This is a genomic window from Sphingomonas sp. P4_G3, assembly GCF_056401105.1.
This window is the reverse complement of sequence record NZ_JBFUJZ010000001.1, coordinates 393,859-449,445: the sequence shown is the minus strand read 5'-3', so window position 1 is coordinate 449,445 and position 55,587 is coordinate 393,859. Positions and strand designations below refer to the sequence as shown.

Genomic DNA, 55,587 nt, shown 5'->3' with positions numbered 1-55,587 from the left:
CCGAGGTTTAACCCGGTCGATCAATCGCGCGCTGCGACCATCGCGAACATGGTCTTGCGATAGCGTGGACCGCCGGCCAGACGGTTGACGAAACGCGGCAATGGCGGATCGGCGTAATAGACCGTCTCCAGCACATTAAGGCCGAGGCCTCGCAGGATCTCGCGGACCTCGGTCGAGGCCGGAACATGGCGGACATGCCGATAGTAACGCGGCCGCCCGGTCAGTCGCCAGGCAAGCGCTTCGAATCGGCGATAGTGCGACCGTCCGTTGGGCAGCGACAAGATCAGTCGACCGCCCGGGCGGAGCAAGGCCGCCAGTCGAGCTATCTCGGTCGCGAGGTCGGGGAGATATTCGAGCACGCTGGAACACAATGCCAAATCATATCGCCCCGCGCGATCGGACAATGTTTCGAACAACGCCACCTGGAACGACACATTCGTGATCCCCCGCTCGTCGGCACCAGCGCGCGCCAAGTCGATCATCCGTTCCGCGCCATCGATGCCGTCGACATAAGCGGCGATCCTAGCCGCCTCGAACGACAAGGTGCCGGCCCCGCACCCCGCATCGACCACTTGGTCGCCTGGCCGGGCATAACGTTCAATGAGCGTGCCCCAGGCGCGCAGGCGATCGCGAAAGCCGCGCGACCGGACATACCCGTCGCGAAATGCAGGCGCGATCGAATCGTGCCAGCTGATGGCGGTTTCGGATCCGTCGGCCACTGTCGCTTCCTTGGCAATCGCCCGGGTCCTTCGGGCACGTGTCGGTATGGGCCTAGCGTGGCAGGACCCTGGATGCACCACGCGATGGTCGGCTCAGCGCACTAAAAAACCCGGCTCGGCGCACCGCCGTCCGGGAAGTTCAGCACAAATAAGAAGGGCGCGAAGTCCGAAAAACTCCGCGCCCCGCAATATCCGGTTAGAAACCGATCACGGGCTCTTCGGCTTCGAGCTACCCGAGGTGGCGGCAACGATGCCGCCGATGATGGCAATCACCGCGAGGACCGCAACGATGGTGCCGCTGCCATTGAGGTGATTGGCATCCTTGGCATCGGCGCCAGCGCGCACGGTGCTGACCTTGGCCATGACCGTACCCTTGGCGGGCGCAGCCTGAGCCAGCGCCGGGGTCGCCGCGAGCGCCACCGACGCGAGCGCCGCAACAGCGGACTTAAACAGCACCATTAGCAAACTCCCTTGGTTATCTGTTCCAATTTCTCAACGCGCTTGCCACACAAACGCGCCAACTGTCAACCATAGTGCCGATCGTTCCGGGATCGTTCCCAGCCCCAATTCGGCCTCACCGCCAACACTCCGCAAACGTCGATAGGCGGGATTCGTTGCGTTGCGAAAGCCTTTTTATCCGACTGTGGCTTCTATGCACCGCCTTCACCCCGAACGGTTAAATTTTGATGACGATAGGCCAGGATTTTTTGGCGCAATCGGGACGGATCGCCGCTTCCTCTTGATGATCCGTATCACTGTGGCGCCATAGGCACACCAAACGAATGGGGCTTGTCTGGCGTCACCCAATCCGGGAAAGGGCGTTCATGCCTTCTGCCGCTCGTCCCCGTATCCTCGTGGTCTTCGGGACGCGCCCCGAAGCGATCAAGCTCTTTCCCTTGGTCCATGCGCTTCGCCGCACCGATGCCGAGGTGCGCGTGTGCGTCACCGGACAGCACCGCGAGATGCTCGACCAGGTCCTTGAGATAGCGCGCATTACGCCCGAACACGATCTCGACCTGATGCTGCCCAACCAGTCGCTCGACACGCTCAGCGCGCGACTGCTGACCGAGCTGGGCAAGGTCATGGACGCCGACCGGCCCGACCGCGTCATCGTCCAGGGCGACACCGCGACAGCAATGATCGGCGCGCTGACCGCTTATTATCGCAAGATCCCGGTCGGCCATGTCGAGGCCGGCTTGCGCAGCGGCAACATCTATCACCCCTGGCCCGAAGAGGTGAATCGCAAGGTCGTAGGCGCGATCGCCGACCTGCATTTTGCGCCCACCGAAACCTCACGCGACGCCTTGCTCGCCGAAAATGTTCCGGCCGAGCGGATCCATGTCACCGGCAACACCGTGATCGACGCATTGATCGAGACGCGCGCGCGAGTCGATTCGGATCCCGCGCTTGCTTCGACGATCGCGCCGATCGCCGCGCGCTTTGCCGGCAAACGCATAGTTGCCGTAACGACACACCGACGGGAAAATTTCGGCGATGGGCTGAAATCGGTGGCCCAGGCGGTCCGCCGAATCGCCGATCGCCCGGACGTCGCGGTGATCTTCCCGGTCCATCCCAATCCTAATGTCCGCGCACCGATGGCCGAGGTGCTTGGAGGCATCGACAACGTGGCGATGATCGACCCGCTCGATTATCCCAATTTCGTCCGCCTGCTGTCGCTGTGCCATTTCGTGATGACCGACAGCGGGGGCGTACAGGAAGAAGCGCCGGCGCTCGCGAAGCCGGTGCTGGTGATGCGCGAGACGACTGAGCGGCCGGAAGGTGTCGCCGCCGGCACCGCCAAATTGGTCGGCAATGATGAGGAAGTCATCGTTACCGAAGCTTCACGCCTTTTGGACGATAAGGCCGCCTATGAAGCAATGGCCCGCGCCCACAACCCGTTCGGGGATGGCAAAAGCAGCGAGCGGATCGCCCGCATCATCCTCGATTCGGCCGCCTGACGTGGCGACAGTCTGCGTCGTCGGTCTCGGCTATATCGGCCTGCCCACTGCCGCGGTGATCGCGCGCAGCGGCGCGTCGGTGCTCGGCATCGATATCAGCCCGCATGTCGTCGAGACGATCAATGCCGGCCGCATCCATATCGAGGAAGCCAATCTCGAATCTTTGGTGCACGAGATGGTTGCCAGCGGCTCGCTGCGCGCGGCGCTCGCGCCAGAACCCAGCGACGTGTTCGTGATCGCGGTGCCGACGCCGTTCACCGACAATCATGCGCCCGACATCAAATATGTCCTCGCGGCGACCCGCTCGATCGCCCCGGCAGTGCGCAAGGGCAGCCTGGTGATCGTCGAATCGACGTGCCCGGTCGGCACCACCGAGGCGGTGCGCGACGTGCTCAAGGAAGCGCGCCCCGACCTCAGCTTCCCCGACGGTAGCGATGCAGCGACCGACGTCTGCGTCGCTTATTGCCCTGAACGCGTGCTGCCCGGAAAGATCCTCGAGGAACTGGTCAGCAACGACCGGTCGATCGGCGGCCTCAGCGCCATTTGTGCCGAACGCGCGGTGGACTTCTACAAGGGCTTCGTCGCCGGCGAGTGTATCGCGACCACCGCGCGCGCCGCGGAAATGTGCAAATTGGTCGAAAACTCGTTCCGCGACGTCAACATCGCGTTCGCCAACGAATTGTCGATCGTCTGCGACACGCTCGACCTCGACGTCTGGGAAGTCATCCGGCTGGCCAATCGCCATCCCCGCGTCAACATCCTCCAGCCCGGCCCCGGTGTCGGCGGGCATTGCATCGCGGTCGATCCCTGGTTCATCGTCGATAGCGACCCTGAGAATGCTCGGCTGATCCGCACCGCGCGCGAGGTCAATGACGGCAAGGCGCATTACGTCTTCGCGCGCACGGCGGCACTCGCGGACGCGCACCCGGACGCCGCGATCGCGTGTCTAGGCCTGTCGTTCAAAGCCAATATCGACGATCTGCGCGAAAGCCCCGCGCTCGAAATCGCGATCGAACTGGCAAAGAAATATGGCGACCGCGTCCGCGTCGTCGAGCCGCATGTCGACGCACTGCCGCCGGCGTTCGACGGCACCGGTGCGACCAAGGTGACGCTCGACCAGGCACTCGACGACTGCGAGGTGCTCGTCGTGCTGGTCGATCATCATGAATTCCGTGGGGTCGCCGCCAGCCGGCGGGCAGGCAAGGCGATCTACGACACGCGCGGGCTCTGGCCGGCCTAGGGTCTGTACTCGCTAGCGGCGGCTATTTCGCCCCGAACCCGCTGACCACGGTCCCGACCGTCTTCAACAGGATCAGCAGGTCGAGCCAGCCCGAAAAATGCTTGATGTAGAAGAAGTCGTAATTGAGCTTGTAATGGACCGAGGCAAGGTCGGCGACATGCCCCTGGTTGACCTGCGCCCAGCCGCTGATCCCCGGCCGCACGATGTGGCGATATGAATAGAACGGGATTTCCTGCTCGTACCAGGTCGATAGCGCTACGGCTTCGGGGCGCGGGCCGATCCAGCTCATCTCGCCCTTGATGATGTTCCACATCTGCGGCAGCTCGTCGATCCGCGTCCGGCGCAGGAAGCGACCCAGGCGGGTCACGCGCTGATCGTCATCGGTGGTGATGAAGCCGTCGCGCGCCGCTTCCTCGGGCGTGCATTCACGCATCGTGCGGAACTTCCACACCATGAACGGCCGGCCACGATAGCCCATTCGTTCCTGTTTGAAGAGCACCGGCCCCTTCGAGTCGATCTTCACCAGCAACGCGATCAACAGCATCGGCACGATCAGGACCGGGAGGGCGACGAGCGTCAGCAACAGATCGAAACCCCGCTTCATCTTGCGATAGGCGAGATTGGGGAGCAGCGACCCGAAGCTGTTTTCCGACAGATGCTCGATCGATACGCGCCCGGTCAGTGATTCGCGGATCTGCTTGACGTGATAGACAGGATGGCCGTTGACCGCGGCCTCGGCGAGCATGCGTTCCCAATCGTCGTCATGGTCGTACCGCAGATCGGCGACGATCACCGTCTCGCGCCCCGGCGGCATGACCGGCTCGGTCAGCGGAATCCATTCGACATTGGGCAATTCGGTCAGCGCCGAGGTCTTGCCGAACGGGACGATGTAAAAGGGTTTGGTCGTGGCGCGCAGCAGATAGAAATGGATCGTGTAGGAGGTTACCGCCGCCAGCGCGGCGGAAGTACCTAGGTAGGCGCGGCTATAGTCGAGTCGGAGAAAGAAGAAGGCCGCGAACACCAGCCCATACGACGTCGCATAAGTCGGAATGATATAGCTGAACACGCGTGACCCGGGGAACGCGGTCACCCGACGCAACAGGAACAGCCCGAGGATGGCGCCGATCGCCGCGCCGAGAATGACATTGTCGACTCCCCCCACCAGCGTTGCCGCATTGGGATTGTCGAGCAGGATCGGACGGCTGATCAGCATGCTGGGCACGAGCACGGCGAGCACCAGCACCGCGAAAGCTTCGACGCGGAAGGACTCGAAGATGCTCGATCGCGGGCGCGTCGCTGCCTTGGCCCGGCTCATCAGCATGTGACCAAATTCCCCTTAAAGTCGCTGCGGCACGGTTGTTACAGCGCGTTACACCCAGACAGCGGCCCGAGTCTATTGATCTGGCGCAACATTCATCGCGACTTCAAATCGTCCGGTGGAACGATCGTATCGCCTCGGGACACCAGGCCGGTGATCCGCGCGCGTTCGATTTCGACTGCGCGCACGCGGTCCGACCATGAAGGGTGCGTCACACTCGGAAACAAGCCGCCCAGCCGCTGCGCCTGAAATCGTCGCCACAGCACGACAGCCGCACCGGGATCGAACCCCGCCCGCGCCATTAGATAGGGCATCAGCCGGTCGGCCTGAAGCTCTTGCAAACGCTGGACTTTCGCCTTGGCCTTGCGATGTCCGAGGGCGTTGTGTGCGAGTTCATGCGCGAGGATGGCAGCCAGTTCGTCGGGTGTCTTTGCGAACCCCGCCATCCGCGTCGACAATTGCACCCATGTGCCGTTCGCCACGGCATCGGCATAGTCGCCCGGCACCAATTGAAACCGTGCCTTGCAGGCCGCGACGCCGATCGGGTCGACCGTCATCCGCTGCCCATTGCGCACGATCGTCAGCCGCGCTTTGCCGTCGGCCAGCGCCGTATCGAGCGCGGTCATCGCCGCCTCGACGCCAGCGAATCGCCCGTCGGCCGAGCTAGGCGGTGCCGCCGCGAACGGCACGCCGTCGGCATCGACGAGCACGTCTCCCGGCTTGAGCCCAGCGCGCTCGGCGGGTGATCCCGCCACGACCAGCGCGACGGTCGGGCCATCGCTCAGCCCCAGCACCTGTCGTGCGGCGGGCCGGAACGTCGCGCCATACTGACCCAACGTCTCGATCAGCATGCCGCTCTCGACCATGTGCTCGACGCACAGATCGACATTGGCGGTCGCCAACCGATAGCCGATCGTCGCCACCGCTACGTCCTGCTGCAGTAAGGCACGGACGACAAGGGTCGCCTGGTCGTCGGCGGACGGCCCGGCGGCGATCAGGGCAAAAGCAAGCAATGGCCTTAACGACTTGATCATCCTCGGGTCGCTAGCCGAGACGCGGGAGTCAAGCCAGCTTGGCCGTTGTCGGCTTCGCCGCTAAGGGCCGGTGGTCCGGGGGAGGCGGGTGCCGGGCGCGCCCATCCGATCCGGCGTTACGAAGGAGCGCGTGTGAAGCTTGTCGTCGTCGGCCTGGGGTATGTCGGCCTGCCTTTGGCCATCGCGCTCGCCCGCCATTTCGAAGTCTGGGGCGTCGACATCGACGCCGGCCGCATCGCCGAGCTGACTCAAGGCCATGACCGGACCGGCGAAATCGACCAGGCCACGCTCGGCGCCTCAACCCTCAATTACACGTCCGACCCATCGGCCTGCCCCGCGGCGAGCGCCTATATCGTCACCGTCCCCACCCCGATCGACGCCAACAAACGTCCCGATCTCGGCGCGGTGATGGGCGCGACGCGGATGGTCGCCAGGATGATCGACGCCGCCGAACGCCCGACGATCATTTACGAGAGCACTGTTTATCCCGGTGTCACCGAACAGATTTGCGGACCGGAGATTGAAAAGGTCTCCGGCCTCGCGCGCGGCCGCGACTTCACGCTCGGTTATTCGCCCGAGCGGATCAATCCCGGCGACCGCGAACATACCGTCGACCGTATCGTCAAGGTCATCGCCGGCGAGGACGAGGCGACTACCGACCGGCTTGAGGCGATCTACGGCAAGGTCACCTCGGCCGGCGTGTTCCGCGCCGCGTCGATCAAGGCCGCCGAGGCCGCCAAGGCGATCGAGAACGCGCAGCGCGACATCAACATCGCCTTCATGAACGAGATCGCGCGAATCTTCGGCGCGATCGATCTGTCGGTATGGGACGTGCTGGCCGCGGCACAAACCAAGTGGAATTTCCTGCCCTTTCAGCCCGGGCTGGTCGGCGGTCACTGTATCGGCGTCGACCCCTATTATCTCAGCCACCTGGCGGAAGAGGTCGGCCACGATCCGCGCGTCATCCTGGCGGGGCGCGGCACCAATGACGGCATGTCGAGCTGGATCGCCGGGCAAATTCACGCTCGCGCCGGCAAGACGGGTTCGGCCTTGGTGCTTGGCCTGACCTTCAAGGAAAATGTCCCCGATCTGCGCAACTCCAAGGTCGCCGAACTGGTGACTGCGCTCGATGCGCACGGTCATGACGTCACCGTCCACGACCCGATGGCCGACCCCGCCGAGGCGACGCACGAATATGGCATCACGCTCGACGGCGACGCGCTGAGTCGCAGCTATGACCTCGTCGTGCTCGCGGTGCCGCACCAGGCCTATCTCGACATGGACGGCGGATTGGCTCGACTGGTCGCCCCAGGCGGTCTGTTCGCCGATATCAAGAATGGCGTTCCCGAAATGACCGGCACAGCGCGCTGGACGCTTTAGGAGTAATTTGATGCGCGTACTCGTGACCGGCGCGGCCGGATTCATCGGCAGTTGGGTGATCCGGCGATTGCTCGACCGCGGCGACATCGTGATCGGCATCGACAACCTCAACGATTATTATTCGGTCGACCTCAAGCGTGACCGCATCGCGCTGATCCACGGGCTCAATACCAACCGATTCGAGTTCATCCAGGTGGACTTCGCCGATCACGAAGCGCTCGAGGCGTCGCTGGCGAGCAAGGAGTTCGACCGCATCGTCCACCTGGGCGCACAAGCGGGCGTCCGTTATTCAATCGACAACCCCCGCGCCTATGTCCAGTCGAACCTGGTCGGGCATCTCAACGTGATGGAGATCGCGCGGCATCGAAAGCTCCAGCACCTCGTCTACGCCTCGTCCTCGTCAGTCTATGGCGGCAACGACCAACTCCCCTTCCGGGTCGAGGACCGCGTCGACCATCCGCTGTCGCTCTATGCCGCGACCAAGAAGGCCGACGAGCTGATGAGCGAGACCTATGCCAGCCTCTACCGGTTGCCGCAGACCGGCCTGCGCTTCTTCACCGTCTATGGCCCCTGGGGCCGCCCCGACATGGCGATGTGGATCTTCACCAAGGCGATCCTCGAAGGCCGCCCGATTCCGGTGTTCAACAATGGCGATATGCGCCGCGACTTCACCTATATCGACGACATCGTCACCGGCGTGGTGTCGTGCCTCGATTCGGCGCCCAAGGACGATGGCGAGGAAAAGGCCGGTGGCAGCCGCACCCCGCACGCCATCTACAATATCGGCAACCATCGCTCCGAAGAGCTCGGCAAGATGATCGACCTGATCGAGAATGCCTGCGGGGTGAAGGCGATCCGCGACTATCAGCCGATGCAGCCCGGCGACGTCCCCGCCACCTATGCCGATATCAGCGCGATCGAACGCGATTTGGGGTTCAGCCCGGCGACGCCGATCGAGGTTGGCGTACCCAATTTCGTGTCATGGTACCGCGAATATCACGGGGTCTGACGATCAGCCCTCGCGGCGGATGGCGAACAGCGCGCGGCAGCGGGGGGCGAACGCGTTAAGGCGCGATGGTGCCATCAGGTCGAATCCATATCCGGAGAGGAAATCGAGCACCGCCTCTTTGTCGTCGAACTCGTCGAGATAGACGGCCGCGACTCGCCCCGCCACGAACAGTCCGCGGGCGCCTTCGAGCACCTCCAACTCCATTTGTTCGACGTCGATCTTGATCACCAGCTTGCCCGGCAGATCGAAACTGTCCAGCCGCCGCGCCGCGACGGCGAAGCCGCGCCCGGCGATATGCGCGCGGCCCGCACGGTCGCGGCGCGTCGCGATCCCCGACACCGCGCCGGTCGCGAAGTCGAGCTCGCCCGTTTCCGCCGCCAGCGCGACGTTGACCGCGTCGAACCCGAAGCGTTCGGCATTGACCGCGAGCCGCGCGAACGTTGCAGGGTCGGCCTCGAAGGCGACCACGCGAAAATCGCGGAACAGTCGCTGCGCATCGGCAATGACCGCGGAGAAAATGCCGATGTTGGCGCCGACATCGACAAAGGTGACGCCGTCGCCCAGCATCATGCTGACCCGCTGCATCACCAATGTCTCGTCGCGCAACAGGCTGTTGGCATGCGCCAATCGCGCGGCGCGGTAATAGCCATTCTCGCGCAACGCGTTGATCCTGAGCTTGCGCTTGAACAGCACGACGTCCAGGTCGCGCGCGCCGTGGCGCAGCCACGTCAGCCATTCGCGCAGCCGCGGCCGCTCGTTGATCTGTGTCTGGATCAGCCGCAGCCGGTCGAAGCGGTGCCGCGTCACGCCGCGATCTGCTCGATCAGCCAATCGTTCGCTGCGCAATCGATCACCAGATGGACGCGGTCGGTCTCGCCGTCATTGGCCACCGCGTGCGGATCGGACAAACGCAGATACCAGGCCTCGCCGGGCGCCATCGCAACGGGCACGCGGTTGAGCAGGAATGTGACGCCGGCATTGGTCGTGATCGGGATATGCAACCGTGCCTGGCCCCAATCGGCGGCAAGGTCGTGGTCCGCATGCTCCTTGATCCTCGATCCCGGTGTGAGGCGCATCAGCCGGACCGCTTTCAGCGGGCAGGGAATCGTTGCCAGTACGTCACGGAAATAGGGCGTCCGGTCCAGGATGGCGGCATCGACGAAGTCGGTCACCTCGGGCGGGGTATAAGCCTGCATGATGGGATGCGTTGCCCCTGCCTGATGCCTGAGCGGCAGGACGTCCCATTGGCCCTCGTAATTCTGCCGGACGAAATGGTCGGTCCAGGTCATCGCCTCGACCGCCGCCAGATCGGCCTGCAACCGCGCCGGATCGAACGCCAGTGCCAACCGGGCGCGGTCGGGCAGCGTCAAGGCCGGTTGTTGCGTCCATTCGGTCAGGATAAGGCTCCCCTCGGCCGCGTGTTCCTGCGCGGCCGGTATCGATCCTATTCCTCCTCCCATCCGATTGCCAAGCGCCCGATGTCCGATCCCGACGCCCTAGCCCGCCTCCGAGCGATGATTCTGGCCGACGAAGCGCTCGCCGACCGACTGGCATTGATACTCGGCGCCGATGCCTTTGCGGTGGCGGCTGCCAGCGTCGCGGCAGGCGCAGGCATCACGATCACGCCCGAGGCGATCCTTGCCGGCAGCAAGCGCGATCCGTTGGGGATCGAGCGCTTTACCGGGCAGCAAATAACGACGGCTGATTGGCCCGGCCGCAACTGGTTACCTTCTGCATTGGTCCCCGCGGCCGGCCAGTTGGCAATTGACTGGATCCATTTCGGGGACGCCCCGCTCCACGAGTCGTTCTTCGAGGACTCGCTCCGCCGCGCCAAGCGCCGGCCGATCAACGCGCTGCTCAAGGTCTGCACCCCCCTTGGCATTCTCGGCAAACTGGCTCCGGCGGACACCGCGACGGCACCCGATGGCCTGATCTTCCACATGTCGCGTTGCGGCTCCACCCTGGTGTCGCAGATGCTCGCGGCGATGGCGGACGGCATCGTAGTGTCGGAGGCCCCGCCGCTCGATGCGATCGTGCAAATGACGCACAGCCATCCCGAGGCTCCGCTCGAACAACGCGTCGCGCTGTTGCGCGGCATGGCCGCCGCGCTCGGCCGCGATCGCTTCGGCAATCGCCGTCACTACGTCATCAAGACCGACAGCTGGCACAGCCTGGCGCTGCCGCTGTTCCGCGCCGCCTTTCCCGACACGCCGTGGGTCTTCCTGTTCCGCGATCCCACCGAGGTGATGGTATCGCAAATGCGCATCCGCGGATCGCAGACGGTGCCTGGCACAGAGCTCGATCCGGTTTTCGCGATTCCCGATCCGCTCAGCCACTCGAGAGAGGAGTATATCGCCCGCGTGCTCAATCGGGTGACCCAGGCGGCGGTCGACCACGCCGAAATCGGTGGGGGACTGTTCGTCGATTATGCCGACCTGCCCCATGCCGTCGAACGGCGAATCCTGCCCCATTTCGGGATCGCGCCCGATGCCGATACTCTCGCCGCCATACGCGCGGCAGCGACGTGGGATGCCAAGACGCCGAGTTTCGCTTTCGAGCCCGATGCCGATGACAAACGCCGCAGCGCCGGTGACGCAGTTCGCGCTGCGGTCACGACCCATCTCGGCGGCGTGCATCGGGAACTGACGGCATTGGCGGCCCGCCGCTCGGTCTCGCTTTCAGCAAAGCTGAGGACGACTTTAACGCCTTGAACCGCTTCCCCGTCCTTCGTATGCCCGGTCCGCAATCGCGGGGGGATGCGATGTATTCGTATCGCGTATCGGGGCTTGAAGTCGCCAGTGAAGTGGACCTTCCCGGTCTGATTCCGGGCGACCCGGACGGCACCCCTGACGTGACGATTCGCCGCGCAGCCGTACCCAAGTCACTCGATGGCGCGAGCGCGATCGGTCCGACCTGGCAGCGTGCCGACGAGCAGTTCCTGATGCATATCCCGCATGTCGCGCGTTTTCTACTCGAAGGGGGGCATTCGATCGCCTTCGAAGTGGAGGGTGACGCCGAACTGCAAGACGTCGCGGTATTCCTTTCGGGCAGCGTGTTCGGCGTACTCCTCCACCAGCGCAATCATATCGTGCTCCATGCCAGTGCGGTGCTGGTCGGCGGCAAGGCAGTGCTGTTTTGCGGACAGTCCGGCGCGGGCAAGTCGACCTTGGCTGCGGCGCTCGGCGAACAGGGCTATTCACTCGTCGCCGACGACCAATGCGCGATCGAGATCGGCAATGACGGCATTCCCCGAATCCAGGCCGATGGCCGTCAACTTCGGCTTTGGGAAAAGAGCATCAACGAGCTTGGCCTCGGCGATCGGCGCGGCGATCCGATGCGCAATCGACTGCGCAAATTCTATGTCGAACCCGTGACCGCCAGCGATGCCGCGGTGCCGATCGGCGCGGTCTATGCGCTGCTGGAGATACGCGGGCAGCAAGAGCCGGATATCGAACGGCCCAACATCGTCGATGCGACCAGGTTGCTCGTCGCCAACGCCTATCGGCCGTTGCTCGTCCATCGGCTGGATCAGCGGGAAATCTATTTCCGTGCCGCCGCCGCCCTCGCCGCGACCTCGGGCATTTTCCGGCTGAAGCGGCAATTCGGGTTCGATGAGATGCCGGCGACGATCGCGATGCTGCGGACGCACTGGGCCGATATCGGACTGGGGGATGCGGCACCGTGATCCCGACGATCTGGCTGGCTTCCTATCCGAAGTCGGGCAACACCTGGTTCCGCATTCTGGTCGCGAATTTGTGGTCGAAACGCGACACGCCGGTCGACATCAACGTGATCGACAGCACCGATTCGATCGCCAGCGGGCGCAACCCATTCGACCAGCAGACGCTGATCGATTCGGCGCTGCTGACCAGCGAGGAGATCGACCGGCTGCGCCCCACCGCTTATGCCTATGCCGCCGCGGGCGAAACGCTGGCGGATCCCGATAGTCCGTGTTTCCCGGTCCGCTTCGTCAAGACGCATGACGCCTATACGCTGACCGATCGGGGCGAGCCGATCATGGCCGGTGCGCGCGGCGCGGCCGGCACGATCCTGTTCGTCCGTGATCCGCGCGACGTCGCGACGTCGTTCGCCAATCACATGCATTGTTCGGTGGACGTCGCTATCGACCGCATGGGCGACCGCGATTTCTGCTTCGCCTCGGCCACCGACCGGCTCGACCGCCAGTTCCGCCAGCGCCTGCTCGGCTGGAGCGGGTTCGCCGAAAGCTGGCTCGACCAGCACGACATCCCGGTCCACCTGGTCCGGTACGAAGACATGCTCGCCGATACCGCGGCGACCGCGCTCGCCGCATTGCGTTTCGCCGGTGTCGAACCCGATCCGGTACGACTCGAGCGCGCGATCGCGTTTGCCTCGATCGACGAATTGCAGCGCCAAGAGGCCGAAAGCGGCTTTCGCGAGGCTCCGCGCAAGGCGCAGAGTTTCTTCCGCCGCGGCATCGCCGGCGGGTGGCGCGACGACCTGACGCACGATCAAATCGCCCGAATCGAACGCGATCATGGCATCATGATGAACCGACTGGGTTATAGCCGGTCGACCGCGGAGAAAGAGTGACAATGATGATCCATCGGGACGGCGACTGGCTGGCCGCGAAAGTAGGCGACGAACTGGTGATGATGAGCGCGGCCAAGGGCAATTATATCGGCCTGTCGGCGGTCGGCGCGCGTATCTGGGAATTGATCGAGACCCCCCAGACAATCGAATCGCTGTGCGACGCGCTGGTCGGTGAATATGACGTCGACGCCGCTACGTGCCGCGCGGAGGTTGACTCCTTCCTCGCCACGCTCGGCCAACACAATGCGGTCCGCATCGACGAAAGCGCATGAGCCCGCCGTCTTCGACCGCACCGAAGTCGCGATGACGGCGGCCAACATATGAGCGCAATCTGCGGCATCATCCGGTTCGACGGCGCCGACGTCGCGCCGCGCAGCATCGAACGCATGGCGAACGCGATGCGACACCGTGGCGCCGATGGCGTCGAGACGGTCGAGTTCGGCCGCCTCGCGCTCGGTCACTGCCTGATGCGCGTCAATCGTGAGGACGTGCATGAAGCGCAACCGATCGTCGCGCGCGACGCGATACTGGTAGCCGACCTCCGGCTCGATAATCGCGAGGAACTCGCCGCCAAGTTGGGCATCGCCGATGGTGATCTCTCGGCCTTGCCCGACAGCGAGATGCTGCTCGCCGCCTGGCGGCGCTGGGGCAATGATTGCGCGGCGCATCTGCTCGGCGACTTCGCCTTCGCGATCTGGGACCGGATCAACCGTACCTTGCTGCTCGGCCGCGATCATATGGGCCAACGGGTCATCCATTATCACCTCGGTGACGGCTTCCTGGCGTTCGCGACCGAACTCGTTGGGCTGTTCGCCGCCGACGGCGTGCCGCGTCAACTCAATGAGGACGAACTCGCCCGCCGTCTGTTGAAGTCGACCGAACGGATAGAGGGCGACCTGATCTTCACCGGTATTCACGTTTTGCCCGGCGGCACCACACTGCGTCTCGCGCCCGACGGTGCGGTGCAGGTCAACCGTTATTGGCAGCCCCAGGCAGCGCCCCAACATCTCGATCGTGACGACGCTTACTATCTCGCTGCCTATCGCGCGACGATCGAAGAAGCCGTGGCATGCCGGCTACGCCGGCTGATCGACTCGCCCTCGCTGCTGTTCAGCGGCGGCTTCGACAGCGGCACCATTGCGGCAATCGCGGGCCCTCTAGTCGCGGCGCGCGGCTGGACGCTCACCTGCCTTGCCTCGGTATTGCCGGAAGGCGACCCACGGCGCAGCGCTCGCCCGGCGGTAGAGGCGTTTCGCGGCCGACCCGGACTCGACCTGCATTTCTACGTGCGCGGGAACGAAACAGCCTATGACGATCTCGAGGCCAGTTTCGACCGCACCTTTCGCTTGCACCCGCCCAGCATCGTCCGTCGCCGTATCGGCGAAATGGCGCGTAGCGCAGGATCGCGGCTCATCCTCGACGGCCATGGCGGCGACTATACGGTCAACGCTTATGACCAAGCGATGCTCGGCGCTATTCTGCGCGGCGGCGAGCTTGGCCGATTCGCCCGCGAGTTCCGCGCGCGGATGCGCTTCACCGGCTGGTCGCCGATCCGGGTGATCGGGCGCGACGTATTGGGCGCGCTGGTTCCGCAATCGGTCCGCATGTTGTGGCGTCGCGGGATCAACGGTTTCGTGCCGGCCTGGCGCCGCCGCGGGGTGCGGCGTGATTTCGCGTTGCGCGCCTTTGCCGATGGCGCGGTCGATTCCCGCCAGCTGCGCGATGGCTTTCGCCCCGGGCCGACTGGACGGGAACGTTGGCTAGAGGCCTGCCGTCGCGCATCGGTTAATGGTGCGGGCAGCAATTATGGCGCGATGACGGCGGACCTCGATCTTTCGCGCCCTTTTCACGACATGCGCGTAGTCGAACTGGGATGCGCACTGCCAGACCGGCTGTTGTTCCGCGAGGGCCGCGAGCGTTGGCTCGCGCGTAGGGCATTCGCCGATGTCCTGCCCAAAGCGCTGATCGCACGAATGCCGGGCAACGACCGAGAGCAGCCCGATCTGATCGCGATGGACATTCAAGCCACGCCGGCGATGCTCGCTGCGTTGGACGAATTGCGGGATGACGAGACGGTAACGCGATATGTCGACGTGCCGGCGGTCGCCGCCATGATTCGCCGTGGAGCATCCGAAGAAAGGATGAGCGACCGCATCCGGCTGGTCTTCGCAATGAAGGCGCTGACGACTGCGCGGTTTCTCGCCTGGCTCGACCGCAGCAATCGATGATGGCGAATGGCGTTACGAGCCGTAGCTCGACGTTCCCCCATAGGTGCCGTCGGGAACACCGGTATTCGCATTCGAAAGCGTCTCGCGCCGGGCCGATCCAACGATCACGGTCGGCGTTTCCCAACGCTTGCGCTCGGTTGCCTCGCCGGGCTGGAACGAGATTTGGTGGACAGATGACATCGCGAAAATCCCCCGAATGACAGTATGCGGCCGCGCCGCAATCAATCGATCCTTATTTCGCTGAGTCTGGACGTTCGGTCAAGTCGGACGACATTTCGGCAAAGAAATTACACACCATTTTGAACCAATTTTATAGGTCGCTGCCGTTCCTGAGCTAATTTTTTTGCTTGGTCAGCTAGAAATCCCCGAAAAAGCCCCCTAATGATCGTAACAGATGCCGCCGGGGGGAAAGAGCATCGACTCGCTTGCCCCCCGCGTACCGAATAAAAGCGAGAGGCCGGAACATGTCGGACCAATACCTTGCGGAAATCCGGATCTTCGGATTCAACTTCGCGCCGAAGGGCTGGGCGACGTGTAGCGGTCAGATCGTGTCGATTGCGCAGAACACCGCGCTGTTCTCGCTCCTCGGCACAACTTATGGCGGCAACGGGCAGACGACCTTCGCCCTCCCCGACTTGCGGGGACGCACGCCGATTCATTGGGGAACGGGTGCAGGTCTTCCTCCCGTGAGCCAGGGACAGTCTGGCGGCGAGGAAAACCACCTCCTGCTCCAGACTGAAATGCCTACCCACAATCACACGTTCGCTGCAACCACGGCCGCCGCGACCAAGATACCGGTCAATCTCGGCGTCTTCGCGGACGACGTCGATGCGCAGGCGGTCGATTATTTCGCGGCGTTCAACGCGCCCAATTCGTCCTACGTCAATCTCAACCCGCTCAGCATGCCGCCGGCGGGCGGCTCGCAGCCGCACAACAATATGCAGCCCTATCTGGCGCTCAATATCTGCATTGCCATGTCCGGTATCTACCCGTCGCGCAACTGATCGGCTCCACGGACCGTCGCTATTGAGAGGCTATTATGTCGACTCCCTTCCTCGGCGAAATCAAGATGTTCGGCGGCAACTTCGCGCCACTTAACTTTGCGATGTGCAACGGCCAGCTCGTGTCAATCGCGCAGAACAGCGCGCTGTTCTCGCTGCTTGGCACCACTTATGGCGGCGACGGCGTCAACACGTTCGCCCTCCCCAATCTGCAGGGACGCGTTCCGATCAATCAGGGCCAGGGGCCGGGATTGACCAACCGCGTGATCGGAGAGTCGTCGGGCACCAACAGCGTGACGCTGACGACCAACACGATGCCGCAGCACCAGCACCTGCCGGTCGCCAACAATGTCGATCCGACCAACGATGCGCCGGCGGCGAACTTGATGCCGTGCCGGCCGAAACAGGCCGTTGGCGGCAATTCAGCACAGCTTTATACCGATCCGACCAAGACTCCGGTCGCAGGCGATCTGAAGCCGATGCTCGCGGGTATCATCGGCAACGTGGGCAACAACCTGCCGCACGACAATATGATGCCCTATCTGGTTATAACGTTCATCATCTCGCTGCAGGGGATCTTCCCCTCCCGGAATTGATGCTCAATTTGATTCAGGAAGGATGAGAGATGGCGTCACCCTACATCGCCGAAATCAAGATGTTCGGCGGCAACTTCGCCCCCAAGGGCTACGCCCTGTGCAACGGCCAGATCGTGGCGATCTCGCAGAACACGGCGTTGTTCTCGCTGCTCGGCACGACCTATGGCGGCAATGGTACAACGACTTTCGCGCTTCCCAACATGCAAGGGCGCGCGCCGGTGCATCAGGGCAATGGAGCCGGTATCGACCCCGTCTCCCTGGGGGAGATGGCGGGCGAGCCCAACGTCACGCTGACCACGGGCAACTTGCCGGCTCATACCCATCCTATTTCGGGGGCAGTAATCCTCAACTCGAACCCCGGCGAAACGCCGGCGAGCAACACATTGTTCACTAATTCGGGGCCCAACAAGCTTTATGCCGCCGCGCTGGGTACCGGCGGGCTCAACCTCGCGCCGCAAACGATCACGATGGCCGGCGGGTCGCTGCCGCACAACAACATGCAGCCCTATCTCGCGGTAAGCTTCATCATCGCGCTGCAGGGCGTTTTCCCGGCACGCAACTGACCGAGCCTTCCATGACCGATATCCAAGGGCCTCCGGCATTCGTGCTGCCGGAGGCTTTGCTGTCCCGAGGCCTCGCGCTGCGTCCGGAAACCGATGCTGACCTCCCCTTTCTGATGCAAGTCTTTGCCGCCAGTCGTGCCGATGAACTGGCCCTCGTGCCATGGACCGAGGATCAGAAGCGCGGCTTCCTGATCCACCAGTTCGGCGCGCAGCGTAAACATTATTACAGCCATTTCCCCGACACCGCGTTCGACATCATTGAACTCGACGGCAAGCCGATCGGGCGCCTCTATCTCGACGAACGCGAGACCCGCGTTCACATCATCGACATCGCGTTGATGCCTGGCAGCCGCGACGGCGGTATCGGCACCGCGTTGCTCACCGCGATCCAGGATTATGCCCGCGCGCGGGGCAAGGGCGTCGATATCTTCGTCGAACGCATCAATCCGGCCAAATCGCTCTACGACCGGCTGGGCTTCACGGTGGTCCGCGAAGAGGATGTCTATCTGGAAATGGACTGGGCGCCCGACGGCGTCAGTTGAAGGTCGCGCAATAATCGACCCCCGCATCGGTGCTGGCTGCAGGCACCAGGAAAATGTCGTGCTCACCCATCGTTGGATGGGTCAGGCGATACGTGCCTTGCGGATAGACGTCCTGCGCCGCGACCCGGAAAAACAGCTGGAACGGTGCGCGGACTTGTCCCGGATAAGCGCGGTTGCTGAGCGCCGTCGCCCCGGTCAGCGTGAAGTCGATCGGTGCCGATTCCTCGCTCCCCGGGAGCGTGAAGGCTGTGCCGACATGCGGCGCGAAATCCTCGAGAACCAGTATTCCGTCCGGCATTGTCACCTCTCCGCTACCCGGCTTTCACTGGCCCAAGCGCGACTGGCGATCAAGCGTGCAGAACACTACGAATCGCCATCGCCACCACGGCCAACGCCGCGACGCTAGCCGCCCAGATCGCCGCCATCCAGCCGAGACGTTTCCATAATGGACCGGCTTCGTCAGGCATCAATGATAACCCGCCGAGTCGCCAACCTTGCCGCGGAACACCCAATAGGACCAGGCGGTGTAGGTCAGGATCAGCGGCACCATGATCGCGGTGCCGATCAGCATGAAGGTCTGGCTGATCGCTGGCGACGCCGCCTGCACGATCGACACCGATCCGGGCACGATGTCGGGAAACATGCTGATCCCCAACCCGATGAAGCAGAGCAGATAGAGACCGAGTGTCAGCAGGAACGGCAGCAATTCCTTCCTCCTGAGCAATGCCCACCAGAAAGCAAGCGACAGGACGGCTACCACCAACGGCACTTGTGCTGCGACCAGCACGTTCGGAAAGGTGAACCAGCGCTGGTAATAGCGATGCTCTAGGAACGGCGTGGCCGCGCTCACCGCGATCACCGCCAGCGCCGCCGCGACTCCGGCGATTTTCGCCAGCCGATAGGCATGCGCTTGCGTCCCGCCCTCGGTCTTGAAGATCAGCCAGCAACTGCCGAGCAGCGCATAAGCCGCGACCGTCCCGACGCCGGTCAGCAGCGAGAAGGGCGACAGCCAGTCGAGCCAGCCGCCGCCATAAGCGCGGCCAGTTACCTGCACGCCCTGGAGCAGCGCACCGAGCACGATCCCCTGCGCCATCGCCGCGGTGACCGATCCCGCGGTAAACGCGAAATCCCAAAAGGCGCGGTGCCGCGGATCGCGCCAGCGGAACTCGAACGCGACACCGCGAAATACCAGGCCGAGCAGCATCGCGATGATCGGCGGATACATTGCCGGCATCAGGATCGCGAAGGCGAGCGGGAACGCCGCCATCAGCCCGCCGCCGCCCAGCACCAGCCAGGTTTCGTTACCGTCCCATACCGGCGCGATCGCGTTCATTGCCTGATCGCGCTCCTCGCCGACGCCGAACGCCGGGAACAGGATGCCAATGCCCAGGTCGAATCCGTCCATCACGACGTACATGAACACCGCGAACGCGATGACGAACGCCCAGATATAAGCGAGCGTGGGATCGACGGTCATGATTCGCCTCCCATCTGCGCGGCGGGGGTGATCCCGGCGGTCCTGATCGGCGCGTCGGGCAATTCGGGTTCGTGCGCCTCGGGGCCCTTCTGCATCAGCTTCAGGATGTACCAGACGCCGATCCCGAACACCGCGAAATAGACGATGACGAACGCCGCCAGCGACGTCGCGACGGCGGGAGTCGCCAGCGGCGATGCCGACTGGCTGGTCCTGAGCAGGCCATAGATCGTCCAGGGCTGGCGCCCGACCTCGGTCGTGATCCAGCCCGCTATCACCGCGACGAAGCCGGAAGGCCCCATCACCAGCGCCGCCCGGTGGAGCCACGTCCAATCGTACAGCTTGCGCCGCATCCGCGCGACCAGGCTCCACAGCCCCAACCCGAGCATGGCGAGGCCCAGCCCGACCATCACCCGGAACGACCAGAACACCACCGCCACCGGCGCCCATTGATCGCGCGGGAAATCCTTCAGCCCCTGCAGCGGCGCATGGGGATCATGCTTCAGGATCAGCGAGCCCGCATAGGGGATCTCGACCTTGTAATGGACCTTGCCATCGGCGTTGGAGGGTAGGCCGAACAGCACCAATGGCGCGCCGTTCGGGCTCGGATCGAAATCGCCTTCCATCGCCAGCACCTTGGCCGGCTGGTGCTCGAGCGTGTTGAGACCCTGTTGGTCGCCGGCCAAAATCTGTACCGGCGCGACGAGCGCAGCCATCCACATCGCCATACTAAACATGGTGCGAGCAGCCTGGAGCGACGAAGTCGCTCCAGGACTCGCTGCGGCGGCCGGCGAGCCGCCAGGCTCGTCCGACGGCGCGGCTTTGCCGCGGCGTCCGGCAGCGTCCCGCAGCAAATGCCAGGCCCCGCACGCCCCCACCACCAACGACGTCGTCAGATACGCCGCGATCACCGTATGCACCAACCGGTACGGAAAGCTCGGGTTGAAGATCACCGCCGCCCAGGATCCGGCAACGACGAACTGCCCTTGCGCGTTCATCGCGAACCCGGTCGGCGTCTGCATCCAGCTGTTGACGCTGAGGATCCAGAAGGCGGAGATGAAGGTACCGAGCGCGACCATGCAGGTCGCGGCGAAGTGCAGCGTCTTGCCCACGCGCTTCATCCCGAACAGCATCACACCCAGGAAGCCGGCTTCGAGGAAGAAGGCGGTCAGCACTTCATAAGCCATCAGCGGTCCGATCACCGGCCCTGCTCTGTCCGAGAAGACCGACCAGTTGGTCCCGAACTGGTAGGACATGACGATTCCCGACACGACGCCCATGGCGAACGCGACGGCGAAGATCTTCACCCAGAACCGGAACAGGTCGAGATAGACCGGCTTTCCCGTGCGCAGCCACAGCCCTTCGAGCACCATCAGGTAACTCGCCAGACCGATCGAGAAACTGGGGAAAATGAAATGAAAGCTGACGGTGAACCCGAACTGGATCCGGGCAAGCAGCAAGGCAGTCTCAGCGGCAGTCATCGCCACCTCCTTGCCCGCCGCCGATGCTCCCGGATCGATCGCAATGCAAGTGCGCGATATGCAGGTGCGACTGCGCGGGATAGTAAGAACCCGATCAAGTCGAAGGGGAAAAAGGAGGCTCGCGCCGCACGACGCGAGCCTCTTCCCTGCTCCTTGAAGGTTTCGAACGACTCGGGAAGCGATGCCGCCGATGGGAAGATTTCAACCATGACCAATCCCTACGGAGCGATCTTTCGCGTTCGCGGAACGAAGGGCTTCGCCGCGGCCGCGTTCATCGCCCGGCTCCCGGTGGCCATGGTTCCGATCGGCATCGTCACGATGCTGTCCGAACTGCGCGGCGAATATTGGCTGGCCGGCGCAGTCGCGGCGACGGTAACGCTCACCAACGCCGCCATCGCACCGCAAATTTCGCGACTGGTCGACCGGCTCGGGCAATTCCGCCTGATCGTCCCGACCACGACGATATCGGTCCTGGCCTTCGTCGTGCTGATGATCGCCGCGCATCGGAACTGGCCGGCCTGGACCCTGTTCGCCGCTGCATTGCCAGCCGCCGTCATGCCCAGCATGTCGGCGATGGTCCGCGCCCGATGGACCGAATTGTTCCGCGACCGCCCTGAGCTCAACACCGCCTTCGCGTTCGAGTCGGCGGCCGACGAACTGGTTTATATCGCCGGAGCATCGCTGTCGGTGGGGTTGAGCGTCGCGCTGTTTCCCGAAGCCGGCATCCTGGTCTCGACCCTGCTTCTCGCTGTCGGGACGACGGCATTCGTCCTGCAACGGCGCACCGAACCGCCGGCGCGCTCCGCCGATTCCGGTCGAAACGTTTCCGCGATCTTCTTGCCGCCCGTGCAGATCATCACCCTGATCCTGGTCTTCGTCGGCGCGATCTTCGCGACCGCGGAGGTTAGCACCGTCGCGCTTACCCGCGACCTCGGCCAACCCGGCGCCGCCAGCCTGGTCATCGGCCTGTATGCGGCGGGGTCATTCGTCGTCGGGGTCGTCATCGGCGCATTGAAGCGCACGCTGCCGCTGCACAGGCAGCTGCTCGTGGTGCTGGTCGCACTATTGGTCACGACATTGCCGTTGCTGCTGGCGAATTCCGTACCGACGCTGGCCGCGGCGATCCTATTGAGTGGTGTTGCGGTTTCGCCGACCTTCATCACGGCGTTCGGTCTGGTCGAGCGGCGCGTTCCACCGGGAGTTCTGACCGAAGGCGTGACCTGGGTGACGACGGGCATCGGCATCGGGATGGCGCTCGGCGCTTTCCTGTCGGGCTGGGTGGTCGATGCGTTCGGCGCCCGCAGCGGCTTTCTGGTGTCGGCAGGCGCAGCGACTGCCGCTTTGTCGATCGCGCTTGTCGGCCAGCGAGTGTTGGCTCGGCGCATCGCGCCTGTGGAGGCTTGACCGCCACGTCTTGCGGAAAGAAACCGGGAAACAACGCGCACTCACCGAGCCTTGGCTCGGGCTGCTGCCGCGATCAGGATTGCGGCTGGAAGTCGATCAGTTCGATGTCGAACACCAGGGTCGACTTGCCGGGAATTACCACCTTCCCCTGCTCGTCGCGCTGATCCTCAGGGCCATAAGCCAGGCGCGACGGGATCCACACGCGCAGCGTCTCGCCCTTGGCCATCAGCTTCAGCGCTTCGCTGAAGCCCGGCACCACCCCCGAAACCGGCATCGGCGTCGGCTGGGTCGATTTGTCGAAACTCGTGCCGTCGACCAGCTTGCCCTCGTAATTGACCAAAGCGACATCCGTATCGGTCGGGTGCGCGCCGGTCGCCGGCTTGATCACGCGATATTGCACGCCCGACGCAGTCTGGATCACGCCGCGCAGCTTGCGGTTCTTGGCGAGAAAGGCGTCCTCGGGCGAGAGCGGGGCCACCGGCGCCTTGGCGGCAGCAGCCCGCTTGGCGGCTGTCGCCCGTTTGGCAACCGGCACCTTCTTTGCGAGCACGGGCATGGCGCCGATAGTGATCGCCGTCGCGCCGATCAGGCAAGCCGCCGCAACCTTCAGGCCCATGGCGCTGTCGCCTACTTGCCCGTCGGCGCGGCAGGCGCCGGGGCGGGCTCGCCGCCCGGAACCGTGCCACCAGCTCCCGGAGGACCACCGGCTCCCGAAGGGCCGCCCGCGCCGCCAGCACCGCCCATGCTCTGCATCATCTGCTGCTGCTGCATCATGATCTGCTGATATTGTGCAAGCGGGATGAAATCGATCAGTTCGATGTCGAACACCAAAGTCGCATTGGCCGGGATCGGCCCCGCGCCCTTGTCGCCATAACCGAGCTTGGCCGGGATCCAGACGCGGAACTTCGCGCCCTTGCTCATCAGCTTGAGCGCTTCGCTGAAGCCCGGGACGACGCCCTTGATCGGCATCGGGGTCGGCTGCTGCGACTTGTCGAAGGTCGTGCCGTCGAGCAATTTGCCTTCGTAATTGACCAGCGCGACGTCCGTGTCGGTCGGGTTCTTGCCCTTGCCCGGGGTCAGCACCTTGTACTGCAGCCCCGACGCGGTGGTCTTCACCCCCGGTGACCACGAATTGAACGTCATCGACAGCGAGTCGCGCGCGCTGCCGCCCCACCACATGAACATGCTGAACAGCAACGCGCCGGCGCCCAGCACAGCGAGCACGATGCCCAGCCACAGGACGCGCTTCGCGCGCGGATCGAGCGGCGCCTTTGCGGGCGCCTTGGGAGCAATCGTGTCAGCCATGTTTTATCTTTTCACTGTCCTGGAGGAGGGACGAGGCTCTCGCCGCCGCCCGGGGGCGGACCACCGGCACCGCCAGGCGCACCGCCGGGCCCGCCCATGCCGCCGGCGCCGCCGCCGTTCATCATCTGCATCTGCCGCTGATATTGTTCGACCACCGATTGCGGCAAGAAATCGATCAGCTCGATGTCGAACGCCAGGGTCGCGTTGGCCGGGATCGGTCCAGCACCCTTCTCGCCATAGCCGAGCTTGGCAGGAATCCAGACGTGATATTTCGCGCCCTTGCTCATCAGCTTCAACGCTTCGCTGAAGCCAGGCACGACGCCCTTGATCGGCATCGGAGTAGGCTGCTGGGATTTGTCGAACGTCTTCCCGTCGAGCAGCTTGCCTTCGTAATTGACTAGCGCCACGTCGGCATCGGTCGGGTGCGCACCCTTGCCGGGCGTGATCACTTTGTACTGCAACCCGGACGCTGTCGTGATCACACCGGAAGCCCGCGCGTTGCGCGCCAGGAAATCATCGCCCTGTCGCGCGAGCAGGAACGCGCCGATTACGGCGACGGCAATGCCGATCCACAGCAGCCAGATATAGCTGCGCTTGACGGGCTGCAGGGGAACGGCGGTCACGGACATGGGAGCAAGCCTCGACGGGAAGGCCGCGTACGACCGCGGCCGGGACACGCTGTTCTCGGTAGGTCCGGGGGCCGCGGCTCGCAAGCCCCCATGCAACACGACGATAAAGGCCTTACTTGGCCCCGTCGCGCTCCATCCGCTTACGCTCGAGCTTACGCGCGCGGCGGACGGCGGCGGCACGCTCGCGCGCACGCTTCTCGCTGGGCTTCTCGTAATGGCGGCGCAGCTTCATCTCGCGATACACGCCTTCGCGCTGGAGCTTCTTCTTGAGAGCCCGAAGCGCCTGATCGACATTGTTATCGCGCACGATGATTTGCATAAAACCCGTCAACTCCAGATCAAATGATTATGGCCGCCCCAGACAAAGTCCGGGCGTGAAGGCGCGGCTCCTAACAGCGGGTCGGGCAAAACGCAAGCCAATCGCGCTGTTGCATCTGCGTCACAGGTCGCCGCCAATCCGCCAATGTTGCAGCGATGCAATGTGGCGGATACGCTTCGCCCGCACCCGAGACGAATGCTTTTGACCGCGCCCAGAGTGGATTTGCAGACCCGCCTTCTCATCGTCGACGACGATCCCGGCATTCGCGAGCTGACCGCCGCGTTCCTGTCGGGGCACGGCTATGTCGTCGACACTGCGGGCAATGGCGCGGAAATGCGCGCGGCGATGGCCGTCGGCGATTATGGCCTGGTCGTGCTCGACGTGATGATGCCGGGAGAGGACGGGCTTACCATCCTGCGCAGCCTCGACCCCGCGACCGCGCCGCCGGTGATCATCGTCTCGGTGGTCGGCACCGACATCGACCGCGTCGTCGGTCTCGAAATGGGCGCGGACGACTATCTCGCCAAGCCAGCCAATCCGCGTGAATTGCTGGCGCGCGTGCGCTCGGTGCTCCGGCGGAAGGCGCAAGGAGGCGAAATACGGCCGCGCGACGGGCGCACGCTTTACCGATTCGCAGGATGGCAGCTCGATCCAGTGGCGCGCGAACTGGTCGATCCCGAGAATGTGTTGATCAACCTGTCCGATGGCGAGTTCCGCCTGCTACTGACCTTTGTCGAGCGCCCGCGTCGCGTGCTGACCCGCGATCAGCTGCTCGATCTGTCGCGCGGAGTGAATGCCGAGCATTTCGACCGGGCGATCGACGTCCAGATCAGCCGTCTGCGCCGCAAGCTGTCGCGCGCGAACGAGGACGAGTTGATCCGCACCGTCCGCAACGAAGGCTATCTGTTCGGCGCCGATGTCGACCGCCGTTAGCCTCGAGTCCGCCAGGCGCCAATCGATCGTCGTCCCCATCCTCGCTCTGGTCGTGGCGTCGGTTGCGGTCGCGACGATCGCGCTGTTCGCGGTCACTTTTTCCGGCCCGCCCGCCAGGCCGGCGCCTCAGCCCGTTGCCTCGATCGCCGCCTTGCTGCGCGGCGGCAATGCGCCCGCCGCGATGGCCGAATGGCAGCTCAACGTCGTGACCAGCCAGGAACCGCCGCGCCCGCATGCGCGCGAGCAGCGCGATCCGATCTTCTCGCATCAGCTCGCACGGGAACTCGGCGTGCCGGAGAGCGACGCAGTGATCTATCGTGATCCTGGTCACGACGCCCCACCCGACGGCATATCCGCTCCCTTCGTCGCGGGCGCGCGGCTGAACGGCGTCTGGCGGATTGCGCTCACCCCGCCGCCGTCATTCCTCAGCCGCTGGCATTGGGTCACGCTGGCGACGATGGCGGGGCTGCTCGCCGGCCTGTCGGTGTTGGGCTGGCTGATCGCGCGCGCCATCTCGCGGCCCCTGCGCGAGCTCGCCACCGCGGCATCCCGAGCGCACGCCGGTGCTCCGCTGGCGGCACTTCCCGCTCGGGCGCCACGCGAAGTGGCCCAGCTTGGCGAGGCGCTGACGGCGATGCACGCACGGCTTGCCGGCCACGCCGAAGGGCGCACCGCGATGCTCGCGGCGATCGCCCACGACCTCGGCACGCCCTTGTCGCGACTCGCTTTCTGGGTCGAGCAATTGCCCGACGATGCGCGTGCCCGCGCTGAAAGCGACGTCGACGAAATGCGCGCGATGATCGCCGCCGCAATCGGCTATGCCCGTGACGAAATGCATATGCGCGCCGATGCGCGAGTCGATCTCGGCAGTCTGCTCGACAGCCTGGTCGAGGACATGACTGTCGCCGGCGTTCCGGTGACGATCGCCCCCGGCCCGCGCGCGGTCGTCCGCGGGGACCCGGCCGCGTTGCGGCGGTTGTTCGCCAATCTGATCGACAATGCCGCCCGCTACGGTACCAGCGCTGCGCTCGACTGGAGCATCACCGGCGATATGGCGATCATCCATATCGACGATCGCGGGCCGGGCATCGACCCGAGCCAGGCCGAATGGCTGTTCGAGCCGTTCGTCCGCGGCGACCCGTCGCGCAACCGCGCCACCGGAGGCAGCGGGCTCGGCCTCGCCATCGTGCGCTCGATCGCACGGCGGCATGGCGGCGACGCTACGCTCGCCAACCGCGCCGAGGGCGGCGCGCGTGCCACGGTGACGCTTCCCGTCGACCGCTGAAACACGCCGAAACAATTCCGCGACGCGGCGACATATCGCGGCGAGGCGGACAGCGCATCCGGACCCAATCTTACGGGGAGTTCACCGATGCCCGCTCACGACGACCATCACGACGATCATGGCCACAGCCTGGCCGAAGACCTGAAGGCGATGGAGGCACTGGTCGCGCGCCGCCGTGCGCTCAAATGGTTCGCCGGTGCCAGCATGGCGGGGATCGTCGCCGCCTGTGGAGAAGGCAGCGGATCGTCGAGCACGACGACCACGACGTCCACTCCCACACCGACACCAACCGCGACCGCCACCGCGACACCCACGCCGACGCCGACCGCGACGGCGACCGCCAGCGGCAGCTGCATCGTCGACCCGACCGAAACCAACGGCCCCTACCCGGCCGACGGCACCAACACTTCGTCAGGGTCGACCAGCAACGTCCTGACCTCGAGCGGCATCGTCAGGAGCGACATCCGCTCGAGCTTCCTCGGCTCGAGCACCACCACCGCGACCGGCGTCCAACTCACGCTCACGCTCACCGTGGTCAACGTCAACGCGGCGTGCGCGGCGCTCGCCGGCTATGCCGTCTACATCTGGTGTTGCGACCGCCAGGGCAATTACTCGCTCTACACAGCACCGGCGGAGAGCTATCAGCGCGGCGTCCAGGTTACCGACAGCAGCGGTCAGGTCACCTTCACGCTGATCTTCCCCGGCTGTTATTCGGGGCGCTGGCCGCACATCCATTTCGAGATCTTCTCGTCGCTGTCGAATGCGATCGGTGGCAATTACGCCTCGCTCGTCTCGCAGCTCGCGATGCCGACGGCGGCGTGCACTTCGGTCTATGCCGACACCACGACCTATCCGTCGAGCGCGACTAACTTCGCCAGTATCAGCCTGTCGTCGGACAATGTTTTCGGCGACAATAGCAGCAGCCAGATCGCGCAGCAGACTCCGGCGCTGACCGGCGGGCCCAGCTCAGGCTATGTCGCGACGGCGCTCATCGGACTCGCGCGGTAGAAGACCGCCCAACGCCTCCGGGGCGCACCGCGCGAGGCGGGGCACGGCGCGGGAGGGCGCTGTGCCCCGCTACCGTGATTGCGCGCTAGGGGCGCGAATCAATTCCGGCGGTGCTTCCCGCCATAGCGCCGGCCGATATAATCGCCGATCTTGCCCATCTCGTTCGCGGCTGCCAGCGCGCTCGCGTCGCAGCATGGCAGCGGATTTTGCGCGTGATCCGCGGCACTTGCCTGCACCTTGTCGCACAAATTCTCGATATCCGCGCGCGTCAGCAGGTTCTTTTCACGCAATACGCACAGCAGACTCTGCAGAATCAGCATGGTCTTGTCGCTGCTGTCGCCAGCAACAAACTCGACGTCTTTCATCGTCACTCTCTCCTTATCTTTGGAAAGAGGTTATGCTTATTGCGTCAAAAGGCAAGCGGACGATCTAATCGATCACTGAAGGCCGCCGCCGAGTGCCCGATATAACTCGATCAGGTTGCTCGACCGGGTCGTGCGAGTGGTAACCAATTGCTGTTCCGCGGCGTAAGCGGTGCGTTGCGCGTCGAGCGCGACCAGGAAGCTGTCGACGCCGGCGCGATAGCGTGCGTCGGACAATTTGGCGGCCACTTGCGCGGCATTGGCGCGCGCGGTCTGGGCAGAAACCTGCTCGTCGATCGTGCCACGCTGCGCCAGCGCGTCGGCGACTTCGCGGAAAGCGGTCTGAATGGTCTTTTCGTACGTCGCCACGGCCGCCTTTTGCGACGCCTTGGCATAATCGAGATTGCCCTTGTTGCGGCCGGCGTCGAACAGCGGCAGCGCGACCGATGGAGCAACATTATAGGTGCCGGTCCCCGCCCCGAACAGTCCGGTCAACCCGCTGCTGATCGTGCCCAGCGCCGCGGTCAGCGAAATGCGCGGGAAAAAGGCCGCCCGTGCCGCACCGATATTGGCATTCTGCGCGATCAACTGATGCTCGGCCTGGAGCACGTCCGGACGCCGCAGCAGCACCTCCGACGACAGGTTGGCGGGCAAGGCGTCGCGAGTCACGCGGCCTTCGCCGAGCGCCACCGGCAACAGATCGGCCGAGACGGTCGTCCCGGCGAGCAGGTTGAGCGCGTTCTGATCCTGCGCGATCCTGGTCTGGAGCGTGGCGATATCATTGCGCGCCGCCTGGTAATTGGTCTCGGCCTGCCGCGATTCGAGTTCGGACGCGACGCCGATGCGGAATTGCGCGCGCGTCAGCTCGAGCGTCTGTTCGAAAGTCTTGAGCGTGCTCTGCGACAGCCGCAATTGCTCCTGATCGGACGCCAGCGTCAGCCATGCCGTGGCGATTTCCGAGATCAGGCTGATCCGCGTCGTGCGCTGCGCTTCCTCGGTCGCGAAATATTGTTCGAGCGCGGCCTTGGACAGATTGCGCAGCCGCCCAAACAGGTCGAGTTCGAACGAGGAGAAGCCGACATTGGCCTGGAAATACTGGATGTCGGTCGACGAACCGCCGCCGCCCGCGCCTGCTCCGCCAGCCCCGGCGCCCAGGCTGTTGGTATAAGTGGCCGAGCCGTTGGCGCTGATGCTCGGCAGGATGTCGGCACGCTGGACGCGATATTGCGCGCGCGCCTGGAGCACGTTGGCCGCGGCCACCCGCAAGTCACGATTGTTGTCGAGGCCGAGCTGGATCACCTGGCGCAGGCGGTCGTCGGTGAAGAAGTCGCGCCAGCCGATCGCGGTCACATCCGGCGCGTCGGTCGCGGCCCGCGGATAGACACCGCCTTCGGGCAGCGCGGTCGGGACAGCTCCCGAAGGCCGGACATATTTAGGAGCGAGGTTGCAGGCCGACAGCGCACTGCCGGCAAGCAGGAGGACGAGGATGGGACGAACGGTCACGGATCAGGCTCCCTGCGGCGCGGCCGCATCGGTATCACGGTCGGTCGATGCATCGCGCTCGCCGTGCCGGCCGAACAGGCGCAGCACCACGACGAAGAACATCGGCACGAAGAAGATGGCGAGGATGGTGGCCGACAGCATGCCGCCCACGACCGCGCGGCCGATGGCGTGCTGCCCGCCCGCCCCCGCGCCCGCCGCGATCGCCAGCGGGAACACGCCGAAGATGAAGGCGAAGCTGGTCATCAGGATCGGACGCAGGCGCAGCTTGGCCGCCGCGACCGCTGCCTCGAACGCATTGAGCCCGTCGCGCATCTTCTCCTCGGCGAACTCGACGATCAGGATCGCGTTCTTCGCCGACACGCCGATCGTCGTGATCAGCCCGACCTGAAGATAGATGTCGTTGTTGAGCCCGGTGATGGTCGCAGCAAGCAAGGCGCCGACAACGCCGAGCGGGACGACCAGCAGGACCGAGATCGGCACCGACCAGCTTTCGTAGAGCGCGGCGAGGCACAGGAACACGATCAGCAGCGACAGCCCATAGAGCGCGGGCGCCTGTCCGCCGGACAACCGCTCCTCATAGGACAGGCCTGTCCATTCGAGCGCGGTGCCGGGTGGGAGTTTGGCGTGGATATCCTCCATCGCCTTCATCGCGGCTCCGGACGCCACGCCTGGCGCGGGCGCCCCCTGGATTTCGATCGCCGGCTGGCCGTTATAGCGAGTCAGCTGCACCGGGGCCTGCGCCCAGCTCAGCGTCGAGAAAGCGGTATAGGGCGCCATCTGACCATTGCTCGAGCGCACGTAGAAGCTGCCGATATCATCGGGTTTGAGCCGATACGGTTCGTCGGCCTGAATGTAGACGCGCTTGACGCGGCCGCGGTCGATGAAGTCGTTGATATAAGAGCCGCCCCACGCCGCGGCCATGGTGGAGTTCACGTCGCCGAGATCGAGCCCGAGCGCGCGCGCCTTGTCCTGATCGATATCGACCTTGAGCTGCGGTGCGTCCTCCAGCGAGTTTGGCCGCACGCCGACCAGACTTTTGTCCTGAGACGCCATGCCCAGCATCATGTTGCGGGCCTGGATCAGCCGATCATGTCCAATCGCGCCGGTATCGACCAATTGCAGATCAAAGCCGGTCGCATTGCCGAGTTCGGAGACCGCGGGCGGCACGACCGCGAAGATCAGACCGTCGTTATACTGAGAAAAGGTCCCCATCGCCCGGCCGGAGATAGCCGCCGCGCTGTTCTGACCGCCCTTGCGTTCCGACCAGGGCTTGAGCGGAATCCAGGCGATGCCGCTATTCTGGCCGGCGCCCGCGAAGCTGAATCCATTGACAGTGAAGACGCCGTCGACGTTCGCCTTCTCCTCCTGCAGGAAATGATCCCGGACAAGATCCAGCCCCTTGGCGGTGCGGCTGGCGGTGGCACCCGACGGCCCCTGGACAATGGCAATGACATAACCCTGATCTTCATCGGGCAGGAAGCCGGTCGGCAAGCGCCAGAACAGCAGCCCCATGCCGATTACGACCAAGGCGTAGATCAGGATCGAGCGCTTCCAGCTGCGCGCGGTCGACCGCACACCTTTTTCGTATCGGACCTGGCCACGTTCGAACTTGTCGTTGAACCAACGGAAGAAGCGCGCCAGCAGGCCATTGCCCTTTTCCTTGTTCGGATCATGCGGCTTCAAAATGGTGGCGCACAAAGCGGGCGTCAGGATCAACGCGACCATCACTGACAGCGCCATCGCCGACACGATCGTGAGCGAGAATTGGCGATAGATCACGCCGGTCGATCCGCCAAAGAACGCCATCGGCAGGAACACCGCCGACAGGACCAGGCCGATCCCGACCAGCGCGCTGCTGATCTCATCCATCGACTTGCGCGCGGCGTCCTTGGGACTCAATCCCTCGGTGGTGATCAGGCGTTCGACATTCTCGACCACGACGATCGCGTCGTCGACCAACAGGCCGATCGCCAGCACCATGCCAAACAGGGTCAGCGTGTTGATGCTGAACCCGGTCAGCGCCATCACCCCGAACGTACCCAGCAGCACCACCGGAACGGCGATCGTCGGGATCAATGTGGCACGGAAGTTCTGGAGGAACAGGAACATCACCAGGAAGACGAGGACGACCGCCTCGATCAGCGTCTCGACGACATGCTCCACCGACAGACGCACGAACGGCGTGGTGTCATAGGGGTAGATGACCTTTACGTCGGACGGGAATTGCTTGGCGACGGCATCGACCTGCTCTTTGACGGCGGTCACCGTGCTCAGCGCATTGGCGCCCGGCGCCAGCTTGATGCCGATACCGGTCGCCGGCTTGCCGTTATATTCCGCGTTGAAGCCGTAATTCTCCGCGCCCAGTTCGACCCGCGCGACGTCGCCCAGCCGCACCACCGAGCCATCGGCGCCGCTCTTCAGCCGGATCTGCGCGAATTGCTCGGGCGTGTTCAGGCGCGACTGCACCGAAACGGTCGCGTTGAGCATCTGCTCCTTGGGCGCCGGCAACCCGCCGACCTGACCGGCCGAGACCTGCGCGTTCTGCGCGCGGACCGCGGTCATCACGTCGGTCATCGTCAGCGCGTAATTGTTGAGCTTGAGCGGATCGACCCAGATGCGCATCGCATATTGCGAGCCGAACAATTGCGTATCGCCGACGCCGTTAACCCGGCTGAGCGGATCCTGCACCTTCGAGGCGACGATATCGGCAAGGTCCTTGCCGTCATGCGCGCCATTTTCCGAATAGAGACCGATGAACATCAGGAAATTCTGGGTCGCCTTAGCGACCTGGATGCCCTGCTGCTGAACTTCCTGCGGAAGGAGCGGCGTTGCCGCCTGCAGCTTGTTCTGGACCTGGACCTGCGCGATGTCCGGGTTGGTACCCTGTTCGAAGGTCAGCGTGATGGTCACGGTGCCGGCCGACGAGGACGAGGACGAGAAGTAGCGAAGGTGGTCCAACCCCTTCATCTGCTGCTCGATGATCTGGGTCGTCGTATTCTCGAGCGTCTGCGCGTCCGCACCCGGATAGGTCGCGGTGATCGAGATCGAGGGCGGCGCGATGCTCGGAAATTGCGCGATCGGCAATGAGCGGATCGCGATGACGCCGGCCAGCATCAGGACGATCGCGATCACCCAGGCGAAGATCGGCCGGTCGATGAAGAAACGTGACATGGACGGTTACTTCGCCTGAGCCTGGCCCGGCTGCTGCGGCGCAGCGGGCTTGGCGTTTGGATTCCATGGCTGCGGCGTGACCGGCATGCCGGGGCGCAGCATCATCGCGCCTTCGACGATCACCTTGTCGCCGGGTTTGAGTCCGCTGGTGACCAGCCAGGCATCGCCGACGACGCGTTCAGTCTTGATCACGCGCGGCTCGACCTTGTTGCCCTGACCAACGACCAGCGCGGTCGCGTTGCCGCGCTCGTCACGGCCGACCCCGCGCTGCGGCACCAGCATGCCCTGAAGCTGCGTTCCCTGCGCCAGTTGCGCGCGGGCATACATGCCCGGCTGCAACAGCCCGTTGGGATTGGCGAATTGCGCGCGGATCGTCTGCGACCCCGTATTGGGATCGACCGTCACGTCGGCGAACCGCAGCGTGCCTTCGGGTCCGTAGGTCGACCCGTCCTCCAGCTTCAATTTGACGCGCGCCAGTCCTTCGCTCGCCACCTGGCCCGACAGGATCTGCTGCCTGAGCTTGAGCAGGTCGGAGCTCGATTGCTGGATGTCGACATACATTGGATCGAGCCGCTGGATCGTGGTCAGCGCATTCGCCTGCGACGCGGTGACCAGCGCACCAATGGTGTAGACCGATCGGCCGATCCGCCCGCTGATCGGCGCGCGAATGGTGGTGCGGCCAAGATCGATCGTGGCGCTGCGCAGCGCGGCCTGCTGGGCGGCGACATCGGCGCGCGCCTGTTCGGCACTGGTCAGCGCATTCTCGTAATCCTGGCGTGAAATCGCATTGATCTTGACGAGCTCGCCATAACGACGCGCGAGCGCCGCGCTCGACGCGATCGCCGCCTGCGCCTTGGCCAGCGCTGCCCGCGCATTCGCCACTTGCGCCTGATAGGGCGCGGGATCGATCCGGTAGAGCGCCTGGCCCTTGGCGACCATGTCGCCTTCCTGGAACAACCGGGCGAGGATGATTCCGTTGACCTGCGGCCGTACGTCCGAGGTTTCATAGGCCGTGGTACGGCCGGGGAGCTCGGTGGTCAGCGTCACCGGCTGCTCTTTCACGATCACATATCCGACCGGCGGCGCGCCTGGGCCCGGCGGCTGTTGCCCGCCCTGCCCGCAGGCGGCAAGCGACACGAGAGCAAGCGCGGGAAGCGCGTTACGAAGAAATGACATGCTAATCTCGCCGGGCTATGATATGTGAGTGAACGCTCACTCACAGAAATGCTGCTACTGCGAACAACTGATACAAGTCAAGCCAAGGATTGAGGAATGTCGACGATGTTAGACTGTTGGGGGCTGTTGCCAACCCTCCCCGCCGGACGGGCGGCGGAGCGCCGACAGCACATTCTCGACACGTCGCGCCGCCTCTTCATCCAGAATGGATTCCACGGAACGGGCGTGGCCCAGATCGCCGTCGCCTCGGGAATCAAGGTCGGCCAGATCTATCGCGATTTCTCCTCGAAAGAGGATATCATCGCCGCGATCGCCTTTCGCGACCTCTCGCAATTCCTCGACGAAGCCACGCTGCAACGCGCGATCGATGCCGGCGACATGGCGGCGATCCGCCAGTGGATTCTGGCCTTCGTGACTTATGACGAGGACGTCGAAGGCTATCGGCTGATGCCCGAAATCATGGCCGAATCGTCGCGCAATCCCCGCGTCGCGCGGCTGCAGGAAGACATCAGCGCGAGCGTGAAGAGCGCGCTGGTGGCGGCGTTGACGGCATGGGCACCGGGCGCCGACCGTGAGGCCGCGCGCGCGGAACTGGCCGATCTGATCCTGACGTTGGGCGGCGGGCTGTGCCAGTCGATCGTAATGGAGGCGCTGCGCGGGCGCGACTATCTTCCGCTGTGCGAACGGCTGCAATCGATCGTCAGCCGCGAACTCGAGCTGATCCGCGAATCGGAAAGCTGGCCGCACCCGTCGGTTTAGCAACCTCCCCGTCCGGTCGGCGGAGTAATATCAAGATTCCTGTGCACGCTTCGTCCGCGAAAAAAATTTCAACGCAGATGTCGATTTTCGACTCCTTCGCTCGTCGTTCGAATGCCGCTCCTCAAGAGACGGCGTCAACGAGGAGGCAGGACGATGCGTGCAATGAGGTTCCCGAAAAGCGCCGGCGACAATGCAAGCGGCTCCTTCAGTGCGGCCTGGAAAAGGACGACGAGATCGCTGGCCAGGCTCGCGGCCAGGCTGATAGTCACCGCGCCGGCCTTGTTCGCCGTATCGGCCGGCACCGCCGCGGACCAGACCGCATCCTATCCGCGCATGGCCCCTGTCGGCGCCTATCTGATGGACCGCGGCCAGGAAATCGCGCTGGCGAGAAGCGCCGCGCCTGAGCCGATTTCCAAGGATGCGACCATTCTGGTCCTGACCCGCACCGGTTATGAAACCGCCGTCGCGGGCAGCAACGGCTTTGTCTGCATGGTGTCCCGCGGTTTCAGCGGCGCGCCGGATTGGCCCGAACGGTGGAACCCGAAGATCCGCGCCGCCGAATGCCAGAACCCGCAGGCGGCGCAGTCGATGGCGCCGCTCGCCAAACTGCGCACCGCCATGACGCTTGCCGGCCGGACCGATGCGGAGATCATGGAGCGCATCAAGACCGCGCTACGCACCAAGGAGATTCCGCCGCTGGCGCCGGGCGCGATGTCGTACATGATGTCGAAATCCTCTTACCTGTCCGATGAGGGAGATCACGACATGCCGCACGTCATGTTCTTCATCCCGTTCAAGGATGGCAACAATTGGGGCGCCAACGCGGCTGGATCGCCGATCTTCGGCGGCAATTATTGGTTCGCGACGCCGGATCACGCGGCCGAAACCGATGCTCTCCCGCCTTTGTCGGTCCTCCTGCTGGGAGCCTGCACCTGGTCCGATGGCACGCCAGCGCCGACGCACCCGATGTAGGCGCCTCGACGGACGCTGTTGGCATGCTAGGCAGTCGGTTGGCCATGGCGCGCGGTTTGAGCACCCCATGGCCAACCGGTTTCTGGAGAGGGAGGTCTCGGCGGCCGTTGGACTTCCCTCAGTGCCACGCCCCTCCGGTTGCGGCCCTCTGCCCGCGCCGCTAAGCCCCGCGCATGTCGCATGGCGCCCCGCTCACGCTCTACAACAGCCTGTCGCGCTCGCTCGAGCGTTTCGAGCCGATCGATCCCGCGAACGTGCGCGTCTATTCGTGCGGGCCGACGGTCTATAACTACGCCCATATCGGCAATCTGCGCGCTTATGTGTTCACCGACACACTAAGCCGCGTGCTGACGTGGAAGGGTTTCCCCCTGACGCACGTCATCAACATCACCGATGTCGGGCATCTGACCAGTGATGCCGATGCCGGCGACGACAAGATGGAAGCCGCGGCACGCAAGAACGCGACGAGCATCTGGGATATCGCCGCGCATTACACCGCGGCGTTCAAGCAGAACCTCAAGGACCTCAACATCCGCGAGCCGTCGCGCTGGTCGGTCGCCACCGACCACATCCAGGAGATGATCGCGTACGGCGAGAAGATCGCCCCCAAACATTGCTATCAGCTCGATAGCGGCCTCTATTTCGACGTCTCGACGGTGCCCGATTATGGCCGACTTGCCGGCGCGCAGGACGATGTCCGAGAGGGCCGGATCGAAACGGTCGAAGGCAAGCGCCACCCGCAGGATTTCGCGATCTGGCGCGCGTCGGCGCCGGGTGAGAATCGCCAGATGGAATGGGATTCGCCCTGGGGCCGCGGCGCACCGGGCTGGCATCTCGAATGTTCGGTGATGAGCGAGAAATATCTGGGCTCGCCATTCGACATTCATACCGGCGGGATCGACCATCGCGAGATCCACCATCCCAATGAGATCGCGCAGAACCAGGCCTATTGCGATTGTGACGACACCGGCGCGCGCTGGTGGATGCACAACAATTTTCTGGTCGAGCGTGCCGGTAAGATGTCGAAATCGTCGGGCGACTTCCGCACCTTGCAAAAGCTGATCGACGCCGGCGTCCATCCGCTCGCCTATCGGCTGATGTGCCTGTCGGCACATTACCGCTCGGAGCTCGAGTTCAGCGAGGAGAATCTCGCCGCGGCACTCACCCGGCTCAAGCGGCTGGCGATCACCGTAGGCCAGCTTCGCGACCGCCCGCCCGCGCCCTCGGCGGGGTCGGCATTGGCTTATCGCGAGCGGCTCGACGAGGCGGTGTCGGACGACCTCAACACGCCCAAGGCTTTGGTCGTGCTCGACGAATTGCTCGGCGACAAGAAAGTCGCACCGGCCGATCGCCTCGCCGCGCTCGCCGATTTCGATGCGGTACTGGGGCTCGATCTTGCCGGCCTCAGCCGCGAAGACCTGCGCGTACGCCCGGCGGCCGCAACCGTGACCGAGGCCGACATCGCCGCGCGGCTCGCCGAACGCCGCGACGCGCGCGCGGCCAAGGACTTCGCCCGCTCCGACACGATCCGCGACGAGCTCGCCGCTCGCGGGGTCGAGGTGATGGACGGCGACCCGCTCGGCTGGGACTGGCGACCGACGCTCGCTTGAAAGCCCGCGCCAGGTGGCTAAGCTCCGGCGCCGAAGGATAGAATAGGGGGAGTGAAATGCACGGACGCGTATTGGGATGGGATAATACGGCCAGCCAGGGACAGATCTCCGGCGACGACGGTCAGCGCTACACCTTTACCCGGCCAGATTGGCGCGAAACCTATTGGCCCGCGCGCGGGCAATTGGTCGATTTCGAAGCCAATATGGGCAATGCCGGGAATATCTATGTGCTGCAGGGCGCCGCGGCCGGCGCGGCCGGTACGCCAGGGCACAAGGACAAGATCGCCGCCGCCTTGCTCGCTTTCTTCCTCGGCGCATTCGGCGCCCACAAATTCTATCTCAACAAGACCGGCGCCGGGGTGACGATGCTCCTGCTGTCGACCGTCGGCTGCATCTTGCTGTTCATCCCGCCGATGATCATGGGGCTGATCGCGTTCATCGAATTCATCATCTATCTCGTGACTGACGATGCCGAGTTTCAACGCAAGTACGTCCAGGGCAATCAGTCTTGGTTCTGATGGCGTGAAGGCCCTTTTGCCCGCGCTGGCGCGCCCGCTGCTCGAGCCGCACTTGCCGGCCGGGCTAGACGTTGCGTGGTTCGCAACACCGGCCGAGGCCAATGCGATGATCGCCGATGCTGACATCGCCTGGGCCGACATGCAGCCGACCAGCCTGACCGCGGAAGCGATCCGCAAAGGCGAGCGGCTCAAATGGGTATCGACCATCTATGCCGGGCTCGACGCTTTCCCGCTCGACCTGATGCGAGAGCGCGGCACGATGCTGACCAACGGCGTCGGGATCAACGCCATCACGGTCGCCGAATATGCCGTAATGGGCGTGCTCGTCGCCGCCAAGCGCTTCGACGAGGTGGTCCGTGCACATGATCGCCACGAATGGCCGAAGGACGCCCCGGGCAAGGTCGAGTTGTTTGATACCCGCGCGCTGATCGTCGGCATGGGCGCGATCGGCAAATTGATCGCGATGCGGCTGGAGGCGTTTGGCGTCGAGGTCACCGGCGTCACCCGATCCGGCCGCGACGGCACGCTGACGCCCGACCAATGGCAGGAGAGGCTCGGCGACTTCGACTGGGTGATCCTCGCCGCGCCATCGACCGACGAAACCAAGGCGATGGTCGGCGCCGCCGAACTCGCGCGAATGAAGCCGTCGGCCTGGCTGATCAATATCGCGCGCGGCGACATGATCGACGAGGAGGCACTGCTCGCCGCACTTCACGGACGCAAAATCGCCGGCGCGTTCCTTGATCCCACGCATCCCGAGCCGCTGCCCGCCGATCATCCCTTGTGGTCGGCGCCCAATTGCATGGTCACGATGCATCTGTCGGGCCGCAGCCAGACCAAGATGTTCCCGCGCGCCGCCGCTTTGTTCCTGCGCAACCTCGACGCGTTCGTGAACGATCGGCCGATGGAGAATGTGGTCGATCTGGTGCTGGGGTATTGAGCGTTCAGCGTTCCGCCACTTCGCTCCTGAAAAGGTCGTAGTCGCGGATGTAATCTTCGGCGTCATAGCTGTGTGACGCCGCGACCAGCAGCACGCCGTCAGCGCTGAAATCGTATTGCGTCCCCCATGTCATCGGCGCGAGGTACAGGCCGATGGTCGGGTCCTCGAGACGGATCTGGGCACGGGTCGCGCCATCGTCGATCGACACCGACAGCGCGCCGTGCGCGGCGATCAGGAATTGCTCGCAGGCGCGGTGCGCATGCTCGCCGCGCACGCTGTCCCCGGGGACGTTCTGGACCAAGAATACCCGCTGCGGAGCGAACGGCACGCCTTTGCCCGCCTCGAACGGCACCAGACTACCGCGCGGATCGACGAAATGCGGCAGCCGTTCGATGAAGCAACCCTTCACCGGAAGATTGAGCCGCGACCCGATCGCCTGACCCACCGCGTCGCCGGGCATTATCGTATCGGAAGCGGGCCGTACCTCGCCCCGTTTGATCACTCTCGCGGGATTGCCGACCACCGTCGCATGCGCCGGAACGTCCCGCGTCACCACGGCCCCTGCCCCGACCATCGCGCCGCGGCCAATTCGGATACCGGGAAGGATCGTCGCATTGGCACCGATTGACGCGCCGTCCTCGATTACCGTCTCCACGAATGCCTCGGGATATTGCTTCGATCTTGGGTGAAGGTCGTTGGTGAAAGTCGCGTTGGGGCCGATGAAAACATTGTCGCCGACCCTCAGCCCGTCCCACAGTTGAACGCCGCACTTTATCGTCACGGCATCGCCGACGACGACGTCATTCTCGATGAAAACATGGTCGCAGACGTTACAGTCACGGCCGATCTTGGCCCCGGGCAATATATGCGCGAACGCCCAGACGCGCGTGCCGCTGCCCACATTCCTGCTCTCGCACAGGCCGGCAGAATGGACGAAAAGAGGCGTATCGCTGGTCATAGTTCTTTCCCGCCGCCATCGACGATTCGCGCAACGATGCGCAGCGGCCGGCGCTTGGTGTTCTCGAACGTCCGCCACAGATAGGACCCGATGATCCCCTGCACGGCCAGGATCGCCGATCCGAAGAACGTTATCAGCAAGGCCAGCGTCGTGTAGCCCGGTTCGGTGATTTCTCCCGTCAATCGCGCGATCGCCACGCCGATGCCGAATACCAGACTGATCAGCACTCCGACAACGCCGACCCACAGGACCAGGATGAGCGGCAAGTCGGTAAACGAGAAGATGCTGTCCATCATGTAGCGCAGCCGGCGACCAACCCCCCACGCGCTAGTGCCGATCTCGCGCGGGCGGCGCTCATAGGTGACGAATGACCGACGAAAGCCGATCCAGAACAATTGCGCGATCAGCGAACTGTTAGGCTCCTCGATGGCGAGCAGTTCTTCGCGTGCGGCAAGGTTGCACGCGAAAATGTCTACGCCGCCGCGCGGCACGCCCGAGATCACCAGCTTGCGATACAGCCACCAGAAGGTGCGCGACAATGCGTCGCGCAGCGGCGCATCGTTGCGTTTGACGCGCTGGCCGAACACGATATCGCATTCGTCGGCTTCCAGCGTCGCGAAGAATCGCGCGATCAGTTCGGGGGGTTCCTGAAGATCGGCCGCCATCACGGCGAACAGCCGTCCCGACGCGTGTTCGAGCCCAGTCCGGATCGCGGTGAACGACCCAAAATTGCGGCTGTGGAAGACGATGCGCGAGGGGAAAGACAGGCCCGCTTGAGCGCGGGCCAGCACCTCGCCCGAAGCGTCGGGCGAACCGTCGATGACGAAGACAACCTCGAGATCGCCGTCGAGCGTGCGATGCAATTCGGTCAGCGCCACCAGCAGCGGCGGGATGTTGAGCTCATTGAGATAGACGGGGATAATCAGCGAGCGCGACGGTGCCGCGATCCCCGAGGCGTCGTCAGCAGCGCGAACCGAGCTCATGCCGAATAGGACCTTAGGGCGTCGCACACCTGTGCGACTTCGTCGTCGGTCATTTCCGGGAAGCACGGCACGCTCAGGATGCGCTTGACGGACCTACGGCTGATATCGAGCCCTCCTGGACCGATCCGCTGGTCGCCGGTCGCCCAACCGGCTTGGTCGCAGTCGAGAATTGGGAAATGGATGTCGGTCGACACGCCCCGTTCCCTGAGATGCGTTTCCAGGCGATCGCGATCGTCGGTGAGCATTACGGCAAGGTGACCGACGGTTCCGTGCTGGCTCGACACGATCGCGGTGCCGGCGACGACCGCCGCCGCGTAGCGAGCGATGATCTCCCGCCGCCGCTCATTGTCGGCGTCGACATGAGGGAGCAGCGCCGACAGCAACGCCGCCTGCAGCTCGTCGAGCCGCGAGTTGCGACCGCCGGCGGTCACCACGTCGTATTTGCCGCCCCAGCCGTACATGCGCAATTGCGCGACCCGGGCGGCCAGCTCGGCATCGCCGGTTACGATCGCCCCGCCATCGCCAAGCGCGCCGAGATTCTTGGTCGGGTAGAAGCTGAACGTCGCCAGCTCGCCGAATGCGCCCGCTCCAGCCCCGCAGCCGCGCAGGCCGTGCGCTTGGGCGCAATCCTCGATGACCGGCACATCGGCATGCCCGGCGGTATCCAACGCGGCGCGCAAGGCGGGGACATCGACCAGGCCGCCGTAAAGATGTGTGACGACGACCGCGCCCGTCGCCGGCCCGACCCCTGCCACGGCATGGTCGATATCGATCAGCTGGGACCGCTCCTCGATATCGACATAGACCGGCGTCAACCCGATCAGCCGGCAGGCCGTTGTCGTGTAACCACCGGCATTGGCAACGGTCACTACCTCGCGCCGCGCCGGATTGGTGACCAGGCAGCGCAACGCGATCTCCAACGCATCGCTGCCATTCGCCACGCCGACGCAATGCGCGACACCGGTCGCTGCGGCGAAGTCGCGGCAGAAGGCGGCGGTGCGGGGCCCGTTGATCCAATAGCCCGACGCCAGCACGTCGAGCGCGACCGACGACAGCTCCGCCTCGTGACGCGCATAGCGCCGGCGCAGATCGTTCATCGGAATCGACGTCATCGGGCAACTCCGAAGGAACCGTTCGCTTCGCTACTCGGCGGCACCACGACGGCGGGCGTCGCGGCGTCGCGCGAGAACCGCGCGATTGTCGCGCGATAGCCCAGCGCAGCCAGCACGATCAGGCACGGCCATGTCTCGATCACATAGCGCGATTCCATCACCGCGCTGGCATAGATTAGGTTAAGGACCAACATTTCGGCCGCCCGGCCGAGCAACGCCGCCAGCGACAGAATGCCAAGGGCCTGCGGCCAATCGAGAACGGCGCTGAGGGCGAAGCGCGACGCGACGACCTGCCGAGCGAGTGCCCACGACCCGATCAGCGTAAAAAGGATCAAGACGATCTTGAGGAGCACGACGGTGGCCGCCACCAATCGCGACACGAGAGGCGGGGGTGACAGGCCGAAGATAGTAGTGAGCGCGGCGCCGCCATCCGCACTGCCCCACAATTGCACCGTCCGCGCGGCCGGTGCGGTGACGAACGCCTGGAGCGGCCGCGCCGCACGCAGCTGCTCGGCGGCCGCCGCAAAACGCGCGTCCACCGCCGGCGTGTAGCCGCCCGTCTGCCATGCCTGGAGCGCCGCAGCGATGTCGGCGCGACCGGCAGTGTCGGCAAAGGCGCGCGCTGGATAATTCTCCACGGCGAACCCATGCCAGCCCGTATTGCCCTCGGCAAAGGCGAAATCGTGAAATTCACCTGGTGTAAGCAGCCAGGCGCGGGTCCAGGTGAAATAGCCGGGCCGGGCGTTATTCGGATTATCCTTGGCGCCCGAATTCACATACCGGGGTTCGCCTTGGCTGGCATATTGCAGCGCCATCATGCCCAGGATTGGAGCGGCAAATAACGCGAGCGCGAGCGCGGTCCCGGCGATCACCTTGCGCCCTCCACGGCGCACCAGCAGCAAGCACCACGGCACGAGCAACAGGACGAGTAACGGCAGAAGGTCGATCCGCAAGAAAGCGGCTACTCCCGCCAGCAGCCCGCCAAGGGCAAGACGCCACACCGCCCCGTCGATCGCCGCCGCCGCCAGCAGATACAACCCGATGAACAGTCCGAACGTCGCCAGCGAGTCGGGAACGACGAAATTGGTCCAGGATGCGGTAATCGGCTGAAGCGCGATCACCCCCATACCGATGAGATAGGCCCAGCGATTGCGCGGGCCGACCTGGCGATAGAAGTGCATCAGCAATGCCACGAGCGCCACGTCAAACGCAATTTGCACGACGTGCATCGCGTCGGCGATGGGCTGTCCCAACCGTCTGAACGGCACCGGATTCCAGATCGCGTCGTGCCCCAGGAACGCGATCACCGGCGCCAGGACGACGGAAAAGGATCGCGACTGCGCGGTGGCCGGTGGCATCTGGCCGTGTTGCAGGAGGTGCTGGGCAGCGCTTACATACAGGAAACCGTCACCGTTCAGGACGCCGGGACCGAGTAGCAGGATAGCCGCGCGCAACGCGAGCAGCGCCACCATCAGCCAGCCGCCCGCAAGCCACGTCTGCCGCGTGGACGCCGGCGCGGTGTCGCGGATAACCCCGCTCACCGGAACACCAGGAAACGCATCAGCACGAAGGTCAGGCTGACCGTCACCGGCAAGCATGCGAGCTGCGCCACCAACGGGCCGACGCCTGCCCCTTCCCACAGCCTCAGCAGCATCAGGTTCACGATATAGGTCAGCGCATATACCCCCACGAAACGCGGCAAGCGCGTCGGATCGCGGCTATCGAATACCAGGCGGCCCAAGGTGAAAAAATTGAAGATCACGCCGATCACCATCGCGATCGCCAGCGCGATCCCGCTCGACAGGCCCGCGAGGATTCCGGCCGCGAAGACTACGTATCCGAACGCCGTATTGAGCACGCCGACCGCCAGGAAGCGGACGATCTGCCAGATATCGGCCTTTCGCAACTGCAGGCCGGGCGCGCCGACATCGCCTTTATCCTGTGACATGCTATCCGGCTCTAGGAATGGTGCAGCGTGGACGGGCCCACGAAAGGTGGTAGGCTAAAAATCGATCTTCACGGCGCCACCTAGGTGGCCGCCGTGCCGGACGAACAGCGCGAACGGCGAGCCCGAAAATAGCATGATGATTTTCGTCCCCTCGTCTCGCGGGCCTGCTCGGCACCGATGGTACTTGCGACGGCGGGTAAAGCCAATCCGAGCGCCGCGCAACGGTCGCGTGGCCGCGTGGCGCGGCGGCTTTGCGCAGCTCCTCGAGCCGAACCGCCGATCAGCTTGTATCTCCCTCCCCCGCCCGATATCGCCCGGCATATGAAGGGAATCATTCTCGCGGGGGGTTCGGGCTCCCGGCTGTATCCCGCCACATTGGCCGTCTCGAAACAGATGCTGCCGGTGTTCGACAAGCCGATGATCTATCATCCGATCTCGACGCTGATGATCGGTGGCATCCGCGACATCCTGATCATCTCGACACCGCGAGATCTGCCGTTGTTCCGGCAGTTGCTCGGCGACGGTTCGGCGTTCGGCATCAATCTCGATTATGCCGAACAGCCTGAGCCGAACGGCCTGGCCGAAGCCTTCATCATCGGGGCCGATTTTGTCGGCGGTGGCCCGGCGGCGTTGATCCTGGGCGACAATATCTTCCATGGCTCGGGCCTGGGCGCCTTGTGCAAGTCCGCCAGCGAGCGCGAGCGCGGCGCGACCGTGTTCGCCTATCAGGTCGAGGATCCCGAACGTTATGGCGTGGTCACCTTCGATCCGGCGACCAGGCGCGCCACCAGCATCGAGGAAAAGCCGGCCAAGCCGCAATCGCGCTGGGCAGTGACCGGGCTCTATTATTACGACAGTGACATTACCGAGATCGCGCGGTCGATCCGCCCGTCGCCTCGCGGCGAACTCGAGATCACCGATGTGAACACGATCTATCTCGAGCGTGGCGACCTGTCGGTTGTCCAACTGGGCCGTGGCTACGCCTGGCTCGACACCGGGACGCATGACAGCCTGCACGACGCCGGGTCGTTCGTCAGGACGATCGAGCATCGCCAGGGAATCAAGATCGCCTGCCCCGAGGAGATCGCGTTCGACATGGGCTGGATCGATGCCGAAGCGATGCTGAAGCGCGCCGACCTGCTCGGCAAGACCGACTACGCGACCTATCTTCGCCGCCGCGCGAGCACCGATTGGTGAGAACCGTCCTGGTCACCGGCGGTGCCGGATTTATCGGATCCGCGGTGGTGCGGCTGTTGGTCGGCTCCGGCACGCGCGTCGTCAATCTCGACAAGCTGACCTATGCCGGCAACCTCGCTTCGCTGTCCTCGGTAGAGCAGGCGCCCAATTACCGCTTCGTCCACGGCGATATCGCCGATCGCGAGCTGGTTGGCGTGCTGCTGCGCGAGGAGAATGTCGACAGCGTCATGCATCTCGCCGCCGAGAGCCATGTCGACCGCTCGATCGACGGGCCCGAGATATTCGTCACGACCAACGTGCTTGGCACGGTCCGGCTGTTGGCGACGGTGACGGATTATTGGCAAGTTCTGCCCGCCGATCGCCGCGCCCACTTCCGGTTCCACCATATTTCTACCGACGAAGTGTTCGGCGACCTTCCGTTCGACAGCGGCGTGTTCACCGAGACCACACCCTATGCGCCCTCCTCGCCTTATTCGGCGTCGAAGGCCGCGTCGGACCATTTCGTTCGCGCCTGGCACGAAACCTATGGGCTGCCCGTCGTGCTGTCGAACTGCTCGAACAATTACGGGCCGTTCCATTTTCCCGAGAAACTGGTCCCGCTGACGATCCTCAACGCGATCGATCGCAAGCCGCTGCCGGTCTATGGCCGCGGCGAGAATGTCCGCGACTGGCTGCATGTCGAGGATCACGCCCGCGCGCTCGACCTGGTGCTGACCAAGGGGCGCATCGGCGAAAGCTACAATATCGGCGGGCGTGAGGAGCGCACCAACCTGCAAGTGGTCGAGGCGATCTGCGATCTGGTCGACGAGCGCCTGGGCACCCACGGACAGCCGCCGCGGCGCTCGCTGATCAGCTTCGTCGCCGACCGTCCCGGACACGACCGCCGCTACGCAATCGACCCCGACAAGGCCGAGCGCGAGCTAGGCTGGCGCGTCCAGCACGACTTCAAGGACGGGCTGGCGCAGACGATCGACTGGTATCTCGCCAATCGCTGGTGGTGGGAGCCGATCCGCAGCGGCCGCTATGCCGGCGAGCGGCTCGGGCGAGCCTGACTCCGCTTCCCCGGCTCAGGCCGGAGCGGTCTGCTTGGCTACCTTCTCGAACGCGTCGAGCACGGTCGGGATCAGCGCCTCGGGCAGATTGTGGCCCATCCCCGGCACTTCGGTGATCTGCGCGCCCGCGATCGTCGTGGCGGTGTCGCGCCCGGCCTCGACCGGTACGAGCGGGTCGTCGGCGCCGTGGATCACCATCGTCGGCACCTTGATCGTCGCGATCGCCGCACGGCGGTCGCCATTCGCGACCACCGCGGCGAGTTGCCGACCAGGCCCGGCGGGATAGTGCATGCGATCGAAATCGCGTTCGACGCGTGCCCGCATCACGTCCTCCGAGACCGGATAGCCCGGGCTGCCAATGATCTTTTCGGCGCGCAGGCCGTGCGCGATCATCGTCTCGCGGTCGTTGCCGGTCGGGCGTGAGGTCAGCACCGCCATCGCCTCGGGCTTGGACGGCGGCAGGCCGGGATTGCCGGTCGACGACATGATCGAGGTCAGTGACAACACCCGGTCGGGATATTCCGCCGCAACCAATTGCGCGATCATCCCGCCCATCGACGCGCCCATGATGTGCGCGCGCCGGATGTCGAGCGCGTCGAGCAGACCGACCGCATCGGCGGCCATGTCGTTGAGCGAATAGGGCACGTCGGGCTTTCGTCCGGCGATCATCGCGCCGATCAGCGCCGGCAGTTCGGGCACCGGGGCGCCGTCGAACTTAGTCGACAGGCCGATATCGCGATTATCATAGCGGATCGCGAAATAGCCGCGCGCGACCAGGTCCTCGACGAACGGTAACGGCCAGCGCGTCAGCTGCGCCCCCAGACCCATGATCAGCAGCACCGCCGGATCAGTCGGTTCGCCGAAGGTCTCGTATTCGATCTCGATACCGTTCGCCTGGGCCTTCATCCGGATTTCCTCTCGTCGCTCACTGCCATCATATGCGCATCGATCACCGCGTCGATGGTCTTGTCGTCGACATGCAATTGCCCATCGATGATCAGCATGGCGAGACCGTGTGCCACCGACCAGGATTGCAGCGCGAAGATGCGCGCCTCCATCCCCGGCGGGGCGAGCCTCGCGGCATTCTCCATCAGAAAGCGCATCGCATTGTCGGGGGAGTCGGCGAGCTCGACCCTTTTGCCGGTCGGCGGGTTGGCGAAGATCAGACGGAACAAGGCAGTGTGGAGCAGCGCGAAACGGACATAGGCCGCGCCGGTCGCGTTGAATCCGGCAACCCCACCGCCCGCCGCGTCATAGGCGGCGTGCTGCACTTGACTCAGCATGTCGAGCCCCTGGGCGGCGAGCGCGGCCATCAACGCCGCCTTGTCGGGGAAATGGCGATAGACCGCGGTAGCGCTGACCCCGACGCCGCGCGCGACCTCGCGCAGCGACAGATCCTCTGCGTCGCGTGCCGCGAGCAGGCGCAACCCCTCGGCGATCAGCGCCGCGCGCAGGTCGCCATGATGATAGGAGGTTTTCGCCACTAACCCGTGCTTCTTCTGTTCAAGACCAAATCCATGTTGACACTGTTACCATGATCGATATGTTGACGCCATAAACATCGAGTCGGAGACCAGTCATGGCGAGCGTGATCGAAAATGCAATCCGGGGCACCGTCACCAAGGGCATCGGCGTGGTCGCCGAATTCAACCGTAAGCGCATGCCCGACCAGGACCATCCGTTTCTGACCGGCATCCACAAGCCGATGGATCGCGAAGTCACGCTGGAGGATCTGCCGGTCTCCGGCACGATCCCGACGGAGCTCGATGGCCGCTATCTGCGGATCGGTCCGAACCCCGCCAAGCCCGAGGCCAAGGGTTATCACTGGTTTGTCGGCGACGGCATGATCCACGGCATCGCGCTCAAACAGGGCAAGGCCTTGTGGTATCGCAATCGCTGGATCCGGTCGAAGCAGGTCGCGGCGGAAACGGGCATGCCGGCGGCACCCGGTCCGCGCCACGCGAGCTTCGACACCGTCAACACCAACGTCCTGGGCATCGCAGGCCGCACCTGGGCTTTGGTCGAGGCGGGCAGCTATCCGGTCGAACTGTCCGACACGCTCGACGAGCAAACCTATAATCCGTTCGACGACACCTTGCTCGGCAGCTTCACCGCGCACCCGCATCTCGATCCCAGGACGGGCGAGAACCATGCCATCTGCTATGAAGCGACCCAGCCCGACATCGTCCGCCACGTCGTGATCGATCGCGACGGCAGGGTCGTCCGCGAACTGCCGATCAAGGTCCAGCATGGCCCATCGATCCACGATTGCGCGATCACCGACCGCTATGCGCTGATCCTCGATCTGCCGGTCACCTTCTCGATGAAGGCGCTGATCGGCGGGCACGGTTTCCCCTATCGCTGGAACGTCGAGCACCAGGCCCGGGTTGGCCTGTTGCCGCGCAATGGCGGCGAGGATGAGATCGTCTGGGTCGATTGCCCGCAAACCTATATCTTCCACGTCGCCAATGCCTATGACTCCGCCGACGGAAAGGTCGTGCTCGACGCTTGCGTCTATGACACGATGTTTGCCGAGGCGACCGGCGGGCCGTCGGGCACGTCGCTGGGGCTGGAACGCTGGACGATCGACCCGGCTGCAAAGACGATCGATCGCCGCACGATCGATGCCAGCCCGCAGGAATTCCCCCGCCCCGACGAGCGCTTCTTCGGTCAGCCCTATCGCTACGCCTATACGATGGCGCTGCCCGAAGGTGAATGGGCGGTCGGTGCGACCAGGCTGTACAAGCAAGACCTGGAAGCCGGGACACGTGAAGTCCACGAGTTCGGCGAGGGCCGCTATCCGGGCGAATTCGTGTTCGTGCCGCGCAGCCAGGATGCGCCTGAAGGCGACGGCTGGATGGTCGGGCTGGTGATCGACCTGCCGCACGAGACCACTGATCTCGTGATCCTCGACGCGACGCGCTTCGCGGAACCGCCGGTCGCCACCATTCGCATCCCGCACCGCGTGCCGCCGGGCTTCCACGGCAATTGGGTGGCGAACGGGTGAGGTAGCTTAGGCTGTGTTTCCGACCCGTTTGGAAGTGGGGCGGGTCTACTGATCCGCCCCCTTCAAAGAACGACACGGGTCCCGCAGGCGATCACTCAAGCTGAAGCCTGAATTTCCGCAGCAACCGCGCGAGCTCCGCGCGTTCGCTTTGATCGAGCCCGTTCACCGTCCGCTCGGCCGCGCTGAAATGGGAAACGATCGCTTCGTCGATCAACTGCACGCCCTGGTCGGTGAGCATTGCCACGAGCGATCGGCGGTCGGTCTCGTCCGGGGTTCGGGAAATCAATCCGCGCTGTTCCAATCTGTTGAGGCACGCCGTCATCGCGCCGGACGTCAGCAGCACGGATTTCCTGAGCGCCGTGGGACTCAACCGGTAGGGCGCACCCGATCGTCGCAGCGTGGCGAGAACGTCAAGTTCCGTATAGCCGATGCCAAAGTCGCGTAGCCGTTCGCCGGCCCGTGCCTGTAGCAGCCCGCCGAGATGTAGCAGGCGGCCGACCACCGCCATCGCCGACACGTCCAGATCGGGCCTCTCGCGCGCCCAATCGCGGAGCAACTGGTCGACAATATCCTCTTCCGCAAGAGCGCGCGCGTGCTCAGTCATGTGTAATAATCTTTATATCAAGTATCTTGACATGAAGATATATATTCGGGTGCAATCGACCGCAAGCCGTCCTGCGGGGAATTGTCATGCGATCGATTCGAATGTTCGCCATCCTACCGTTGTCGCTGCTCTTTCAGGCGATGCCCGCTTGGGCGCAGCTGGCGACGAACGATCGGATCGTGATCGAGCAGCGGAACGTGACGCTCCCGACCGGCGAAACCGTCTCCTATGAGATCGGCACACTGTACGTGCCGGAGAATCGCAGCAAGCCGGCGAGCCGCCGCATTGGCATCGGCTTCGCGCGGATCAAGGCACCCCATCCGACCGGCGCGCCGCCGATTTTCTGGCTTCCCGGCGGCCCCGGCCTGAGCGTGCTCGGTGCTTTCACGGGCAAAAACGAGGCCGCGCAAAGCCGCTTGCGGTCGTGGTTGACCTTCGGCGCGGCGGGCGACCTCGTCGTGATCGAGCAGCGCGGCTATACCAGCCGCGGCGAGATGCTCGTCGAAACCTCCGCCGCCTCCCCGCTCGACAAGCCGGCCTCGGTCCAGGCCGACAGCCGTGCGATGCAGGCGCTCGCCCGGCGCGCGGTCGCGCAAAATCCCGACAAGGACCTGTCCGGCTATACGATCGACGCATTCGCGGCGGATGTCGACGATCTGCGGCGGGCGCTCGGCTATGACAAGATCAGCTTGTTCGGCGGCAGTTTCGGCTCGCAATGGTCGCTCGCCGTGATGCGCTTCCATCCCGAGATCGTCGCCCGCGCCGTGCTCTCGTCGGTCGAGCCGCTGAATAACGGATTCGACATGCCGTCGCACGTCTTCGCCGCGCTCCAGCGCATCGCCTATGACGCCGACCGCGACCCTGGTCTTGCGCCCTATCTTCCCACTGGCGGGATGATGGCCGTGGTACGCGCGCTGCACCAGCGCTTCGCCACGGCGCCGATCCGGATGGATATCCGCGACAATGCCGGCAAATCGCAAACGATCATGCTCGGCGCAGAAGATTTGCAGCTCGCGCTCATGGCCCATACCGACGAGGCGGAGCATTGGCCGGCCTTCATCCTGTCGCTTTATTACGGCCATTATGACGCATGGGCGCGCCAGACGATGGAAGACCGGCGCGCGGGACCCGTCACATTGATCGGTCCGCTCGCGGACAGCAGCCTGGGCGTCACGGCGGATCGCGAGCACCAGATGCGCTCCGATCCCGCGCTGGACCTGCTGGGCACCTGGAATTTCGAGGCGAACCTGGTGTCGGCGCCCGACTGGCCGACGCCCGACATGGGCGACGCGGTGCGGCGTCCGCGCGTGACGCCAATCCCGGTCGTCTTCGTGCACGGCGACTGGGACACTTCGACGCCGGTCGAGAACACGCTGGGTCTCTTGCCCTATTTCCCCAATGGCCATGCCATCCTCGTGCACCGCGCCGGACATGACGGCACCTTTTACCAGTTGCGCGAGAGCCCCGACGCCAAGCAGGCGATCTACGATTTCCTGCGTACCGGAGACACGCAGGGGTTGCCGACAGAGGTGTCGCTGGCTGCGCCCAGGTTCGAAATACCCGCCTTCCCGCCACCTGGCCGACCGGCGCACTGAAACTTGCGTGCACGCCCAGCCCGCTGCCGCTCACACATGCCGAAGGCCGGCGCCCCTTTCCAGGGCGCCGGCCGAGTAGCCACCGCCAGGGCGCGTCAGATCTGCGCGAATCCACCATCGGCGAACACTTCGCCGCCGGTCATGAAGCTGCTGTCCGAGGACGCCAGGAAGGCCGCTACCGCACCGATCTCCGATGGATCGCCGACATGGCCGATCGGCGTGCCCGATCCCATCTCGATCATCGCGTCGCGACCGACCGCCTCTTCGGCAAGCTCGGTCAGGGTCGGTCCGGGCGACAATACGTTCACGCGAATGCCGGTGCCGCGCAGATCCTGCGCCCAGCTGCGGGCGAAGTTGCGCACGGCTGCCTTAGTCGCACTGTAAACGCTGAACGCCGGCGTGCCCATTACACCGGCGGTCGAACCGGTCAGAATGATCGAACCGCCCGGACCCATCAGGGGTAGCCCGGTCTGAACCGTGAACAGCACGCCTTTGACGTTGATGTCGAACGCCGCATCATATTGGTCTCGGGTGATCTGCCCGAGCGGTACCAGTTCGCCGAAGCCGGCATTGGCCATCAGGATGTCGAGGCCGCCGCGCTCGGCCTTCACCGTCTCGAACAACCCGTCGAGATCCGCCTGATCGGTGACCGACCCCTGCACCGCGCGGGCATTCGGACCCAGTTCCGCAGCAGCCTTGTCGAGTGCCTCCTGCCGGCGTCCAAAGATATAGACGAAGGCGCCTTCCTCGATGAAGCGTCGTGCGCTGCCCAGACCGATACCCGTGCCGCCACCCGTCACGACTGCCGTCTTGCCATTCAGTCTTTTCATGTCTCGTGCCTTTCATCTTAGCGCTGGCACGTAGCTGGCGAAGCACCCACCTATCGACAAGTATGCACCTTTTGGTAAGTATCGATTATGTCTACCATTCCATCCTGCGTCCCCGGCTTCTCCTGCGGTCTCGACGCCACGCTTCGTGTGATCGCGGGCAAGTGGAAGCCGCTGATCATCTATTTCCTGATCCAGGGCCCAAACCGCTATGGCGAGCTCAAGCGCGCAGTCCGCGGCGTCAGCGACAAGATGCTGATCCAGCAACTGAAGGAGTTGGAAGCCGACGGCATCGTCACGCGCAACGATTACCGGGAAGTGCCGCCGCGGGTCGACTATACGCTTACCCCGCTTGGCCACAGCCTGGCCGAAGCACTGACGCCGCTCTGCAACTGGGGCAGCGAAAACATGGACACGGTCGCGCAGATTTTTGCCGAGCGCGCAACGTGGGACGAGCAGCAGCGCGCGTGATGCGCCAGTTCCGACGACGAATTCGCCCTACCAGCGCCACCCCAGGGTGAACGCCGCAGCGCCGACGGTACGCGCGCCCCGGGTCCATTGATTGAGATAGCCGATCTCGACGCCGACTCGCTTGGCCAGCGGCACGCCGATGCCGAGGAAGTTGCGCGTGCGGTCGTAACCGCCACGCTGGCCGGCGCCGGCGCCCAGATTGACGAAACTCTCATGGCTGGCGAGCAGGTTCAATTTGCCGGTGACCGGCAAGGTCAGCCGGACGAACGGCCTGATCCGAACGCCCGTGCCGCTCGATCCCTCGCGCCAGCGCTCTTCGGCGCGCAACCGCGCCCCAATGACCAGCGGCCCGATCCTGGCGAGATGATCGACGCTGAAATCCTGACGCGCGCGCTGTTCGATCGTCGCACTACCGCCATGATAGACAATGTCGCGAACATACCCCGCGGCCAGGGTCGCCCGGTCGAAACGAAGCCCGAGCATGGCGATGTTCTCGCTTTCGTACAGGCCGCCTTCCCCGTCGCGGCCGAACCGCTCGTTCGTCTCGACGCCTAGTTCAACTCGGCCGGCAACCGGACCACGGGCATTGGCGCTCAGCCAGACCTGGCCGTCATCGGCCTCGGCGGATGAGGGAAGCACCGCGAGCAAGAAGGCGCCGATCGTCACATGACATTTCCATGACATTTTTGTGTCATGGCAGAAGTGGAAGCCGCGTGCATCCCTCGTATTCGAGTCAGCGAAATCAGGCCGCTGCGGCTACCCTCAAGCCTTGAGCCGAGAAGGATCGGAACGTGATCGACCAACGAGACTGGTCGATCGGAGCGATGCTGTGCTCCCAATCATGCCGAACCTCTCCCGACAAATGGTAGAGTCCGCGCGGCTCGAGGGGCACGTTGACGCGACGCCAACGCTCGTCTTGCTTGCGGCGGAAGCGCATCGTCGCCGGCGCGCCGAGCGAGAGGCCGACGACCTGGTCGTAGATCGGACGGTCGCGGTGCCAGCCGATCCCCGCGCCGGGATCGTAGCGCAGCAGCAGCGCCTGGACGAGCGCGTCGGGTGCCAGTCCGGCGGCAGTAGCGGCGCGATCGCGGATCGGCAGAAGCCAGTCGGGCATCGGTTCGCCCCGGCCGAGCTCGCCCGACTGGAAATCATATTGCCAACCGAAACTGTGGGTGAGGCGCTTGCCGGTCCATTGCTGGAAGCGGAACGGGGCGAGCTCGACAGCGTCGATCGCGGCAATCAGCGCGCCTTCCTCCGCCCGGGTGAAGAAGTCGGAGCGGCTGTGAAGGCCGGGGACCGGCGGCATGTCGAACAGATCTCGGGTCACGGGTGCGATATGTGAACAATCAGGGAACATGCAAGGCAAGTTGGCGTCAAGGCGCGTGGCTCTCCCCCCAACCTTCCGCGCCTTTACCGATCACCTGAATAGCACCGGACGCTATTTCGCCGACGCTCTCACGAAGGGATCCGGTCGGACGCAAAGCCGTGCGATCAGCGTGATCGACTTTTCCTTTGTTGCGGCACTGGGCGTTTCGGCGCATGGGACTTGCCCCTTTTACCGTTAGCAAAGTGACGATCATGGCCGCCAAATGGGCCCCCGATAGCTGGACCTCGCATGAGGCGCGCCAGTTGCCCAATTATCCCGACGCCGCAGCGCTCGCCGCCGCGACGAAGCAGCTGACCAGCTATCCGCCGTTGGTCTTTGCCGGAGAGGCGCGCAACCTGACGACCGATCTCGCGCGCGTGGTCGAGGGCAAGGCGTTCCTGCTTCAGGGCGGCGATTGCGCCGAGAGCTTCGCCGAATTCCACCCCAACAACATCCGCGACACGTTCCGCGTGATCCTGCAGATGGCGGTGGTACTGACCTTCGCGTCGAAGCTGCCGGTGGTGAAGCTCGGCCGCATGGCGGGCCAATTCGCCAAGCCGCGTTCGGCCGATACCGAGATCATCGATGGCGTCGAGCTGCCAAGCTATCGCGGCGACAATGTCAACGACATCGCCTTCACGCCCGAAAGCCGGATCCCCGATCCGCAGCGGATGATCCAGGGCTATTCGCAATCGGCGGCGACGCTCAACCTGTTGCGTGCTTTCGCGCAGGGCGGGTACGCGAACCTGCACCAGGTACATCGCTGGACGCACGATTTCCTCGGCTCGAGCCCCTGGGCCAAGAAGTACGCCGAGACCGCCGACCGGATCGGCGAGGCGCTGGAGTTCATGGAAGCGTGCGGGATCAACCCCGACACCGTGCCCCAGCTGGGCCAGACGCAATTCTACACCAGCCACGAAGCGCTGCTGCTGCAGTACGAGCAGGCGATGACGCGGCAGGACAGCCTGACCGGCGACTGGTACGACACCAGCGCGCATTTCCTGTGGATCGGCGACCGCACGCGGTTCGACGGATCGGCGCATGTCGAATTCCTGCGCGGCATCGGCAACCCGATCGGCCTGAAATGCGGACCGAGCCTGGAACCCGACGTGCTGCTGCGCTTGCTCGACACGCTCAATCCGGGCCGCGTGCCCGGCCGCATGACCCTCATCACGCGCTATGGCCATGACAAGATCGAGGCCGGCCTGCCCAAATTGGTCCGCGCGGTGAAGCGCGAAGGCCATCCGGTGATCTGGAGCTGCGACCCGATGCACGGCAACGTCATCAAGGCCGCCAATGGCTACAAGACCCGCCCGTTCGAGCGCATCCTGGCTGAGGTTCGCGGCTTCTTCGCCGTCCACCGCGCCGAGGGCACCTTCGCCGGCGGCATCCATGCCGAGATGACCGGGCAGAACGTCACCGAATGCACCGGCGGCGCCGTCGACGTGACCGAGCAGA

General features: G+C 64.5%; 58 protein-coding genes (1 of these 58 only partly in view). 28 read left to right on the top strand and 30 right to left on the bottom strand.

What is annotated here, in order from left to right; all coding sequences use genetic code 11:
- Positions 1-20: 20 nt before the first annotated feature.
- Positions 21-719: a class I SAM-dependent methyltransferase gene (locus tag AC1DQQ_RS02085; RefSeq protein ID WP_478027978.1), complete on the bottom strand. Its 699-nt coding sequence runs from the start codon at positions 717-719 to the stop codon at positions 21-23.
- Between the two features lie 207 nt (positions 720-926).
- Positions 927-1,178: a hypothetical protein gene (locus AC1DQQ_RS02080; RefSeq protein WP_478027976.1), complete on the bottom strand. Its 252-nt coding sequence runs from the start codon at positions 1,176-1,178 to the stop codon at positions 927-929.
- Between the two features lie 365 nt (positions 1,179-1,543).
- Here AC1DQQ_RS02080 and wecB point away from each other — a divergent pair, with 365 nt between their 5' ends.
- Both wecB and wecC read left to right on the top strand, forming a co-directional pair.
- Positions 1,544-2,677 (top strand): non-hydrolyzing UDP-N-acetylglucosamine 2-epimerase, encoded by a 1,134-nt coding sequence (gene wecB / locus AC1DQQ_RS02075; RefSeq protein WP_478027974.1) that lies wholly within the window; start codon positions 1,544-1,546, stop codon positions 2,675-2,677.
- A complete protein-coding gene (wecC, locus tag AC1DQQ_RS02070) occupies positions 2,664-3,917 on the top strand; it encodes a UDP-N-acetyl-D-mannosamine dehydrogenase (RefSeq protein WP_478044504.1) in 1,254 nt (417 codons plus the stop codon). The genes wecB and wecC overlap by 14 nt, the downstream gene beginning before the upstream one ends.
- Before the next feature lie 22 nt (positions 3,918-3,939).
- On the opposite strand, the gene AC1DQQ_RS02065 is transcribed toward wecC, so the two are convergent.
- On the bottom strand, positions 3,940-5,238 hold the full coding sequence (locus tag AC1DQQ_RS02065) for a sugar transferase (RefSeq protein ID WP_478027972.1): 1,299 nt from the start codon (positions 5,236-5,238) through the stop codon (positions 3,940-3,942).
- Positions 5,239-5,330: 92 nt separating this feature from the next.
- The gene (locus AC1DQQ_RS02060; protein ID WP_478044134.1) at positions 5,331-6,269 is read right to left on the bottom strand and encodes a M48 family metalloprotease; all 939 of its coding nucleotides are present in this window, start codon (positions 6,267-6,269) and stop codon (positions 5,331-5,333) included.
- 132 nt (positions 6,270-6,401) lie between these two features.
- Between AC1DQQ_RS02060 and AC1DQQ_RS02055 the strand changes: the two genes are divergently transcribed.
- Together AC1DQQ_RS02055 and AC1DQQ_RS02050 are read left to right on the top strand one after the other, a co-directional pair.
- Entirely contained in the window at positions 6,402-7,649 is a 1,248-nt protein-coding gene (locus tag AC1DQQ_RS02055; protein ID WP_478027970.1) for a nucleotide sugar dehydrogenase, read from the top strand.
- 10 nt (positions 7,650-7,659) lie between these two features.
- Entirely contained in the window at positions 7,660-8,658 is a 999-nt protein-coding gene (locus AC1DQQ_RS02050; RefSeq protein WP_478027968.1) for an NAD-dependent epimerase/dehydratase family protein, read from the top strand.
- A 3-nt stretch (positions 8,659-8,661) separates the two neighbouring features.
- Here the strand turns inward: AC1DQQ_RS02050 and AC1DQQ_RS02045 are convergent, their stop codons facing one another.
- Both AC1DQQ_RS02045 and AC1DQQ_RS02040 read right to left on the bottom strand, forming a co-directional pair.
- Positions 8,662-9,489 (bottom strand): FkbM family methyltransferase, encoded by an 828-nt coding sequence (locus AC1DQQ_RS02045; RefSeq protein WP_478044133.1) that lies wholly within the window; start codon positions 9,487-9,489, stop codon positions 8,662-8,664.
- On the bottom strand, positions 9,462-10,118 hold the full coding sequence (locus AC1DQQ_RS02040; RefSeq protein WP_478044132.1) for an aspartyl/asparaginyl beta-hydroxylase domain-containing protein: 657 nt from the start codon (positions 10,116-10,118) through the stop codon (positions 9,462-9,464). The genes AC1DQQ_RS02045 and AC1DQQ_RS02040 overlap by 28 nt, the downstream gene beginning before the upstream one ends.
- A gap of 54 nt (positions 10,119-10,172) precedes the next feature.
- Here AC1DQQ_RS02040 and AC1DQQ_RS02035 point away from each other — a divergent pair, with 54 nt between their 5' ends.
- Genes AC1DQQ_RS02035 through AC1DQQ_RS02015 form a run of 5 tightly spaced genes read left to right on the top strand, consistent with a single transcriptional unit; the run spans position 10,173 to position 15,458 of the window.
- Complete coding sequence (locus AC1DQQ_RS02035) at positions 10,173-11,369, top strand: sulfotransferase (protein WP_478044131.1); 1,197 nt, start codon at positions 10,173-10,175, stop codon at positions 11,367-11,369.
- 50 nt (positions 11,370-11,419) lie between these two features.
- On the top strand, positions 11,420-12,343 hold the full coding sequence (locus tag AC1DQQ_RS02030; protein WP_478040229.1) for a hypothetical protein: 924 nt from the start codon (positions 11,420-11,422) through the stop codon (positions 12,341-12,343).
- Positions 12,340-13,230, top strand: a complete 891-nt coding sequence (locus AC1DQQ_RS02025; protein ID WP_478040227.1) for a sulfotransferase domain-containing protein — start codon at positions 12,340-12,342, stop codon at positions 13,228-13,230. Before AC1DQQ_RS02030 ends, AC1DQQ_RS02025 begins: the two co-directional genes overlap by 4 nt.
- Positions 13,231-13,232: 2 nt before the next feature.
- Positions 13,233-13,502, top strand: coding sequence for a PqqD family peptide modification chaperone (locus AC1DQQ_RS02020; protein ID WP_478043517.1), 270 nt, complete (start codon positions 13,233-13,235; stop codon positions 13,500-13,502).
- Between the two features lie 48 nt (positions 13,503-13,550).
- Positions 13,551-15,458, top strand: coding sequence for an asparagine synthase-related protein (locus AC1DQQ_RS02015; protein ID WP_478040223.1), 1,908 nt, complete (start codon positions 13,551-13,553; stop codon positions 15,456-15,458).
- A 12-nt stretch (positions 15,459-15,470) separates the two neighbouring features.
- On the opposite strand, the gene AC1DQQ_RS02010 is transcribed toward AC1DQQ_RS02015, so the two are convergent.
- Positions 15,471-15,638, bottom strand: a complete 168-nt coding sequence (locus AC1DQQ_RS02010) for a hypothetical protein (RefSeq protein WP_478040221.1) — start codon at positions 15,636-15,638, stop codon at positions 15,471-15,473.
- 284 nt (positions 15,639-15,922) lie between these two features.
- On the opposite strand from AC1DQQ_RS02010, the gene AC1DQQ_RS02005 reads away from it, so the two are divergent.
- From AC1DQQ_RS02005 to AC1DQQ_RS01990, 4 genes are read left to right on the top strand one after another with little or no spacing between them, the layout of a single operon-like run.
- Positions 15,923-16,462: a phage tail protein gene (locus tag AC1DQQ_RS02005; protein ID WP_478040220.1), complete on the top strand. Its 540-nt coding sequence runs from the start codon at positions 15,923-15,925 to the stop codon at positions 16,460-16,462.
- Positions 16,463-16,497: 35 nt separating this feature from the next.
- Complete coding sequence (locus AC1DQQ_RS02000; RefSeq protein WP_478040218.1) at positions 16,498-17,055, top strand: phage tail protein; 558 nt, start codon at positions 16,498-16,500, stop codon at positions 17,053-17,055.
- A gap of 29 nt (positions 17,056-17,084) precedes the next feature.
- Positions 17,085-17,618 (top strand): phage tail protein, encoded by a 534-nt coding sequence (locus AC1DQQ_RS01995; protein ID WP_478040217.1) that lies wholly within the window; start codon positions 17,085-17,087, stop codon positions 17,616-17,618.
- A gap of 11 nt (positions 17,619-17,629) precedes the next feature.
- Complete coding sequence (locus tag AC1DQQ_RS01990; protein ID WP_478027951.1) at positions 17,630-18,160, top strand: GNAT family N-acetyltransferase; 531 nt, start codon at positions 17,630-17,632, stop codon at positions 18,158-18,160.
- Here the strand turns inward: AC1DQQ_RS01990 and AC1DQQ_RS01985 are convergent.
- From AC1DQQ_RS01985 to AC1DQQ_RS01970, 4 genes are read right to left on the bottom strand one after another with little or no spacing between them, the layout of a single operon-like run.
- Positions 18,153-18,458 (bottom strand): DUF6916 family protein, encoded by a 306-nt coding sequence (locus AC1DQQ_RS01985; protein WP_478027949.1) that lies wholly within the window; start codon positions 18,456-18,458, stop codon positions 18,153-18,155. The genes AC1DQQ_RS01990 and AC1DQQ_RS01985 overlap by 8 nt on opposite strands.
- A 49-nt stretch (positions 18,459-18,507) precedes the next feature.
- Complete coding sequence (locus tag AC1DQQ_RS01980) at positions 18,508-18,627, bottom strand: DUF2474 family protein (protein ID WP_478027948.1); 120 nt, start codon at positions 18,625-18,627, stop codon at positions 18,508-18,510.
- The gene (cydB, locus tag AC1DQQ_RS01975; RefSeq protein WP_478027946.1) at positions 18,627-19,637 is read right to left on the bottom strand and encodes a cytochrome d ubiquinol oxidase subunit II; all 1,011 of its coding nucleotides are present in this window, start codon (positions 19,635-19,637) and stop codon (positions 18,627-18,629) included. Before cydB ends, AC1DQQ_RS01980 begins: the two co-directional genes overlap by 1 nt.
- A complete protein-coding gene (locus AC1DQQ_RS01970; protein WP_478027945.1) occupies positions 19,634-21,115 on the bottom strand; it encodes a cytochrome ubiquinol oxidase subunit I in 1,482 nt (493 codons plus the stop codon). The genes cydB and AC1DQQ_RS01970 overlap by 4 nt, the downstream gene beginning before the upstream one ends.
- A gap of 207 nt (positions 21,116-21,322) precedes the next feature.
- Here AC1DQQ_RS01970 and AC1DQQ_RS01965 point away from each other — a divergent pair, with 207 nt between their 5' ends.
- Positions 21,323-22,519: an MFS transporter gene (locus AC1DQQ_RS01965; protein ID WP_478027943.1), complete on the top strand. Its 1,197-nt coding sequence runs from the start codon at positions 21,323-21,325 to the stop codon at positions 22,517-22,519.
- A 73-nt stretch (positions 22,520-22,592) separates the two neighbouring features.
- On the opposite strand, the gene AC1DQQ_RS01960 is transcribed toward AC1DQQ_RS01965, so the two are convergent.
- The 4 genes from AC1DQQ_RS01960 to rpsU all read right to left on the bottom strand — a co-directional run bounded on the left by AC1DQQ_RS01960 (position 22,593) and on the right by rpsU (position 24,772).
- Positions 22,593-23,135 carry an FKBP-type peptidyl-prolyl cis-trans isomerase gene (locus tag AC1DQQ_RS01960; protein WP_478027941.1) on the bottom strand — a complete coding sequence of 181 codons (543 nt, stop codon included), beginning with the start codon at positions 23,133-23,135 and terminating at the stop codon, positions 22,593-22,595.
- Between the two features lie 11 nt (positions 23,136-23,146).
- Complete coding sequence (locus tag AC1DQQ_RS01955) at positions 23,147-23,824, bottom strand: FKBP-type peptidyl-prolyl cis-trans isomerase (RefSeq protein ID WP_478027940.1); 678 nt, start codon at positions 23,822-23,824, stop codon at positions 23,147-23,149.
- A gap of 11 nt (positions 23,825-23,835) precedes the next feature.
- Complete coding sequence (locus AC1DQQ_RS01950; RefSeq protein WP_478027938.1) at positions 23,836-24,453, bottom strand: FKBP-type peptidyl-prolyl cis-trans isomerase; 618 nt, start codon at positions 24,451-24,453, stop codon at positions 23,836-23,838.
- 112 nt (positions 24,454-24,565) lie between these two features.
- Positions 24,566-24,772, bottom strand: a complete 207-nt coding sequence (rpsU, locus tag AC1DQQ_RS01945; RefSeq protein WP_056428702.1) for a 30S ribosomal protein S21 — start codon at positions 24,770-24,772, stop codon at positions 24,566-24,568.
- Positions 24,773-24,967: 195 nt separating this feature from the next.
- On the opposite strand from rpsU, the gene AC1DQQ_RS01940 reads away from it, so the two are divergent.
- From AC1DQQ_RS01940 to AC1DQQ_RS01930, 3 genes are all read left to right on the top strand, one after another.
- A complete protein-coding gene (locus AC1DQQ_RS01940) occupies positions 24,968-25,705 on the top strand; it encodes a response regulator (RefSeq protein WP_478044130.1) in 738 nt (245 codons plus the stop codon).
- On the top strand, positions 25,689-26,990 hold the full coding sequence (locus AC1DQQ_RS01935; RefSeq protein WP_478044129.1) for a sensor histidine kinase: 1,302 nt from the start codon (positions 25,689-25,691) through the stop codon (positions 26,988-26,990). Before AC1DQQ_RS01940 ends, AC1DQQ_RS01935 begins: the two co-directional genes overlap by 17 nt.
- 87 nt (positions 26,991-27,077) lie before the next feature.
- The gene (locus AC1DQQ_RS01930) at positions 27,078-27,998 is read left to right on the top strand and encodes a peptidase associated/transthyretin-like domain-containing protein (protein ID WP_478044128.1); all 921 of its coding nucleotides are present in this window, start codon (positions 27,078-27,080) and stop codon (positions 27,996-27,998) included.
- A gap of 98 nt (positions 27,999-28,096) precedes the next feature.
- Here AC1DQQ_RS01930 and AC1DQQ_RS01925 read toward each other — a convergent pair whose 3' ends face one another.
- The 4 genes from AC1DQQ_RS01925 to AC1DQQ_RS01910 all read right to left on the bottom strand — a co-directional run bounded on the left by AC1DQQ_RS01925 (position 28,097) and on the right by AC1DQQ_RS01910 (position 34,210).
- Entirely contained in the window at positions 28,097-28,363 is a 267-nt protein-coding gene (locus tag AC1DQQ_RS01925; RefSeq protein ID WP_066807197.1) for a hypothetical protein, read from the bottom strand.
- A 72-nt stretch (positions 28,364-28,435) separates the two neighbouring features.
- Positions 28,436-29,863 carry an efflux transporter outer membrane subunit gene (locus tag AC1DQQ_RS01920; RefSeq protein WP_478040194.1) on the bottom strand — a complete coding sequence of 476 codons (1,428 nt, stop codon included), beginning with the start codon at positions 29,861-29,863 and terminating at the stop codon, positions 28,436-28,438.
- Positions 29,864-29,866: 3 nt separating this feature from the next.
- Positions 29,867-33,034, bottom strand: coding sequence for an efflux RND transporter permease subunit (locus AC1DQQ_RS01915; protein ID WP_478040192.1), 3,168 nt, complete (start codon positions 33,032-33,034; stop codon positions 29,867-29,869).
- A gap of 6 nt (positions 33,035-33,040) precedes the next feature.
- A complete protein-coding gene (locus AC1DQQ_RS01910; RefSeq protein ID WP_478040190.1) occupies positions 33,041-34,210 on the bottom strand; it encodes an efflux RND transporter periplasmic adaptor subunit in 1,170 nt (389 codons plus the stop codon).
- 96 nt (positions 34,211-34,306) lie between these two features.
- On the opposite strand from AC1DQQ_RS01910, the gene AC1DQQ_RS01905 reads away from it, so the two are divergent.
- The 5 genes from AC1DQQ_RS01905 (at position 34,307) to AC1DQQ_RS01885 (ending at position 39,009) form a co-directional block, all read left to right on the top strand.
- The gene (locus AC1DQQ_RS01905; protein WP_478040189.1) at positions 34,307-34,969 is read left to right on the top strand and encodes a TetR/AcrR family transcriptional regulator; all 663 of its coding nucleotides are present in this window, start codon (positions 34,307-34,309) and stop codon (positions 34,967-34,969) included.
- Positions 34,970-35,122: 153 nt separating this feature from the next.
- Positions 35,123-35,941 carry a hypothetical protein gene (locus AC1DQQ_RS01900; protein WP_478040187.1) on the top strand — a complete coding sequence of 273 codons (819 nt, stop codon included), beginning with the start codon at positions 35,123-35,125 and terminating at the stop codon, positions 35,939-35,941.
- A gap of 173 nt (positions 35,942-36,114) precedes the next feature.
- Positions 36,115-37,551, top strand: a complete 1,437-nt coding sequence (cysS, locus tag AC1DQQ_RS01895) for a cysteine--tRNA ligase (protein ID WP_478044127.1) — start codon at positions 36,115-36,117, stop codon at positions 37,549-37,551.
- A 56-nt stretch (positions 37,552-37,607) separates the two neighbouring features.
- Complete coding sequence (locus AC1DQQ_RS01890) at positions 37,608-38,069, top strand: TM2 domain-containing protein (RefSeq protein WP_478027918.1); 462 nt, start codon at positions 37,608-37,610, stop codon at positions 38,067-38,069.
- Positions 38,070-38,073: 4 nt separating this feature from the next.
- Positions 38,074-39,009 (top strand): D-2-hydroxyacid dehydrogenase, encoded by a 936-nt coding sequence (locus AC1DQQ_RS01885; RefSeq protein WP_478044126.1) that lies wholly within the window; start codon positions 38,074-38,076, stop codon positions 39,007-39,009.
- Between the two features lie 4 nt (positions 39,010-39,013).
- Here AC1DQQ_RS01885 and AC1DQQ_RS01880 read toward each other — a convergent pair whose 3' ends face one another.
- The 5 genes from AC1DQQ_RS01880 to AC1DQQ_RS01860 are packed head-to-tail and all read right to left on the bottom strand — an operon-like array spanning position 39,014 to position 44,010.
- Positions 39,014-39,967, bottom strand: coding sequence for a WxcM-like domain-containing protein (locus tag AC1DQQ_RS01880; protein WP_478044125.1), 954 nt, complete (start codon positions 39,965-39,967; stop codon positions 39,014-39,016).
- The gene (locus AC1DQQ_RS01875) at positions 39,964-40,950 is read right to left on the bottom strand and encodes a glycosyltransferase family 2 protein (RefSeq protein ID WP_478027912.1); all 987 of its coding nucleotides are present in this window, start codon (positions 40,948-40,950) and stop codon (positions 39,964-39,966) included. Before AC1DQQ_RS01875 ends, AC1DQQ_RS01880 begins: the two co-directional genes overlap by 4 nt.
- Positions 40,947-42,062, bottom strand: a complete 1,116-nt coding sequence (locus AC1DQQ_RS01870) for a DegT/DnrJ/EryC1/StrS family aminotransferase (RefSeq protein ID WP_478040181.1) — start codon at positions 42,060-42,062, stop codon at positions 40,947-40,949. The genes AC1DQQ_RS01875 and AC1DQQ_RS01870 overlap by 4 nt, the downstream gene beginning before the upstream one ends.
- On the bottom strand, positions 42,059-43,603 hold the full coding sequence (locus AC1DQQ_RS01865) for a hypothetical protein (RefSeq protein ID WP_478044124.1): 1,545 nt from the start codon (positions 43,601-43,603) through the stop codon (positions 42,059-42,061). Before AC1DQQ_RS01865 ends, AC1DQQ_RS01870 begins: the two co-directional genes overlap by 4 nt.
- Positions 43,600-44,010, bottom strand: a complete 411-nt coding sequence (locus AC1DQQ_RS01860; protein ID WP_478027906.1) for a GtrA family protein — start codon at positions 44,008-44,010, stop codon at positions 43,600-43,602. The genes AC1DQQ_RS01865 and AC1DQQ_RS01860 overlap by 4 nt, the downstream gene beginning before the upstream one ends.
- Before the next feature lie 321 nt (positions 44,011-44,331).
- Between AC1DQQ_RS01860 and rfbA the strand changes: the two genes are divergently transcribed.
- Entirely contained in the window at positions 44,332-45,207 is an 876-nt protein-coding gene (rfbA, locus tag AC1DQQ_RS01855) for a glucose-1-phosphate thymidylyltransferase RfbA (protein WP_478027905.1), read from the top strand.
- Complete coding sequence (rfbB, locus tag AC1DQQ_RS01850) at positions 45,201-46,259, top strand: dTDP-glucose 4,6-dehydratase (protein ID WP_478027903.1); 1,059 nt, start codon at positions 45,201-45,203, stop codon at positions 46,257-46,259. The genes rfbA and rfbB overlap by 7 nt, the downstream gene beginning before the upstream one ends.
- A 15-nt stretch (positions 46,260-46,274) precedes the next feature.
- On the opposite strand, the gene AC1DQQ_RS01845 is transcribed toward rfbB, so the two are convergent.
- Positions 46,275-47,165, bottom strand: coding sequence for an alpha/beta fold hydrolase (locus tag AC1DQQ_RS01845; protein WP_478027901.1), 891 nt, complete (start codon positions 47,163-47,165; stop codon positions 46,275-46,277).
- A complete protein-coding gene (locus AC1DQQ_RS01840; RefSeq protein WP_478027899.1) occupies positions 47,162-47,743 on the bottom strand; it encodes a TetR/AcrR family transcriptional regulator in 582 nt (193 codons plus the stop codon). The genes AC1DQQ_RS01845 and AC1DQQ_RS01840 overlap by 4 nt, the downstream gene beginning before the upstream one ends.
- 95 nt (positions 47,744-47,838) lie before the next feature.
- Here AC1DQQ_RS01840 and AC1DQQ_RS01835 point away from each other — a divergent pair, with 95 nt between their 5' ends.
- Complete coding sequence (locus AC1DQQ_RS01835) at positions 47,839-49,266, top strand: 8'-apo-carotenoid 13,14-cleaving dioxygenase (RefSeq protein ID WP_478044123.1); 1,428 nt, start codon at positions 47,839-47,841, stop codon at positions 49,264-49,266.
- 91 nt (positions 49,267-49,357) lie between these two features.
- On the opposite strand, the gene AC1DQQ_RS01830 is transcribed toward AC1DQQ_RS01835, so the two are convergent.
- Positions 49,358-49,870: a MarR family winged helix-turn-helix transcriptional regulator gene (locus tag AC1DQQ_RS01830; RefSeq protein WP_478044122.1), complete on the bottom strand. Its 513-nt coding sequence runs from the start codon at positions 49,868-49,870 to the stop codon at positions 49,358-49,360.
- An 86-nt stretch (positions 49,871-49,956) separates the two neighbouring features.
- Here AC1DQQ_RS01830 and AC1DQQ_RS01825 point away from each other — a divergent pair, with 86 nt between their 5' ends.
- Positions 49,957-51,465 (top strand): alpha/beta hydrolase, encoded by a 1,509-nt coding sequence (locus AC1DQQ_RS01825; RefSeq protein WP_478044121.1) that lies wholly within the window; start codon positions 49,957-49,959, stop codon positions 51,463-51,465.
- A 95-nt stretch (positions 51,466-51,560) separates the two neighbouring features.
- Here AC1DQQ_RS01825 and AC1DQQ_RS01820 read toward each other — a convergent pair whose 3' ends face one another.
- Positions 51,561-52,295 (bottom strand): SDR family NAD(P)-dependent oxidoreductase, encoded by a 735-nt coding sequence (locus AC1DQQ_RS01820; protein ID WP_478044120.1) that lies wholly within the window; start codon positions 52,293-52,295, stop codon positions 51,561-51,563.
- Positions 52,296-52,382: 87 nt separating this feature from the next.
- Between AC1DQQ_RS01820 and AC1DQQ_RS01815 the strand changes: the two genes are divergently transcribed.
- The gene (locus AC1DQQ_RS01815) at positions 52,383-52,763 is read left to right on the top strand and encodes a winged helix-turn-helix transcriptional regulator (RefSeq protein ID WP_478027889.1); all 381 of its coding nucleotides are present in this window, start codon (positions 52,383-52,385) and stop codon (positions 52,761-52,763) included.
- Positions 52,764-52,790: 27 nt separating this feature from the next.
- On the opposite strand, the gene AC1DQQ_RS01810 is transcribed toward AC1DQQ_RS01815, so the two are convergent.
- Together AC1DQQ_RS01810 and AC1DQQ_RS01805 are read right to left on the bottom strand one after the other, a co-directional pair.
- Positions 52,791-53,429, bottom strand: a complete 639-nt coding sequence (locus tag AC1DQQ_RS01810) for a DUF2490 domain-containing protein (RefSeq protein WP_478027887.1) — start codon at positions 53,427-53,429, stop codon at positions 52,791-52,793.
- A gap of 76 nt (positions 53,430-53,505) precedes the next feature.
- Positions 53,506-54,090, bottom strand: a complete 585-nt coding sequence (locus tag AC1DQQ_RS01805; protein WP_478044119.1) for an alpha-ketoglutarate-dependent dioxygenase AlkB — start codon at positions 54,088-54,090, stop codon at positions 53,506-53,508.
- A gap of 251 nt (positions 54,091-54,341) precedes the next feature.
- Between AC1DQQ_RS01805 and AC1DQQ_RS01800 the strand changes: the two genes are divergently transcribed.
- Positions 54,342-55,587, top strand: partial view of a class II 3-deoxy-7-phosphoheptulonate synthase gene (locus tag AC1DQQ_RS01800; protein ID WP_478044118.1) — the 5' portion only. It continues 128 nt past the right edge of the window; 1,246 of the gene's 1,374 nt are visible here — the first part of the coding sequence; it begins with the start codon at positions 54,342-54,344; its stop codon lies off the right edge, out of view.

Bases quoted from the DNA above. Each gene is read 5' to 3' on its own strand.
- AC1DQQ_RS02080 (WP_478027976.1), bottom strand. From the start codon at position 1,178: ATGGTGCTGTTTAAGTCCGCTGTTGCGGCGCTCGCGTCGGTGGCGCTC.
- wecB (WP_478027974.1), top strand. From the start codon at position 1,544: ATGCCTTCTGCCGCTCGTCCCCGTATCCTCGTGGTCTTCGGGACGCGC.
- AC1DQQ_RS02065 (WP_478027972.1), bottom strand. From the start codon at position 5,238: ATGCTGATGAGCCGGGCCAAGGCAGCGACGCGCCCGCGATCGAGCATC.
- AC1DQQ_RS02060 (WP_478044134.1), bottom strand. From the start codon at position 6,269: ATGATCAAGTCGTTAAGGCCATTGCTTGCTTTTGCCCTGATCGCCGCC.
- AC1DQQ_RS02050 (WP_478027968.1), top strand. From the start codon at position 7,660: ATGCGCGTACTCGTGACCGGCGCGGCCGGATTCATCGGCAGTTGGGTG.
- AC1DQQ_RS02040 (WP_478044132.1), bottom strand. From the start codon at position 10,118: ATGGGAGGAGGAATAGGATCGATACCGGCCGCGCAGGAACACGCGGCC.
- AC1DQQ_RS02035 (WP_478044131.1), top strand. From the start codon at position 10,173: ATGATTCTGGCCGACGAAGCGCTCGCCGACCGACTGGCATTGATACTC.
- AC1DQQ_RS02030 (WP_478040229.1), top strand. From the start codon at position 11,420: ATGTATTCGTATCGCGTATCGGGGCTTGAAGTCGCCAGTGAAGTGGAC.
- AC1DQQ_RS02020 (WP_478043517.1), top strand. From the start codon at position 13,233: ATGATGATCCATCGGGACGGCGACTGGCTGGCCGCGAAAGTAGGCGAC.
- AC1DQQ_RS02015 (WP_478040223.1), top strand. From the start codon at position 13,551: ATGAGCGCAATCTGCGGCATCATCCGGTTCGACGGCGCCGACGTCGCG.
- AC1DQQ_RS02010 (WP_478040221.1), bottom strand. From the start codon at position 15,638: ATGTCATCTGTCCACCAAATCTCGTTCCAGCCCGGCGAGGCAACCGAG.
- AC1DQQ_RS02005 (WP_478040220.1), top strand. From the start codon at position 15,923: ATGTCGGACCAATACCTTGCGGAAATCCGGATCTTCGGATTCAACTTC.
- AC1DQQ_RS02000 (WP_478040218.1), top strand. From the start codon at position 16,498: ATGTCGACTCCCTTCCTCGGCGAAATCAAGATGTTCGGCGGCAACTTC.
- AC1DQQ_RS01995 (WP_478040217.1), top strand. From the start codon at position 17,085: ATGGCGTCACCCTACATCGCCGAAATCAAGATGTTCGGCGGCAACTTC.
- AC1DQQ_RS01990 (WP_478027951.1), top strand. From the start codon at position 17,630: ATGACCGATATCCAAGGGCCTCCGGCATTCGTGCTGCCGGAGGCTTTG.
- AC1DQQ_RS01985 (WP_478027949.1), bottom strand. From the start codon at position 18,458: ATGCCGGACGGAATACTGGTTCTCGAGGATTTCGCGCCGCATGTCGGC.
- AC1DQQ_RS01980 (WP_478027948.1), bottom strand. From the start codon at position 18,627: ATGCCTGACGAAGCCGGTCCATTATGGAAACGTCTCGGCTGGATGGCG.
- cydB (WP_478027946.1), bottom strand. From the start codon at position 19,637: ATGACCGTCGATCCCACGCTCGCTTATATCTGGGCGTTCGTCATCGCG.
- AC1DQQ_RS01970 (WP_478027945.1), bottom strand. From the start codon at position 21,115: ATGACTGCCGCTGAGACTGCCTTGCTGCTTGCCCGGATCCAGTTCGGG.
- AC1DQQ_RS01965 (WP_478027943.1), top strand. From the start codon at position 21,323: ATGACCAATCCCTACGGAGCGATCTTTCGCGTTCGCGGAACGAAGGGC.
- AC1DQQ_RS01960 (WP_478027941.1), bottom strand. From the start codon at position 23,135: ATGGGCCTGAAGGTTGCGGCGGCTTGCCTGATCGGCGCGACGGCGATC.
- AC1DQQ_RS01955 (WP_478027940.1), bottom strand. From the start codon at position 23,824: ATGGCTGACACGATTGCTCCCAAGGCGCCCGCAAAGGCGCCGCTCGAT.
- AC1DQQ_RS01950 (WP_478027938.1), bottom strand. From the start codon at position 24,453: ATGTCCGTGACCGCCGTTCCCCTGCAGCCCGTCAAGCGCAGCTATATC.
- rpsU (WP_056428702.1), bottom strand. From the start codon at position 24,772: ATGCAAATCATCGTGCGCGATAACAATGTCGATCAGGCGCTTCGGGCT.
- AC1DQQ_RS01940 (WP_478044130.1), top strand. From the start codon at position 24,968: ATGCTTTTGACCGCGCCCAGAGTGGATTTGCAGACCCGCCTTCTCATC.
- AC1DQQ_RS01935 (WP_478044129.1), top strand. From the start codon at position 25,689: ATGTCGACCGCCGTTAGCCTCGAGTCCGCCAGGCGCCAATCGATCGTC.
- AC1DQQ_RS01930 (WP_478044128.1), top strand. From the start codon at position 27,078: ATGCCCGCTCACGACGACCATCACGACGATCATGGCCACAGCCTGGCC.
- AC1DQQ_RS01925 (WP_066807197.1), bottom strand. From the start codon at position 28,363: ATGAAAGACGTCGAGTTTGTTGCTGGCGACAGCAGCGACAAGACCATG.
- AC1DQQ_RS01915 (WP_478040192.1), bottom strand. From the start codon at position 33,034: ATGTCACGTTTCTTCATCGACCGGCCGATCTTCGCCTGGGTGATCGCG.
- AC1DQQ_RS01910 (WP_478040190.1), bottom strand. From the start codon at position 34,210: ATGTCATTTCTTCGTAACGCGCTTCCCGCGCTTGCTCTCGTGTCGCTT.
- AC1DQQ_RS01905 (WP_478040189.1), top strand. From the start codon at position 34,307: ATGTCGACGATGTTAGACTGTTGGGGGCTGTTGCCAACCCTCCCCGCC.
- AC1DQQ_RS01900 (WP_478040187.1), top strand. From the start codon at position 35,123: ATGCGTGCAATGAGGTTCCCGAAAAGCGCCGGCGACAATGCAAGCGGC.
- cysS (WP_478044127.1), top strand. From the start codon at position 36,115: ATGTCGCATGGCGCCCCGCTCACGCTCTACAACAGCCTGTCGCGCTCG.
- AC1DQQ_RS01890 (WP_478027918.1), top strand. From the start codon at position 37,608: ATGCACGGACGCGTATTGGGATGGGATAATACGGCCAGCCAGGGACAG.
- AC1DQQ_RS01880 (WP_478044125.1), bottom strand. From the start codon at position 39,967: ATGACCAGCGATACGCCTCTTTTCGTCCATTCTGCCGGCCTGTGCGAG.
- AC1DQQ_RS01875 (WP_478027912.1), bottom strand. From the start codon at position 40,950: ATGAGCTCGGTTCGCGCTGCTGACGACGCCTCGGGGATCGCGGCACCG.
- AC1DQQ_RS01870 (WP_478040181.1), bottom strand. From the start codon at position 42,062: ATGACGTCGATTCCGATGAACGATCTGCGCCGGCGCTATGCGCGTCAC.
- AC1DQQ_RS01860 (WP_478027906.1), bottom strand. From the start codon at position 44,010: ATGTCACAGGATAAAGGCGATGTCGGCGCGCCCGGCCTGCAGTTGCGA.
- rfbA (WP_478027905.1), top strand. From the start codon at position 44,332: ATGAAGGGAATCATTCTCGCGGGGGGTTCGGGCTCCCGGCTGTATCCC.
- AC1DQQ_RS01845 (WP_478027901.1), bottom strand. From the start codon at position 47,165: ATGAAGGCCCAGGCGAACGGTATCGAGATCGAATACGAGACCTTCGGC.
- AC1DQQ_RS01835 (WP_478044123.1), top strand. From the start codon at position 47,839: ATGGCGAGCGTGATCGAAAATGCAATCCGGGGCACCGTCACCAAGGGC.
- AC1DQQ_RS01830 (WP_478044122.1), bottom strand. From the start codon at position 49,870: ATGACTGAGCACGCGCGCGCTCTTGCGGAAGAGGATATTGTCGACCAG.
- AC1DQQ_RS01825 (WP_478044121.1), top strand. From the start codon at position 49,957: ATGCGATCGATTCGAATGTTCGCCATCCTACCGTTGTCGCTGCTCTTT.
- AC1DQQ_RS01820 (WP_478044120.1), bottom strand. From the start codon at position 52,295: ATGAAAAGACTGAATGGCAAGACGGCAGTCGTGACGGGTGGCGGCACG.
- AC1DQQ_RS01815 (WP_478027889.1), top strand. From the start codon at position 52,383: ATGTCTACCATTCCATCCTGCGTCCCCGGCTTCTCCTGCGGTCTCGAC.